Origin of the sequence: Rhizobium grahamii CCGE 502 (assembly GCF_000298315.2) — a bacterium.
GTDB classification, from domain to species: domain Bacteria; phylum Pseudomonadota; class Alphaproteobacteria; order Rhizobiales; family Rhizobiaceae; genus Rhizobium; species Rhizobium grahamii.
In genome coordinates this window covers 1-54,638 of the sequence record NZ_AEYE02000007.1, presented here as the reverse complement: position 1 = coordinate 54,638, position 54,638 = coordinate 1, and the positions used below count along the sequence as shown (strand labels likewise).

General features: G+C 61.0%; 54 protein-coding genes and 1 pseudogene (1 of these 55 running past the window's edge). 27 read left to right on the top strand and 28 right to left on the bottom strand.

All coding sequences use genetic code 11. The annotated features are described in order from the left end of the window. The 3 genes from RGCCGE502_RS05735 to RGCCGE502_RS05725 all read right to left on the bottom strand — a co-directional run. On the bottom strand, positions 1–801 hold the 5' portion of the coding sequence (locus tag RGCCGE502_RS05735) for a c-type cytochrome (RefSeq protein WP_016553218.1). The gene continues 117 nt to the left of window position 1, outside the view; the window shows 801 of its 918 coding nt (coding positions 1–801); it begins with the start codon at positions 799–801; the stop codon falls past the left edge of the window. Positions 802–898: 97 nt separating this feature from the next. After that, complete coding sequence (locus RGCCGE502_RS05730; RefSeq protein WP_016553217.1) at positions 899–1,345, bottom strand: c-type cytochrome; 447 nt, start codon at positions 1,343–1,345, stop codon at positions 899–901. A 146-nt stretch (positions 1,346–1,491) separates the two neighbouring features. Beyond that, positions 1,492–2,130: a LysE family translocator gene (locus tag RGCCGE502_RS05725; RefSeq protein WP_016553216.1), complete on the bottom strand. Its 639-nt coding sequence runs from the start codon at positions 2,128–2,130 to the stop codon at positions 1,492–1,494. Between the two features lie 128 nt (positions 2,131–2,258). On the opposite strand from RGCCGE502_RS05725, the gene RGCCGE502_RS05720 reads away from it, so the two are divergent. Continuing rightward, positions 2,259–2,960, top strand: a complete 702-nt coding sequence (locus RGCCGE502_RS05720; protein WP_016553215.1) for a helix-turn-helix transcriptional regulator — start codon at positions 2,259–2,261, stop codon at positions 2,958–2,960. A gap of 5 nt (positions 2,961–2,965) precedes the next feature. Here the strand turns inward: RGCCGE502_RS05720 and RGCCGE502_RS05715 are convergent, their stop codons facing one another. Continuing rightward, positions 2,966–3,745 (bottom strand): SDR family NAD(P)-dependent oxidoreductase, encoded by a 780-nt coding sequence (locus tag RGCCGE502_RS05715; protein WP_016553214.1) that lies wholly within the window; start codon positions 3,743–3,745, stop codon positions 2,966–2,968. A 170-nt stretch (positions 3,746–3,915) separates the two neighbouring features. Here RGCCGE502_RS05715 and RGCCGE502_RS05710 point away from each other — a divergent pair, with 170 nt between their 5' ends. Beyond that, positions 3,916–4,824, top strand: a complete 909-nt coding sequence (locus tag RGCCGE502_RS05710) for an AraC family transcriptional regulator (protein WP_016553213.1) — start codon at positions 3,916–3,918, stop codon at positions 4,822–4,824. 57 nt (positions 4,825–4,881) lie between these two features. Here RGCCGE502_RS05710 and RGCCGE502_RS05705 read toward each other — a convergent pair whose 3' ends face one another. The 3 genes from RGCCGE502_RS05705 to xth are packed head-to-tail and all read right to left on the bottom strand — an operon-like array spanning position 4,882 to position 6,332. Continuing rightward, on the bottom strand, positions 4,882–5,097 hold the full coding sequence (locus RGCCGE502_RS05705) for a dodecin (RefSeq protein WP_016553212.1): 216 nt from the start codon (positions 5,095–5,097) through the stop codon (positions 4,882–4,884). Between the two features lie 57 nt (positions 5,098–5,154). Beyond that, the gene (locus RGCCGE502_RS05700; protein ID WP_016553211.1) at positions 5,155–5,493 is read right to left on the bottom strand and encodes a putative quinol monooxygenase; all 339 of its coding nucleotides are present in this window, start codon (positions 5,491–5,493) and stop codon (positions 5,155–5,157) included. Between the two features lie 38 nt (positions 5,494–5,531). Beyond that, positions 5,532–6,332: an exodeoxyribonuclease III gene (xth, locus tag RGCCGE502_RS05695; protein WP_040674044.1), complete on the bottom strand. Its 801-nt coding sequence runs from the start codon at positions 6,330–6,332 to the stop codon at positions 5,532–5,534. Between the two features lie 179 nt (positions 6,333–6,511). On the opposite strand from xth, the gene RGCCGE502_RS05690 reads away from it, so the two are divergent. The 3 genes from RGCCGE502_RS05690 to RGCCGE502_RS05680 all read left to right on the top strand — a co-directional run bounded on the left by RGCCGE502_RS05690 (position 6,512) and on the right by RGCCGE502_RS05680 (position 7,918). Continuing rightward, positions 6,512–7,066: a hypothetical protein gene (locus tag RGCCGE502_RS05690; RefSeq protein ID WP_016553209.1), complete on the top strand. Its 555-nt coding sequence runs from the start codon at positions 6,512–6,514 to the stop codon at positions 7,064–7,066. 179 nt (positions 7,067–7,245) lie between these two features. Further along, complete coding sequence (locus RGCCGE502_RS05685) at positions 7,246–7,479, top strand: hypothetical protein (RefSeq protein ID WP_016553208.1); 234 nt, start codon at positions 7,246–7,248, stop codon at positions 7,477–7,479. Between the two features lie 169 nt (positions 7,480–7,648). Further along, on the top strand, positions 7,649–7,918 hold the full coding sequence (locus tag RGCCGE502_RS05680; RefSeq protein WP_016553207.1) for a hypothetical protein: 270 nt from the start codon (positions 7,649–7,651) through the stop codon (positions 7,916–7,918). A gap of 51 nt (positions 7,919–7,969) precedes the next feature. Here RGCCGE502_RS05680 and RGCCGE502_RS36505 read toward each other — a convergent pair whose 3' ends face one another. The 3 genes from RGCCGE502_RS36505 to RGCCGE502_RS05670 all read right to left on the bottom strand — a co-directional run bounded on the left by RGCCGE502_RS36505 (position 7,970) and on the right by RGCCGE502_RS05670 (position 9,759). Beyond that, positions 7,970–8,119 (bottom strand): hypothetical protein, encoded by a 150-nt coding sequence (locus RGCCGE502_RS36505; protein WP_016553206.1) that lies wholly within the window; start codon positions 8,117–8,119, stop codon positions 7,970–7,972. Between the two features lie 78 nt (positions 8,120–8,197). Next, on the bottom strand, positions 8,198–9,052 hold the full coding sequence (locus RGCCGE502_RS05675; RefSeq protein WP_016553205.1) for a metallophosphoesterase: 855 nt from the start codon (positions 9,050–9,052) through the stop codon (positions 8,198–8,200). Positions 9,053–9,156: 104 nt separating this feature from the next. After that, a complete protein-coding gene (locus RGCCGE502_RS05670; protein WP_016553204.1) occupies positions 9,157–9,759 on the bottom strand; it encodes a superoxide dismutase in 603 nt (200 codons plus the stop codon). Positions 9,760–9,959: 200 nt separating this feature from the next. Here RGCCGE502_RS05670 and RGCCGE502_RS05665 point away from each other — a divergent pair, with 200 nt between their 5' ends. The 4 genes from RGCCGE502_RS05665 to RGCCGE502_RS05650 all read left to right on the top strand — a co-directional run bounded on the left by RGCCGE502_RS05665 (position 9,960) and on the right by RGCCGE502_RS05650 (position 14,273). Further along, the gene (locus RGCCGE502_RS05665; protein WP_040674034.1) at positions 9,960–10,289 is read left to right on the top strand and encodes a hypothetical protein; all 330 of its coding nucleotides are present in this window, start codon (positions 9,960–9,962) and stop codon (positions 10,287–10,289) included. Between the two features lie 210 nt (positions 10,290–10,499). After that, complete coding sequence (locus tag RGCCGE502_RS05660) at positions 10,500–11,981, top strand: coiled-coil domain-containing protein (protein WP_016553202.1); 1,482 nt, start codon at positions 10,500–10,502, stop codon at positions 11,979–11,981. 193 nt (positions 11,982–12,174) lie between these two features. Beyond that, positions 12,175–13,476, top strand: coding sequence for a hypothetical protein (locus RGCCGE502_RS05655; protein ID WP_016553201.1), 1,302 nt, complete (start codon positions 12,175–12,177; stop codon positions 13,474–13,476). Then, positions 13,473–14,273 (top strand): COG3904 family protein, encoded by an 801-nt coding sequence (locus RGCCGE502_RS05650; protein ID WP_016553200.1) that lies wholly within the window; start codon positions 13,473–13,475, stop codon positions 14,271–14,273. The genes RGCCGE502_RS05655 and RGCCGE502_RS05650 overlap by 4 nt, the downstream gene beginning before the upstream one ends. A 99-nt stretch (positions 14,274–14,372) precedes the next feature. Here RGCCGE502_RS05650 and RGCCGE502_RS05645 read toward each other — a convergent pair whose 3' ends face one another. Together RGCCGE502_RS05645 and RGCCGE502_RS05640 are read right to left on the bottom strand one after the other, a co-directional pair. After that, entirely contained in the window at positions 14,373–15,716 is a 1,344-nt protein-coding gene (locus RGCCGE502_RS05645) for a hypothetical protein (protein ID WP_016553199.1), read from the bottom strand. A 44-nt stretch (positions 15,717–15,760) separates the two neighbouring features. Beyond that, positions 15,761–16,030: a hypothetical protein gene (locus tag RGCCGE502_RS05640; RefSeq protein ID WP_016553198.1), complete on the bottom strand. Its 270-nt coding sequence runs from the start codon at positions 16,028–16,030 to the stop codon at positions 15,761–15,763. A gap of 186 nt (positions 16,031–16,216) precedes the next feature. Here RGCCGE502_RS05640 and RGCCGE502_RS35190 point away from each other — a divergent pair, with 186 nt between their 5' ends. Continuing rightward, positions 16,217–16,534, top strand: a complete 318-nt coding sequence (locus tag RGCCGE502_RS35190) for a hypothetical protein (protein WP_016553196.1) — start codon at positions 16,217–16,219, stop codon at positions 16,532–16,534. A 67-nt stretch (positions 16,535–16,601) separates the two neighbouring features. Here the strand turns inward: RGCCGE502_RS35190 and RGCCGE502_RS37130 are convergent, their stop codons facing one another. After that, positions 16,602–16,763: a hypothetical protein gene (locus RGCCGE502_RS37130; RefSeq protein WP_019279714.1), complete on the bottom strand. Its 162-nt coding sequence runs from the start codon at positions 16,761–16,763 to the stop codon at positions 16,602–16,604. 281 nt (positions 16,764–17,044) lie between these two features. Between RGCCGE502_RS37130 and RGCCGE502_RS05630 the strand changes: the two genes are divergently transcribed. Continuing rightward, entirely contained in the window at positions 17,045–17,608 is a 564-nt protein-coding gene (locus RGCCGE502_RS05630; RefSeq protein WP_016553195.1) for a DEAD/DEAH box helicase family protein, read from the top strand. A gap of 119 nt (positions 17,609–17,727) precedes the next feature. Next, positions 17,728–19,401, top strand: a complete 1,674-nt coding sequence (ilvD, locus tag RGCCGE502_RS05625; RefSeq protein WP_016553194.1) for a dihydroxy-acid dehydratase — start codon at positions 17,728–17,730, stop codon at positions 19,399–19,401. Positions 19,402–19,567: 166 nt separating this feature from the next. Here ilvD and RGCCGE502_RS05620 read toward each other — a convergent pair whose 3' ends face one another. After that, the gene (locus RGCCGE502_RS05620; RefSeq protein WP_016553193.1) at positions 19,568–20,248 is read right to left on the bottom strand and encodes a peroxiredoxin-like family protein; all 681 of its coding nucleotides are present in this window, start codon (positions 20,246–20,248) and stop codon (positions 19,568–19,570) included. 238 nt (positions 20,249–20,486) lie between these two features. On the opposite strand from RGCCGE502_RS05620, the gene RGCCGE502_RS05615 reads away from it, so the two are divergent. Next, on the top strand, positions 20,487–20,987 hold the full coding sequence (locus RGCCGE502_RS05615) for a GFA family protein (protein ID WP_016553192.1): 501 nt from the start codon (positions 20,487–20,489) through the stop codon (positions 20,985–20,987). Between the two features lie 58 nt (positions 20,988–21,045). On the opposite strand, the gene RGCCGE502_RS05610 is transcribed toward RGCCGE502_RS05615, so the two are convergent. From RGCCGE502_RS05610 to RGCCGE502_RS38700, 3 genes are all read right to left on the bottom strand, one after another. Next, positions 21,046–22,611 (bottom strand): FAD-dependent monooxygenase, encoded by a 1,566-nt coding sequence (locus tag RGCCGE502_RS05610; protein WP_016553191.1) that lies wholly within the window; start codon positions 22,609–22,611, stop codon positions 21,046–21,048. 337 nt (positions 22,612–22,948) lie between these two features. After that, positions 22,949–23,293, bottom strand: a complete 345-nt coding sequence (locus RGCCGE502_RS05605) for a nuclear transport factor 2 family protein (RefSeq protein ID WP_016553190.1) — start codon at positions 23,291–23,293, stop codon at positions 22,949–22,951. A gap of 206 nt (positions 23,294–23,499) precedes the next feature. Next, positions 23,500–23,634: a hypothetical protein gene (locus tag RGCCGE502_RS38700; protein ID WP_280114291.1), complete on the bottom strand. Its 135-nt coding sequence runs from the start codon at positions 23,632–23,634 to the stop codon at positions 23,500–23,502. A 54-nt stretch (positions 23,635–23,688) separates the two neighbouring features. Here RGCCGE502_RS38700 and RGCCGE502_RS05595 point away from each other — a divergent pair, with 54 nt between their 5' ends. Beyond that, on the top strand, positions 23,689–24,927 hold the full coding sequence (locus tag RGCCGE502_RS05595; protein WP_016553188.1) for a multidrug efflux MFS transporter: 1,239 nt from the start codon (positions 23,689–23,691) through the stop codon (positions 24,925–24,927). Here the strand turns inward: RGCCGE502_RS05595 and RGCCGE502_RS05590 are convergent. Then, positions 24,908–25,519: a TetR/AcrR family transcriptional regulator gene (locus tag RGCCGE502_RS05590; protein WP_016553187.1), complete on the bottom strand. Its 612-nt coding sequence runs from the start codon at positions 25,517–25,519 to the stop codon at positions 24,908–24,910. The genes RGCCGE502_RS05595 and RGCCGE502_RS05590 overlap by 20 nt on opposite strands. Positions 25,520–25,635: 116 nt before the next feature. Here RGCCGE502_RS05590 and RGCCGE502_RS05585 point away from each other — a divergent pair, with 116 nt between their 5' ends. Further along, positions 25,636–26,319 (top strand): glutathione S-transferase N-terminal domain-containing protein, encoded by a 684-nt coding sequence (locus RGCCGE502_RS05585; RefSeq protein WP_016553186.1) that lies wholly within the window; start codon positions 25,636–25,638, stop codon positions 26,317–26,319. A 29-nt stretch (positions 26,320–26,348) separates the two neighbouring features. On the opposite strand, the pseudogene RGCCGE502_RS05580 reads toward RGCCGE502_RS05585, so the two are convergent. Beyond that, positions 26,349–27,274: pseudogene (locus RGCCGE502_RS05580) on the bottom strand (bestrophin family protein). A 109-nt stretch (positions 27,275–27,383) separates the two neighbouring features. Next, on the bottom strand, positions 27,384–28,271 hold the full coding sequence (locus RGCCGE502_RS05575; RefSeq protein WP_016553185.1) for a branched-chain amino acid aminotransferase: 888 nt from the start codon (positions 28,269–28,271) through the stop codon (positions 27,384–27,386). Positions 28,272–28,519: 248 nt separating this feature from the next. Here RGCCGE502_RS05575 and RGCCGE502_RS05570 point away from each other — a divergent pair, with 248 nt between their 5' ends. The 7 genes from RGCCGE502_RS05570 (at position 28,520) to RGCCGE502_RS05540 (ending at position 35,183) form a co-directional block, all read left to right on the top strand. Continuing rightward, positions 28,520–29,560, top strand: coding sequence for a zinc-dependent alcohol dehydrogenase family protein (locus tag RGCCGE502_RS05570; protein WP_016553184.1), 1,041 nt, complete (start codon positions 28,520–28,522; stop codon positions 29,558–29,560). A gap of 110 nt (positions 29,561–29,670) precedes the next feature. Continuing rightward, positions 29,671–30,747 carry a patatin-like phospholipase family protein gene (locus RGCCGE502_RS05565; RefSeq protein WP_016553183.1) on the top strand — a complete coding sequence of 359 codons (1,077 nt, stop codon included), beginning with the start codon at positions 29,671–29,673 and terminating at the stop codon, positions 30,745–30,747. Positions 30,748–30,928: 181 nt separating this feature from the next. Then, positions 30,929–31,396 (top strand): cupin domain-containing protein, encoded by a 468-nt coding sequence (locus RGCCGE502_RS05560; protein ID WP_016553182.1) that lies wholly within the window; start codon positions 30,929–30,931, stop codon positions 31,394–31,396. A gap of 248 nt (positions 31,397–31,644) precedes the next feature. Next, a complete protein-coding gene (gene tam, locus RGCCGE502_RS05555) occupies positions 31,645–32,415 on the top strand; it encodes a trans-aconitate 2-methyltransferase (RefSeq protein ID WP_016553181.1) in 771 nt (256 codons plus the stop codon). 135 nt (positions 32,416–32,550) lie between these two features. Further along, on the top strand, positions 32,551–34,083 hold the full coding sequence (gene zwf, locus RGCCGE502_RS05550) for a glucose-6-phosphate dehydrogenase (RefSeq protein ID WP_016553180.1): 1,533 nt from the start codon (positions 32,551–32,553) through the stop codon (positions 34,081–34,083). 347 nt (positions 34,084–34,430) lie between these two features. After that, on the top strand, positions 34,431–34,637 hold the full coding sequence (locus tag RGCCGE502_RS36500) for a hypothetical protein (RefSeq protein WP_040674033.1): 207 nt from the start codon (positions 34,431–34,433) through the stop codon (positions 34,635–34,637). A gap of 114 nt (positions 34,638–34,751) precedes the next feature. After that, positions 34,752–35,183 (top strand): hypothetical protein, encoded by a 432-nt coding sequence (locus RGCCGE502_RS05540; protein ID WP_016553179.1) that lies wholly within the window; start codon positions 34,752–34,754, stop codon positions 35,181–35,183. 56 nt (positions 35,184–35,239) lie between these two features. Here the strand turns inward: RGCCGE502_RS05540 and RGCCGE502_RS05535 are convergent, their stop codons facing one another. Further along, the gene (locus RGCCGE502_RS05535; RefSeq protein WP_016553178.1) at positions 35,240–35,635 is read right to left on the bottom strand and encodes a hypothetical protein; all 396 of its coding nucleotides are present in this window, start codon (positions 35,633–35,635) and stop codon (positions 35,240–35,242) included. 230 nt (positions 35,636–35,865) lie between these two features. Between RGCCGE502_RS05535 and RGCCGE502_RS05530 the strand changes: the two genes are divergently transcribed. After that, on the top strand, positions 35,866–37,425 hold the full coding sequence (locus RGCCGE502_RS05530; RefSeq protein ID WP_016553177.1) for a helicase HerA-like C-terminal domain-containing protein: 1,560 nt from the start codon (positions 35,866–35,868) through the stop codon (positions 37,423–37,425). Between the two features lie 45 nt (positions 37,426–37,470). Here the strand turns inward: RGCCGE502_RS05530 and RGCCGE502_RS05525 are convergent, their stop codons facing one another. Next, positions 37,471–37,773, bottom strand: coding sequence for an alkylphosphonate utilization protein (locus tag RGCCGE502_RS05525; RefSeq protein ID WP_016553176.1), 303 nt, complete (start codon positions 37,771–37,773; stop codon positions 37,471–37,473). A 414-nt stretch (positions 37,774–38,187) separates the two neighbouring features. Here RGCCGE502_RS05525 and RGCCGE502_RS05520 point away from each other — a divergent pair, with 414 nt between their 5' ends. Next, positions 38,188–39,708 carry an ABC-F family ATP-binding cassette domain-containing protein gene (locus RGCCGE502_RS05520; RefSeq protein ID WP_016553175.1) on the top strand — a complete coding sequence of 507 codons (1,521 nt, stop codon included), beginning with the start codon at positions 38,188–38,190 and terminating at the stop codon, positions 39,706–39,708. Positions 39,709–39,830: 122 nt separating this feature from the next. Next, on the top strand, positions 39,831–40,271 hold the full coding sequence (locus tag RGCCGE502_RS05515) for a hypothetical protein (protein WP_016553174.1): 441 nt from the start codon (positions 39,831–39,833) through the stop codon (positions 40,269–40,271). Positions 40,272–40,524: 253 nt separating this feature from the next. Here RGCCGE502_RS05515 and RGCCGE502_RS05510 read toward each other — a convergent pair whose 3' ends face one another. After that, complete coding sequence (locus tag RGCCGE502_RS05510) at positions 40,525–41,772, bottom strand: type 1 periplasmic-binding domain-containing protein (RefSeq protein ID WP_016553173.1); 1,248 nt, start codon at positions 41,770–41,772, stop codon at positions 40,525–40,527. A gap of 229 nt (positions 41,773–42,001) precedes the next feature. On the opposite strand from RGCCGE502_RS05510, the gene RGCCGE502_RS05505 reads away from it, so the two are divergent. Then, entirely contained in the window at positions 42,002–42,970 is a 969-nt protein-coding gene (locus RGCCGE502_RS05505; protein ID WP_016553172.1) for a transglutaminase-like cysteine peptidase, read from the top strand. A gap of 70 nt (positions 42,971–43,040) precedes the next feature. Here RGCCGE502_RS05505 and RGCCGE502_RS05500 read toward each other — a convergent pair whose 3' ends face one another. The 4 genes from RGCCGE502_RS05500 to RGCCGE502_RS05485 are packed head-to-tail and all read right to left on the bottom strand — an operon-like array spanning position 43,041 to position 48,536. Further along, positions 43,041–43,700 carry a ribbon-helix-helix domain-containing protein gene (locus tag RGCCGE502_RS05500; protein WP_016553171.1) on the bottom strand — a complete coding sequence of 220 codons (660 nt, stop codon included), beginning with the start codon at positions 43,698–43,700 and terminating at the stop codon, positions 43,041–43,043. Beyond that, on the bottom strand, positions 43,701–44,996 hold the full coding sequence (locus tag RGCCGE502_RS05495; protein WP_016553170.1) for an HlyD family type I secretion periplasmic adaptor subunit: 1,296 nt from the start codon (positions 44,994–44,996) through the stop codon (positions 43,701–43,703). It lies immediately after the preceding gene. Beyond that, on the bottom strand, positions 44,993–47,155 hold the full coding sequence (locus RGCCGE502_RS05490) for a type I secretion system permease/ATPase (RefSeq protein ID WP_016553169.1): 2,163 nt from the start codon (positions 47,153–47,155) through the stop codon (positions 44,993–44,995). The genes RGCCGE502_RS05495 and RGCCGE502_RS05490 overlap by 4 nt, the downstream gene beginning before the upstream one ends. Positions 47,156–47,174: 19 nt before the next feature. Further along, the gene (locus tag RGCCGE502_RS05485) at positions 47,175–48,536 is read right to left on the bottom strand and encodes a TolC family outer membrane protein (RefSeq protein ID WP_040674036.1); all 1,362 of its coding nucleotides are present in this window, start codon (positions 48,534–48,536) and stop codon (positions 47,175–47,177) included. A 317-nt stretch (positions 48,537–48,853) separates the two neighbouring features. Here RGCCGE502_RS05485 and RGCCGE502_RS05480 point away from each other — a divergent pair, with 317 nt between their 5' ends. Next, positions 48,854–49,615 (top strand): GGDEF domain-containing protein, encoded by a 762-nt coding sequence (locus tag RGCCGE502_RS05480; RefSeq protein ID WP_016553167.1) that lies wholly within the window; start codon positions 48,854–48,856, stop codon positions 49,613–49,615. Positions 49,616–50,084: 469 nt separating this feature from the next. Here RGCCGE502_RS05480 and RGCCGE502_RS05470 read toward each other — a convergent pair. Beyond that, positions 50,085–54,638: tandem-95 repeat protein (locus RGCCGE502_RS05470; RefSeq protein WP_016553165.1), on the bottom strand; the 4,554-nt coding region annotated here is incomplete at its 5' end.

The window sequence follows — 54,638 nt, the reverse complement described above, 5'->3', positions numbered from 1 at the left end:
CGTGAAGCCGGTCTCGAGATAGTTGGCGATATCCTCCTGGCTCCAGGAACCGACGGTCTTCGAGCCCGGCGTGATGTTGGGAATCCTGCCCTGCCCTTCCGGGTTCGGCGCACCCGCGAGCCACTGGTCTGCCTCAAATCCGCCAAGGCGATCACGCGGCGTATGGCATTCGCCGCAATGGCCAGCACCTTCCACCAGGTATTGCCCGCGCTTGACCTTGTCGTCGGCATTGCCCGGAAGAGCGACACGCTGTTCGTCGTTGAAATAGAGCAACTTCCAGCCACCCAGCGCCAACCGGATATTATAAGGGAACGGCAGTTCGTGCGGCGGGGCGATATTGCTGCTTTTGGGCAGCGTTTTTAGGTAGCCGAAGAGATCGTTGACGTCCTTGTCGCTTATCCGAGCGTAGGAGTTGTAGGGGAAGGACGGATAGAGGTGCTCGCCGTTCGGTGCCACGCCCCGCTTCATCGCGTTGCCGAATTGCGCCAGCGTCCATGTGCCGATGCCCGCCTTCTCGTCCGGCGAGATGTTGGGCACATGGAAGGTCCCGAAGGGGCTCTTCAATGCCAGGCCGCCCGACAGAGTGAGCTTGGCATCGCCTTCCGATCCGGGTGCGGCGTGACAGCTGACACAGCCGCCCGTCCAGAAGACCATTTCACCGTTCTTCAGGTCGGGTTCGCCAAGGTTGGTCCAGTGGCTTTCAGGAAGCGGGTTCGGCGTGGTTATGAAATAGAAAACCGCTCCGCCAATGAGGAATACTCCGACAAGACAGAGCAAAAACCGGACGAACCTGCGGACCATTCACAGCTCCCGTTATCAATCGCACCATTGAAAACATAAAACGATCCGCTCCAGCGGCAAGGCTGACGCGGATCGTTTGACTGAAAGGTCAGGATCGCTATTCGGTCTTTATCCGAAACTTCTCATGACAGCCGCCGCAATTTGCGCCAAGCGCCTTCATAGCGGCGCCGACACCGGCCGCATCGCTCGGAGGCTTGGCTACCAGCGCAGCAGCTTCGGTTGAAAGCTTTTCTGCACGGGCCTTGAAGTCCGCTTGATCTTCCCAGATCTTCGGACTCGCCGCCTTGTCGCCTTTCTCGGTGCCAGGCTTGAACTGATCAGGGAAAACCTTTGCGGTTTCCGAGATTGTTGTAAACGAGGCCTTGACTACCTCTGCGTCAAAGGGCTTTTCGCCCTTGGCGATCGCAGCCAGGGCTCCCGCCGCGCCGCCCACCTTCTTCATCAATGCAGAGCGTGCGTCATGCGTGCCGTCCTCCGCTGCAATTGCGATGCCGACCCCCAGACCGGCAACGAGCACTGCCGCGACTATAGCTTTCAGTCTCATGTCTCCACTCCTCTTTGATAACAAGGTCCGCGAAGCCCGGCGCCTCGCCGACGGGCGGCATCATGGCAAATTTTTTCGCCCCAAAAAGTAACAAGTGGGTGAGATTTCAGGAAAAACGAAGCTTTAAATCGTTTCGCATTCACACCTCATGCCGGCGTGCGCCAGCCGTGCCATGCAGTGAGGATCGAAACGGCGATCAGCAGCGCCCCGGCGATCCGCCCGACCAGAATTGTCGCCTTCGGATTGGAGACCAGCATCGTGCGGCTTCTGGCCGCCGTCAGGGCCAAAGTGCCGTAGACGGCGGCCTGCGTCGCCATCGTCATGAAGCCCATCACGAGGCCTTGCGCCCAGATCGGACCATAGATCGGCTTCAGGAACTGCGGATAGACCGCGATCATGAAGAGATACGCCTTCGGGTTGATCAGGCAGGTCGCCGCGCCCTGGCGAAAGGCCCGCCAACCCGAGTGCAAGCCGCCTGGCCCGACCGTGTCGACCGTGATCGAACTGCGGATCAGCGTGTAGCCGATCCATGCCATATAGGCCGCGCCGGCAAAGAGCAGCGGATTGAACAAGGTCGGCAGCAGGACGGCGAGCACACCGACACCGATCGCGCCATAGAGCGAGTGCACGGCCCCACCCGCCATGATGCCGGCGGTCGCGGCGATACCCGTGCGCCGACCGCCGGTCAGCGAATTGGCCAGCACGAACAGCATATCCATGCCGGGGACGATGATGATGCCGAAGAGAAGCGTGAAGTAGAGCCAGAGATTTTCGCTGTAGGTCATGTCAGTTGTCCGCTATCCAATTCAAGGTCGATTTCAAAGACGATGTTGATTTTCAATTCGATAGCGAGTGCTATACGACGGCCCAACTGACAGTGTATTGTCAGGAGCATAGGCTGAAGGAGGCGAAAATGCGCAAGGCCTCACGGCTTTTCGAGATCATCCAGATCCTGCGGCTGGCGAGCAAGCCGATGACTGCGGCCCGCATGGCGGAAACGCTCGAGGTGACCGTGCGCTCGATCTATCGCGACATCGCCGCCTTGCAGGCGATGCGCGTCCCGATCGAGGGCGGCCGCGGCATCGGCTACATCATGCGGCCGGGCTTCGACCTGCCGCCGCTGATGTTCTCGGTCGAGGAAATGGAGGCGATCGTCTTGTCGCTGGCGCTGCTCGACCGGACGGGCGACGAGGAACTCAAGCGGGCGGCCAAGGGAGTCAACCAGAAGATAACGGGCGCAATACCGGCGCCCCTGCGTCAAGCGATGGAGCGAAAGGCGCTCTATGCCTGGGGATCGGTGGCCCAATCCCCGGTCGGGCTCGATCTTGGTCTGGTTCGCCGCGCCATCCGCGACGAACAGAAGCTGATGCTCGACTATCGCGACGAACTCGGCCGCGCGACGGAGCGAAGGATCCAGCCGATCGCCCTCATCTACTATTCGCAGACTGCAAACATCGTCGCCTGGTGCGAGCTGCGCCAGGCGATCCGCAATTTCCGCAGCGACCGTGTCGAGCATTGCGAGACCGCCGACGCCTATTTCCGGGGCGACGGCGACCGGCTGCGGCAACTCTGGACCAGCGGATGGACGAACCCGCCGGTAGCCGCGACCGGGTGAGCTGATCAGAGGTGCGTGCCGCCGGAGACTTCGATGCGCTGGCCGTTGACCCAGCGGTTTTCGTCGGAAAGCAACGCGGCGATCATCGGGCCGATATCGTCGGGCACGCCGGCACGGCCGAGCGCCGTCGCGTCGGCGACCAACTTGTTGTAGGTCGGATTGTCCCGCACCATGCCGCCGCTGAAATCGGTGGCGATCGCGCCAGGCGCAACGGTGTTGGCCGTGATGCCGCGCGGGCCGAGTTCCTTGGCGAGATAGCGGGTGAAGACCTCGATCGCCCCCTTCATCGATGCATAGGCGGAGATGCCGGGCACTGCGAAGCGGGCAAGGCCGCTCGAGACATTGATGATCCGCCCGCCATCGGCCATCAGCGGCAGCAGCTTCTGCGTCAGGAAGAAGACGCCCTTCAGGTGTACGTTAACGAGCTCGTCGAAGGCCTCTTCCGTCGTTTCGGCAATCGTCGCGTGATAGCTGCTGCCGGCATTATTGACGAGGTAGTCGAACCGAGTCCTTCCAAGACCTTGCAAGGCCTCCTTCACCTTGCCCACGAAGGCGTCAAAGTCGGCGACGCGACCGGTGTCCAGCTGCAGGGCGATGGCTTCGACGCCGAGTGCCTTTATCTCCGATACAGCGGTCTCTGCTTCTGCCTGATTTGCACGGTATGTGACGATGACGTTCACGCCGCGACGGGCGAGGTCGATCGCCGTATTGCGGCCGAGGCCACGACTGCCGCCGGTGACGATGGCAACCTTAGATGCTGAATTTGCTTGCGTTTTTTTCGACATGATCTCTTCCTTTGCTGGAGTTCATGCCTCCTACGGTACGCTTGCCGGGCATGGTTGTTGAATGCCGGAACTCTCGAATTTCTTGCCTAATCCTCCAAGCGACTTGCGGATCATGCGATGCGGCGGCTATCTTGAGCTGCCGCCGAGGAATGACCGAGGAGACGCTGGCAATGCTGAATACCCTGAAGCAGGCAATCCACACCTATATCGACAGAACGGCCGGCGACGCCGAGGGGCGCTTCGAGACTCCGCTGCCGGCGCTGTCGGTGTCGCGCGTCACCCATCCGGTCATGCCGAACCACATGATCTATCGGCCGACGATCTGCGTCGTCGTCCAGGGAGCCAAGGAAATCATGGTCGGCGACCGCGTCCTCCAATATGGGGAGATGCAATCGCTGATCGTTACCTTCGAGGTGCCGGCCCTTGGGCAGATCACCAAGGCCAGCAAGGAGGAGCCGTATATCGGCCTGAACATCGATTTCGATGTGGCGATCCTGCGCGACGTGATGGAGGCGATGGAACAGCCGCCACGACCGGCCAGTGACAGCGCAGCCGGTGTCTTCGTGCAGAATTTCGACGGCGTGCTTGCCGATTGCGTGCTGAGGCTTGTCCGCCTTGCCGATACGCCGAAGGCCATTCCGGTGCTCTATCCGGCGATCATGCGCGAGATCTGCTACTGGCTGCTGACCGGACCGAACGCAGCGGAGGTCAGCAAGCTGGCGCTACCCGGCAGTCACATCAGGCGCATGACCGACGCCATCCATCTGCTGCGCGAGAACTTTGCCACGCCGGTGCGGATCGAGCAGCTTGCGTCCGTCGCACACATGAGCCCCTCTTCCTTCCACCAGCATTTCAAGCAGCTGACCGCCATGACGCCGCTGAAGTACCAGAAGAACATGCGGCTGCTGGAGGCACGGCGACTGATGGTGTCTGACGGTGCAAGCGTGGCGACGGCCGCCTATCAGGTCGGGTATGAAAGCGCCTCGCAGTTCAGCCGCGAATATTCCCGCATGTTCGGCACGCCGCCGAAGCGCGACGCGATGGAGCGGAAAGAGCTGCCAATGGTCACGGCAGCCTGAGCGGATGCCGACAGACACGAGGCAGGGCACGCGACCTCCTCGTCTTCCCCCAGCCTGTCACGGCGTGTCGTCGATCCGAAATCCAACCTTCATCACGACCTGATAATGCGCCACTGCGCCGTCCTTGATATGCCCGCGGATCTGATCGACTTCGAACCATTCGAGATTGCGCATCGTTTTCGAGGCTCGCGCGACCGCGGTCTCGATCGCCTCGGTGACAGACACCTTCGAACTCCCAATGAGTTCCACCTTCTTGTAGACGTGATCGCTCATCCTATCCTCCTCCTCTGCGTAGGCCGTGGGCTTCCTTCCTAGGGTTCTCTCGCGTGACTAGGGGCAATACGGACCCGGCGGATTTGTAATAAAGTCGAGATCATAACGGGCGACGTCATCAGAGCGAGTCTCAATAATACTCAGCTTTGCGAGGAGCCGCCGAACGTCGGCCTGCATGGCGATCATGTGCGGTGTCCGCCGATGGAACTCGTGCGCCTCGGCATCACGAAAGCCTTCGATCAAAACTACCACATCCTCGTCATCCTTATGCCAATGATACTCGAAAAATACGCAACCTGACTCGTTGCGTGTAGACGCGACATGAGGTTCCATGACGAGGAGGAACTCCTCGCGCGTTCCCTGCCTGCAGGTCAGCCAACCCGTTATGAACTTCATCGGACACCTCGAATTTCTGTTTCATCCCTCGCCATCCGTTATCCTTGCTCATAGTCCTCGCGCCGGGCGATATCGAGTTCGATCATCACGGGCGCGTGGTCGCTTGTGTGTTCCCAGCTCCGAGGCTTCCTGCGCACGCTCGCCGATTTCAGCCATGGGGCGACCACCGGGCTGAGCAGGAAGTGGTCGATCCGAAGGCCGGCATCGCGCTCGAACGAGTTTCGCCAATATTTCCAGAAGGTATAGATGCGCTCGTTCGGATGCAGATGTCTTACGGCGTCGGTCCAGCCCTGCCCCACAAGGTCGGCATAGGCCTTGCGGACCTCCGGCCGGAAGAGAGCGTCATCCCGCCAACGCTCCGGCTTGTAGACGTCCAGATCTGTCGGCATCACGTTGAAATCGCCGACCAGGAGAGCAGGAATGTCGAGCTCGTGCAGCTCGGCGGCATAGTCGTGGAGCCGTCGGAACCAGCGGAGCTTGTAGTCGAATTTCGGCCCCGGCGCAGGATTTCCGTTCGGAAGATAGAGGCATCCGATGAGGATACCGTCGATGGCCGCCTCGATGTAGCGGCTGTGCTTGTCGTCGGGATCGCCGGGAAGACCGCGCCGCGTCAGAATCGGCGTCGAGCCTCTGGAGAGGATCGCGACGCCGTTCCAGCTCTTCTGTCCATGCCAGATCGCGCTGTAGCCGGCGCGCTCGAGCGCGCTGCGTGGAAACCGGGCATCCTCTGCTTTCAATTCCTGCAGGCACACGACATCGGGCTTGTCCTCCTTCAGCCAGCGAAGAAGATTTTCCAGGCGCCCGTTCACGCCGTTGATGTTGTAGGTCGCGATCTTCAAGAGCCGAAGCACGCTTCGATGAGTTTCAATCGAAAGGAAATAGAAAGCGAGGCGGATAAATTCCAGACTTGGGGTAAGCGCACGGATGGTAGCAAGGTTAGAATCGAGGCCGCAGATCGGTGCTCCACTGCAACAACAAAAATAGCTAGAATGATCCGGGTGCCGTTGGGGATCGCGCCATGCCAAGTCCGTTCGAAGCCGTCAGCACCTATTTCTATGCAAAAGACGGGAACCGACCATTCCTGATGCGCTATGCCTTCGCGGAGGATATTGCCCTGGAGATGGTGGTCAACACCGACGCCATCTCCTTTCCAGATTCAGCCAGCGGCCTGCCTGAGATCGAACAGATTCTCTGCCGGCGTTTCGCGAACGACTTCGAAAATGTCTACACGTTCGGCCTGGCTCGACCCACAGATGCCAATCGACGCCATTTTCCATGCCATTGGCTCGTCGGCATGTCGACGAAGGACAACGGAGACATCCGAATTGGCTGTGGTCGCTACGACTGGTATTTTTCGGATGTCCACGGTCTTGTCCAGAGGCTCGTCATCACCATCGATCGGATGGAAATCATTTCGTCGGATCATCTGAAGCAGGTCATGGAGTGGATTACATCGCTCTCCTATCCCTGGTGCAGGCCGGAAGATGTTCTTGAAAATATGCCGCGCTCCGCCGAACTGGCGCCGATCGCAGATTACCTGCGAGAGGTCAGATCAATTCCGCCAGACTTTTAAGGCAAGCATCGCGACAGGCCGGCATCAGCGGGTCTGATGAATCGCCTTGCGGAGGCCTGCTATGTCTTAGTTAATAGCCATGCCCTGTCGCAGGCGGTACAATCAATCATCGGTCGGCATTTAATGGCAACGGCCGCTTGGGAGTTTTGTGCTTCTGCCTGAGCGGAGCATCGAACCAGATGACAGTCCTATTAAACGCTATCTCCTTCACAGACGTCGACGTCGTATTCGAGGCACTCTCGGAGTGGTGCCACCTGCACAAGAAAGATCCAATCAGCATCGAAGGCTGCCGGGCAGCCTCGACATTCTTCGATCTCTTCCAAGATGGCTACGACACAAAGGATAGCCTCCTGAACGCGATTGATCGCGGCGATCCTCCTGAACAGGTGGCGCAACTCTTCCCCATCGATTGAAAAAGCGGCGCCTGTCCGGCCTCCCCGAAACTGCTAGGGCATGTGGCGAATGCCAAGGAGCAGGTGCCATGCTGCACCTTGCCGTTTTTTCCCGGGCGCGCGGGCGCGTTCGGTGATACGGTGGCGACCCGAACGCCCTCGCCTGTAAATCCAAAAGTGGGAGGATCAGATGCCGACAATGTTCGTAAGGCATGAGGTTTCGGACTACACTGCCTGGCGCAAGGTCTACGATGCGTTTGCCGCCGTGCAGAAGGCAAACGGCGTTACCGCCGAGGCCGTTTACCAAGCCGCAGACAATCCCAACGACGTGACCGTCACCCATGAGTTTGCCACGGTCGAGGCCGCGCAGGCCTTCGGCAAGCTGGAAGAGCTAAGGGCGGCTATGCGCACCGGCGGCGTTCTGGGCGCGCCAACGGTTTGGCTCACCAACAAGGCCTGAACCCACCCGGACTTATCGAGCCGCCGATAGGCTCAGACGCTCACGTGCCGCCTAGTGGTGCTTGAAGTACTGTACCTCGCGTTCATGCTTCTCGGCCGCTTCGCGCGATTTGAACGTGCCGAGATTTTTGCGCTTGTGGGTCTTGGGGTCGACCTTGCGCGAGTAAAGACGATATTCGCCCGACTTTAGTTTTCGAATCATGATGGCCTCCTATGAGTTTGATGATCCTCATGGGAGCATGTCGGTTCCACGCGACGTGGCGGCGCAGAGATGACGCCCCTAGCGACGGAGCGTCAGCGTCCGGCTGTCCTCTCGTCCGAAACCACGAACCTCGATATGGTCCGTCCGGATTTCGACGATGGCGAAGGTATTCTCGTTCTCGGTATCAACCATGCCCTTGAAATTGAGGAAATGGCATCCGTCGAGCGTGCCGAAATTGCCCGCGTGGTTATGTCCACTGAAATAGGCGGCCACATGTTCGTGCGCAGCCAGTAGCGCGATCATCCGTTCGCGGTCCCAGCTGTCGTGCTCGTTTGGCGGATAGACTGGGTAGTGGTTCATGACGATGACGCGCTCGCCCGCGGCAGCGGCGTCCTCGATCTGGTGGGAAAGCCAGGCGAACTGCTCGTCATCAGGCATGGCGTTCCAGTCCTGTGCGTTGGCGGCGCCGATGGCCCGGAGTTCGCCCAGCCGGCGGGCGGCAACCTCCCGACGGGCATGCCCTTCCGGCGGCGCAAAGGTGCTGACCTCGTTGCCATTCAGAGCAATGAACCGCCAGCCCTGCCTGACGAAGCTGTAATAGGATGACGCCAGACCGACGCGGCTGGCGACATCGGCCAACCGATCGGCGGCAACCGCAAAATCATGATTGCCGAGCAGAAAGTAGTTTTCGTGCTTCAGCCTGTCGTAGACCGGCAAGATGTCGTCGAAGCTCTCGAAATCCCGGTCGATGATGTCGCCGAGCGTGATGACGAAGTTCAGCTCCTCGCCATTGAAGACTTCGATCGCCTCCGACAGCTTGGCGAGGCTATTGGCATAATGGCGGTCCATCCCGACATGCGGCTCCCTCGCAGCATATTGGGGATCTGCGACGACGCCGAAGCGGAGGATGGGAAGATCGGAAAAGGATGTCATGGCAGCGATTTAGGCGCGCCGCATGACACGCCTGTGACGATCTCGAAACGAAAACACCCGGCGTTTCGAGGCGCCGGGTGCTGGCATCTGTTCTTGCGAACCGCTTACTTGGCGGCGGCTTCGTAGCGCTCCAGGACGTAGTCCCAGTTGATCAGGCTGTCGACGAAGGCTTCGAGGTACTTCGGACGCGCGTTGCGGTAGTCGATGTAGTAGGAGTGTTCCCACACGTCGACACCGAGGATCGGGGTTGCGCCGTGCACGAGCGGGTTTTCGCCGTTCGGGGTCTTGGAGATTTCGAGCTTGCCGTTCTTGACGGAAACCCAAGCCCAGCCGGAGCCGAACTGCGTCGTGCCGGCCGCGATAAAGTCGGCCTTGAACTTGTCGTAGCCGCCGAGGTCGGAATTGACCGCAGCCTCGAGTTTGCTCGGCAGCTTGTTGCCGCCGCCGCCCTTCTTCATCCACTTCCAGAAGTGAACGTGATTGTAGTGCTGGGCAGCATTGTTGAAGAGGCCGGCATTGGTGCCGAACGACTTCTTCACGACGTCTTCGAGGGAGAGATCGGAAAGGCCTGCCTCTGCCGCAAGCTTGTTGCCGTTGTCGACATAAGCCTTGTGGTGCTTGTCGTGATGGAATTCCAGGGTTTCCTTCGACATGAAGGGCTGAAGCGCTTCATAGTCATAGGGAAGTTCGGGCAATTCGAAAGCCATTGCAGGTCTCCTTTGGCAATAGTTTGCGTAATCGGCAGGTGAGGCGGAACATAGGAGCGCAAGCATGGAGAGGCAACCGGCGAAATATCAAAAAAGACGGGCGGAGAGGAAAAATTGCCTTCGCCAAGCACTTGGCTTTGCAGCCCTAAATCGCTGATCATGGGCGCGTTTCGCAACAGCAGAAAGACGGGGCTCTTCAGATGCAGAGGAATAAAATCCGCTTTTGCATGTTTGCCATCGCAATCGCTGCGGCGGGGACCGCCCGCGCCTCCTCAGGCGACGTCTGGCAGCAGTTCGCGACCGAGGTTGAAGGAAAGTGCAAACAGGCGGCGCGAGCCTCGATCGAGTTTCCGCATGCCGTTGTCGATCCGTTCGGCAGCGAGCACTACGGCATGGCGCTCGTGACCGGCAAACCGAAGGGCGCGAACGGCTTCGTCAGCTATTTCTGTGTCTATGACAAGCAGACGAAAGAGGTCGAACTGGGCAGCGAAATTGAGACGGACGAGATGCGGATTCTGCCTGAAGAATAAGTCACCATCTGCCTGTTGCACAAACATCACAGGTCCGCCCGTCAAACCTGTTGATTGTCATGCCGCGTATTTTGACACCGACACATAGCCGTTTCTAGATGCACGCGGAGCATGCGTTTACGGACTCACGGCAATTTTCGATCGGTCGCTTAATTAGCTGAAATCCATATTTCGCCGGCGTTTTTGGCAAGTACTTTTGGGGCACAAGTCATGGTCATGAACTTTTTTCGTCGCGCAGAAGATGGCGGCAAATCGCTGTCGACAACAGGATACCGACCCGCATCAATTACCGATGAGCGCCCGGCCGATGAGCCGCTGCGCTACGCCATCCCTGATGTCAACGACTTTGCTGCCTTCGGCTCGGCGCTGGAAGAAAACCAGCGGACGTCGGAGGACCTCATGTCGAGCCTCTCATCGCTGCAGGAACGCGTTTCCTCGCTGCTCGGCACCCACAGCCAGTCGCTGAACGAAACCGGCGCGCTCCGCGCCGAATGCGCGCGCATCAGCTCGCTTCTCGACTACGAAAGCAACGCGCGCCAGAAGGCCGACCAGGACAACCTTCGCCTCAGCGCCGAAAACAAGGATTTTCGTGCCGACAACACGCAGCTTCGCTCCGAGATCGAGGCGTTTCGCGACGAGCTGACGAAGCTGCAGGGCGTGCATCAGGTCGCTCGCGAAGAATTCACGATCATCGAAAACCGGCTGCTTGACGCCGAGCGCGAGCTGACGGATCGCGCGATCCAGTTCGACGAAGCCTCGACGCTGCTGAAGCGCGCCCAGACCGAGCTCGACCAGCGCAGCCGCGAACTCTCGACCACCCGTGAGAAGCTCGACAACGAAGCGACGGCACACCAGCTGCTGATCGAAACTTCGCGCCGCGAGAACGGCGTCCAGACCCGCGAAATGGCGCGTCTCAATGAAGAGCGCTCGCATTTGAAGTCCAGCCTCATCGAACAGGAAGCGCAAGTGCGCAACCTGCAGATGGCCGTTGCCAATCTGAAGCAGGACCTTTCGCTCGTCGAAGAGCGCCACAAGAGACTGGAAGTCGAGCATGAGACGCTACAGGCCTCCTCGGCGCTCGAGATCGCGCACCTGACGACGAAGCATGAGGCGATCGGCTCCAAGGCCGAACTCGTGGAAAAACTTCTCATCACCGCGAACGGTCGTAACAAGATGACGGACGAGGAATTGCAGGCGGCACGCGCCGATCTCAAGCGCGTAAAGTCCGAACTCGCCACGTCCCTCTCCCGTTCCGAGCGGCTTGCAGAGGAACTGCAGCGCGCCCGCACGACCGGCGCCGAGAGCGAGGCCGCCCGCCGCGAACTCGCCACTCAGGCAAACGAGCTAACCCTGAAGCTGCGTGAGGCCGAGAGCCTGCGCGTGCGCCGCGACCGGGATGCCGACGCGCTGCGCCGCGACATCGACACGCGCATGGATTCTGATCGCTACGAAATCGGCCAGCTGCGCACCAGCCTTGAGATCGCCAAGTCGGAGATCCGACAGCTGCGCGCCGAGCGCGCCATTCTGACCGGACAACTCGAGGTCGCGCGTAGCGAGCGGGCCGGCGGCCTGGTGCCCGCCACCCCTCTCGATGAACACGACGAGGTCCGCATGCCGGCGGCGAGCTTCACACCGATGATCGACATCTCCGAGAAGTCGCTGCGTGCTCCATCGACCGATCCCGCCGAATGAGGCCTGACGGCGTCAGTCCACGGCCTGATGCCAAGTCTTGCTTTTGTCTGTATTGTATCGGTTTCTTAAGGAGCTAAGGCGGATCGCGTGAACAAAGACTTGCGCGACCTGCCTTAGGTCTTTGTTCTTATGCATGTCCTCGCCTCGAAGCGGCTCACGCTTTTGGCAGACATGCATTGGCCAGGAGGAGACCATGGCGCTCGGCACGTCGCATCGCTTGCAGGATGGCATCGAGGCCGTCGAGACCATGACACGCTTCGCGTTGGCGATCCTGGCGCTTGCCTCCGGCGTTTACACCTATCTCGGCGTGCGAAGCATCCTCGACGGATCGGCAACGGCCGTCTTTTTTGCGGCGCTTATCTATTCCAGCGCCGTGTCGGTGGCGATCTACGCCTTCTGGACCTACATGGCTCGCTTTTATCCGCATGTGACCGGCACCGGAGGTCGTGCGGCAATGCTCGGCGTCATGGCGCTCGGCTGCGCGATGATCATCGCCATGTCGAGCTGGCTGAACGCCGCCGCACTGGCCGGCTCCGCGGCACTCGAACAGCATCTCGCCGAAACGCTGGAAGATTACACCGCCGATCTCGACCAGGCGCATCAGAACGCGCTTGCCGCCCAGAGCCTGCTGCCCGACATCCAGCGCACGCAGGAGCGGTTTCAGCGGCTTGCCGATCAGGAGCGGGAAACCGGTGCACTGACCGGAACGACAGGCGCCGGCAGTGTCGTGCAGCTTCTGTCGCAGATGGCCTCGCAGCTGACCGAGCTGGAAAACGGCATCAACGCCTCGCGCGAGCGGGTGACGACGCTGTTCGACGAAGGTCGCAAGCATCTCGAAACAATGCGGACGCTGGTGTCGGCGCCGGGTGCGATCAACCCGCGTGCCGACCAGTTCGCGGCCGAAGTCGTTGGGCTTTCCGGCGTCATCACCTCGCTGGAGCAAACCTCGATCGCGCCGTCGGTCAAGCGTGCGGCGGAAGACCTGTCGCTTGGCTTCATCGCGCCGGTTGCGGACGGACGTGAGGCGGACCTCGCGACACGCCAGGACCAGGTGATGGAAACGATCCGATCCTCCGTCGCGGCGCAGTCCAAGGTGCTCTCGCAGGCGGCCGATCAGATCCTCGAACGCAAGCCGGTGGCCGAGCGGCGGTTCGTGCCACTCTCCTCGGCGGAGGCCGTGCTGCGTTATGCCGGCGATTTCATTCCGAGTTGGGCCGGCGCCATCTCGATCGACATCCTGCCGGCGGTGCTGATCTTCATGCTGTCGATCGTCCATTCGACGCTGCGCCGCCAGGAACAGCGCCTCCCCTTCGCTGACCGGTTCACCGCTGCCGAGCTGCTGCAGGCATTGGAAGTGCAGCGTGAAATCCAGCGCCACGGGGTCGACCTCCAGACCGCCGTAGAGGCGGCGGAGCACACCGAAACAGCGGATCAGTCGAACGTCGCGAACTTCGACCTGTCGGGCAAGGGGCCGCGCAAGGGACCGCCCGCATGAGACTGGAAACGGCGGGGCAGAAGTTGAAGAACTACGTGCTCTCCGCCGATGACGGCAGGCTGATGCGGCATGCCTTCCACGCGCTGCTGACGATGGCCGCAATCTTCGTGGTCATCGACTGGCATGAAATCAGCGCCGCCAACACCGACACGCCGGCCTTCGATCCCGCGATGCCCGGCGCCCTCCCCATGCTTCCGCCCGCTCTCACCGAGGGCAAGCCGCAAAGCGCACCAGCCGAGGTCACGACTGACCCCGAGCTCCTCAAGAAGGCGATCCGCTTCGAACTGCAGCCTGACGGCGTCCTGCTCGCGCAAGGCACGATCGAACCGGGCGCGGCCGCGCGTTTCGAGGCGGAGATCAAAGCTCGTGGCGAGTATGTCAAAACAATTTCGCTCGACTCACCGGGCGGATCGATCGGCGACGCGATCGCCATCTCCACGGTTATCCGGGAACGGAAAATCGCAACCACCGTAGCCGGCGGCGCGCTTTGCGTCTCCTCCTGCCCGATCGTCATGGCGGGCGGTGTCGTGCGGATGGCGGAGAAGGACGCCGTCATCGGCGTGCATCAGATTTTCAACGGTACCAGCGAGAAGCTGTCACCGGAACGTGCCATGTCGGAAGCGCAGCGCACCACCGCTGACGTCACCCGTCATCTCGACGACATGGGAATCAAGCCCGGCCTCTGGATTCACGCGATGGAAACGCCGCCCGACCGGCTCTACTATTTCTCACCCGACGAGATGAAGGACTTCGCGCTCGTTACGCCGGCCGCCGCGACCGCTAGGAAGACCAAATAGGGGCGAGCTAGAAAGCTGCGCGGAGCTGCCGGCAAGTCAGCAGGGGCTGAGAGAATTGCTGGTTAAGGCTCGCAGCACGGCTTGACTGACGTCGGTAGCTTAGGGTTGCGTTGCCGCTTCAGCAGGGCACACGCTACAACTCCTCTCGAGCTTCTCCAAAGCGCCCGCACCGGCCCAGCCTTGAAAGCGATATGCGTTGACGCGTTGCTTGATGAGGCAGCAGTCGGCGCGACCGGTCAGAGCCGGCTCAAGCGGATCGTCGGTCCAGAACCTTTCCGCAGGCTTCCAGTAGCCTAGAACATCGAGCAGCGACACGCCGAAATAATATTCGTCCGCATAAGAGTCCCCGTAGCCGGGGTCATGCCGATATGTGCCGTCTGCGTTCAGAGTGTTCTCGAGTGACCAGCGCAACATCTGGCGAATTTCCTCGCGGGCCATCCCGCGCTCTTCCTCGCTCATGTACGGCCAGCCGAACTTGAAGATCGAAGCCACATCATAGAGGTTGTGGTTGGTAAACTTCCCGCCGCTGCGCCACCCGAAAGGATATGGATCGTCTTTGATGGCAAGCGTCGTCTTGATGATTTGCGGCCAATGCTCCACGTCGCCCTTGCTGTAGCGCACGACATGAAATGTCATGCTGAGATCGGCGGTCTTGCGTATCTTGCCATCGATCACGTACCAGGCGCCCCAATAGCCCGTTTCGGTATCCTGTGCGCCGTGGATGAAAAACCAGGCAGCTTCGCGCAGTTCATCCCAGGCGATGCTTTCGTCGAGTGCTACGTAGCCGGTAAGAATATCCTGCAGATCAAGTTTGTAGGCTGCCGTTGAATAACTGGTCATTACGCTGCTTAGTTCACCACGGTTGTCGACACCCGTGTTTTCGATGTCCGAGATGAGCAGGCTCTGCAGATAATTGATGAGTTCCCGGCCGGTGCGGAGCCTCGGGCGCAGACGGTAGTGGGGCGGCTCCCCTTGGCTTGTAAGAAGGCCGATCGCCGCCGCTGTCGCCCCCAATCGCATAAACCATTGCTCGTAGCAAAGCCCCCAGAAGCCATCGACCGCCGATTGCTCGCTGGCAAACTTCTGATCCTTATCCTTCAGGCTCCGCTCTATGCGATCCAGCTTGTCCTCCAGCGCCTTCCAGTTTGCCGTGTAGCCAAGCAGCCATTTTGCCTCGAGATAGAGCTGTTCCGAGCATTGCAGCGTATTGCCGGCGGCTTGTTCGGCGGCGATCCCGGCGGCGAGCGCTTCGAGACGCTCCGCATAGTGCTGACGACGCTCTCGATAGTTGGGGTCGAACGCCTCGAACTCGCGAACAATGACATCCCGCATGTCGGTCTGGTCCGCGAGCCCTGCCGACGGGGAGCCGCTGAATACGACGAGTCCCGCGAGCGCCAGCCGAAGACTTGCGGCAATGCGGTGACTGAATAGCGTGTCTACCATGGTCTTTTCCAACATCCACCAAGGCCGGTTGGTCGTCGAGACAGTCACATATGCAGGGCGTCAATCAGCTTTGCGTCTTTGTGGGCCTCGCAGGCGTTATTGATTGCCACGAGCAGATTGCCCTGGCTGAGTTTGCCCAGCTTGGGATCGTCCTTTAGCGCCTGGCGCACCGTGGAACCAATCTCGACCATGCCGTCGTGGCTGGCTGCATTATAATCCTTGCAGGTCACCGTGGTCGGATCGATCGCGACGGCGCCAAGAGTTGGCAAAGCGGCGGTGGCGAAGACCAACGAAAGTGGAAGGCGGCCAACCATCGATTTCCCTCCCTCGGTTAACTTGCGCCGTAACAACACGCGGCCCAGACAGTCTAGCAGAAATTGAAAACCCAATCGCGCATGATGTCCGCTTTCGCTTCTACCGCTGCGACCGCCACGGTTGTACAGTTCACCGGGAAAAACGAGCGTCGTGCGTCGGAGCACGCTGTGTAAGGGGAGGATGCCTTGCCTAGATCGCTGTTCCTGTCACTTGCGCTGGCTTTCGGCCTCTGCGCCCCAACAATATCCGTGCCGACCGAAGCAAGCGCACAGACCAATATCACCATCAACATTGGCACCAATCTCAATAGAGGCAGGGGAATTACCTGCAGTGAGGGCGAGAGGCTGCTCCGCAACCGCGGTTTTAGAGATGTCAGGCGGATCGACTGCCGCAGTCGTTTCTTCGTCTATCGTGCCTGGAGAGGCGGTAGCCGCTTCGAGATTGCCGTGCGGCAACACGATGGGCGCGTTGTCGATATGCGACGCATCAGTGGAAGACGATAAGCCCCCAAAGCGGCCATCGACTCTGTCATCATGATCACGCCCCGGATGGACTGGCGAGGATACCGGCTTATGCGACAAGACGTGCGGCGATCAATCCAAGCAGCGCCACCAGGACCACCCCGGTGGCCACGAGGACCTGACGAAATTGCGGACCGACCTGCCGCCTCTGATAGAGTCCGGGAATGATGTCACGCTCTTTTGCAAGATAATGGACGTATCGACCGAACATTCCTGCCTCCATCAGACAAATCAATGGAATGAGCGTTGCATGGCCCGGCGTATGAAATCGATACGGTGACGAACCGCCAAAAATAAGTGTCGCATAAGCGTCGCGTTCAGTGGCAGCGCCACTATGAGATTTTGGGCCAGCACCTCGCAGCCGACTTCGGCCCACTTGGCCAAATCGAGTGTGTCTTCGCTTGATACGGGGCTTTGGGCAGCCCATTAGAAAACGGTGCCTCTGCGTGCTAAGTGATGTCCACGGGCAGGTGGTTCATCGAGCGAGACCGAATGGGTATCAGGAACTTTTTGATCGAAGGCGTGTCCGGCACTGGCAAGACCTCAATCGCCACCGGACTGCAGCAGCGCGGTTATCATGTCATTCACGGTGATCGTGAACTCGCATATCAAGGCGACCCTGAGACGGGTGAACCACTGGATGGCTCAGCGCATAGGCAGAACGTTCTGGATGTCGCCTTCGGCCACAAGCACCATCTTTGGGACATCGACAAAGTCAAATCTTTGGTGGCCGATCAAAGCCACCCGATCTCTTTCTTCTGCGGCGGTTCGAGGAATTTTCATCATTTCATCGACCTGTTTGACGAAGTTTTCGTTCTCGACGTCGATTTGGACACGCTGAAGAGGCGGCTCGCCGGCAGACCCGAAGACGAGTTTGGCGCAAAGTCCGCGGAACAAGAGGTGATCATGCGACTGCATGCGACGAAAGAAGACGTTCCCAGAAACGCGACGGCCATTGACGCCACTGCGCCGCTCGCCTCCGTTATCGACGATATCCTGTCGAAGTGCGGAGAGACCAGAACCGTGATGGCTGCCTTTGGTTCTGTGCGGCCCTGAGGTATCGGCTGCTGCTTGTCCATTTCAATCCTTCGGACAGCCGAAAGAAAAACGGCTTCCCGCGATCTATGGTATGACTTCATTTAGTCCCCTCTCCAAACCGAAGCCGGAGGAGTGCGATGCCCTTTAACGACAGGTCAAAGCATATTACCGAGGGGGTGGCGCGCTCGCCCAATCGCGCGATGTATTACGCGCTCGGTTATGAGAAAGCGGATTTCGACAAGCCAATGATCGGCATTGCAAACGGGCACTCGACGATCACGCCCTGCAACGCAGGACTACAGCCGCTGGCGGATGCGGCGATCGCATCGATCAAGGCGGCAGGTGCCAACCCTCAAGTCTTCGGAACGCCGACGATATCTGATGGAATGTCCATGGGCACTGAGGGCATGAAATACTCCTTGGTTTCCCGCGAAGTGATCGCAGATTGCATCGAGACGGCGGTCCAGGGGCAATGGATGGACGGGGTCCTCGTCATCGGCGGTTGCGACAAGAATATGCCGGGTGGGATGATCGGCATCCTTCGAGCAAACGTTCCTGCAATTTATGTTTACGGCGGGACGATCAAACCGGGTAGATGGAAGGGGCAAGAGCTATCCATTGTTTCCTCCTTTGAGGCCGTAGGCGCGTTCATGGCGGGAAACATGAGCGAGGAAGATTTTGTCGGGATCGAACGCAACGCCTGCCCCTCAACTGGTTCGTGCGGTGGAATGTACACGGCGAACACCATGAGTTCGTCGTTCGAGGCGCTGGGTATGTCGCTACTCTATTCTTCCAACATGGCAAACACCGACCAGGAGAAGATCGATAGCGCGTCTCTATCTGCGAGCGTGCTGGTCGAGGCCGTCAAAAAAGGCATCAAACCTCGCGATATCGTTACGCGCAAAGCTATCGAAAATGCGGTCGCCCTGATCATGGCTACAGGCGGCTCGACCAATGCCGTCCTCCACTATCTCGCGATCGCGCACGCAGCAGAAGTCGAATGGTCCCTCGACGATTTCGAGCGGATACGCAGGAAAGTACCGGTCATCTGCGATCTCAAACCGTCCGGAAAATACATGGCGGTTGATCTCCATCAAGCCGGAGGCATTCCTCAGGTGCTGAAGCTGCTACTCAATGCGGGCCTATTGCACGGCGATTGTCTCACCGTCACCGGCCGCACTATTGCCGAAGAACTCAAAGGGTTGGCAGATCAACCTCGTGCGGACCAATCTGTCATTCGAACCTTGAATGCCCCGCTTTATAGCGAGGGCCATCTTGCAATCCTCAAAGGCAATCTGGCCGAGGATGGGGCGGTCGCAAAGATCAGTGGTTTGAAAAAGCTTGCAATTGCCGGCCCGGCGCGTGTTTTCGAAGATGAGCAATCGGCCATGGATGCCATTTTGTCTGACAACATTCGGCCGGGCGACATATTGGTTTTGCGCTATCTCGGCCCGAAGGGCGGCCCCGGCATGCCTGAAATGCTCGCTCCGACATCTGCGATCATCGGTCGTGGACTTGGCGACAGCGTGGGCCTTATCACCGACGGCCGGTTCTCGGGTGGGACCTGGGGAATGGTCGTTGGCCACGTTACACCTGAGGCATTTGTCGGAGGGACAATCGCGCTTGTTCAAGAGGGCGACATGATTACCATCGACGCGCGTCGCAAGCTGCTTCAGCTTGAGGTGGACGAGGAGGAAATCGCGCGACGGCGCGCGCTTTGGAGACAACCCAATCCCAGGTACACCAAAGGGGTGCTCGCAAAATTTGCAGCGCTCGCCAGACCGGCTAACGAAGGAGCGATTACCGGATAGTTTCAGCTCGTTGCCTTTGGCGCAAAACGGCATGTCGATTGTCGGCCCAAGCGCACGAGCATCTGATCCGATTGAACTCCAAACTGACACCCCGCCATCAGCGGTCAAAATCCTTCCCGCCCGATGAGCTGATCCATGCTTGACGAATGTCGGAGATACCATGCCTTCAACGTCGGAGACTGCTGGCAGCGGCGAGCATTTCCGCCGCGTTTGGAAAGGTGCAGAGGCTGTCAGGCCCGTCGCGCGCTTCAATTTGCACCCAGCGAATGATGCCATCGCCGTCGATGAGGAAGTGTCCGACAAGCTGTGTGGGGTGGCTTGCGAAGGTGGCATGGTCAACCTCAGTAAGCTCGAAGCCGTCCTGGGCGTTGAGTAAGGCATTAGCCGCCATCGGATGTAGCGCGTCCGGCAGTTCGCCCGTGGGGTTGATGCGAGCGGCCTCGAATTGCTCCATGCTTGCCCGATAGGGCCATACTGGTTTCTCGGAGCTGCCCTCGGGGAGGAACTCACCGTACGGCACACCAAAGGCCCGGTGCGTGGAGCAATCCTGGTCACATAGCAGCACGGCCGGCGTCGGCCGGTGGTCGAAATATACGCGGGCGCGCTCCACCGGCGTGTTGATCACGGCAACCGTTTCCACCCCCGCGGCGCGCAGGGCAGGCTGTAGACTACCGAGTTGTCCGACCTGACGCCGGCAGAACGGACAGTGCAACCCGCGGAAGAAGGCGATCAGAAACGGGTGACCGTGAAGGCTGGCAAGAGAAACCGTTCCCTCTTGATTTGCCGACGGAAGTGCGAAGGCGGGTGCGTATTCCCCTGGTTGGAGCGGGCGCATCTGGTCTCGCATGGCATCTGTCCTTTGCTAGGAGTTCAGTTGGCTGCTGTGCTTGATCCAAGTGCAACACCTATCACGCCACGGCACCACTCGCTATGTTCACGGGTGCAATCGGCTGGAGTGCGAAGCTTCGGGAGCCTTGCGGCGCAAACGGGCGGTCGGACAACGGGCGAGTCCCCGGAACAGTCGAGATCGCGGCGAAAACCTAAAAGCGATTGGGCCTGACCGGCCTCTTGGAAGAGGAGAGAAAATGAAACGCATCGACAGGGAGGTGAGCGGCGGCTGCCAATGCGGTGCGGTGCGCTACCACGCAACCGCAATGCTCGACAATTCGCATCTCTGCCATTGCCGCATGTGCCAGAAAGCTTCGGGCAGCATCTTTGCGGCGCTCGTCGCCGCACCCGATGACGCGCTCACCTGGACACGCGGCAGGCCGAGCGTCTGGAAGAGCTCGGAGCTTGTCGAGCGCGGCTTCTGCGCCAATTGCGGAACGCCATTGTTTTTCCACCACCTCGAAAACGGTCGCACCAACCTGATGATAGGTTCGCTTGACGATCCGCACGCATTCCCGCCGCTTGCCAACACGTGCACCGAGAACATGGTGGCATGGTTCGATACGATCACGGGCATCGAAAACGCCGGTGTGACCGAAAACAACGGCGCCGACTGGGCCGCAGCAATCAAGGAGAGTAACAACCAGCATCCCGATCACGATACCACCTCATGGGCCGTGAGGGCGGGCGATCGCTGAGTTCGCGCGGCTGCAAGCGATTGCGGCTCTGCCGGGCGCGGCGTTAGAGGACAAGGCCTCAGGCAGATTCAGCAACCGGCTTTGCTTCACCGAACCATCGCGAGATGGCCTCTTTAGCGTCCTCAAAGTCAGGGGCAGTGTCCGAGGCCCAGGCGACGACGCCATCCGGGCGCACGAGCAAAGCACTCAATCCCAGCGGATCCTTCGGGGTGCCCGCGACATAGGTCATGCGTTCACTCCAACCGCTCGCCAAGGCTTGAAGGGGAGAGCCAGGGCCAAAGTCCAGCAGCAGGCCCTGCCCGCGCCTGAGGAGTTCGCCGAGTTTCGTCCCGTCGGCGAACTCGAAGTCGGGCGTGCTACGACCGACCAGCGGGTGGCCGCCGCCAAGATCCTGGCGGAGAGAAACGCCCGATACCCGCTCCGCGAAGTAAGTCGCCCCGTCTCGAGTTTCGATCACGTCACGGATGATGGCTTCGAGCGCCCGCGAACTGCGGTTCGGCCGCATGAGCGCGACCTGGGCGCGCGACCAGTCGAGGACCTGCGCCCCAACAGGGTGCCGCTCGCTTGCATAGCTGTCGAGCAGGCCGTCCGCCGCATCGCCGCGGATGGTGGCGGCAAGCTTCCATCCGAGGTTCATCGCGTCGCCAAGCCCGAGGTTGAGGCCTTGGCCGCCCAGCGGGGAATGGACGTGCGCCGCGTCGCCGGCGAGCAGCACTCGCCCGTTGCGGTACTTTGTCGCCTGATGGGCGCGATCCGTCCAGGTGGTGGCAAGCTGGAGTGCTGTTATCATCACGTCGGCACCGGAGATCCAGCGCAAAACCGCCTGCACATGCTCGAGCGTAATCGGTTGCGTGCGGTGGAAAGCACCCCCGTCAAACTCGACCATCGCGACAGTCCCCGGGCGGGAGTAGGTGTACATGCCCGTCGGCGTATAGTGACGGCCGAGCTGGAGCTTGTCCGGATCGGCCATTTCGACCTCGACGGAATAGCCGGTGAACTCGGGATCGGTACCGACGAACTCAAAGCCGGCGGCCTTGCGCACGGTGCTGCGGCCACCATCGCAACCGACGAGCCAGCGTCCGTCGAAGCTTTCGCCACCGGCGCGGACTCTGACGTTTTCGCCGGACTGATCGAGGTCTTCGACGCCGAATCCGCGCCGGATCTCGACGCCCATTGCGGTTGCGCGGGCGGCCAAGACGGCTTCGAGGCGCTCCATTTCGATCACCATGCTGGTGCCGGCCGGACTTGGCAGACGATACTGCCACTTCGAGGTATCGATATTGTCGTGGTAGAATTGGATACCGGCGAAATGGCCCGCCGGTCGGCGCGGCTGTTGCATCCAATGCGCGGCTGCCAGAGCGCTTCGGCTGTCCGACTTGTCCTGTGCAGGCTGCGGCGTGGTGATGTCGTCCAGCAATCCGCGGCGGTAGAGGGCGTCGATGGTGAGGGCCGAAAGGCCGCGCATTCCGAATGGAAGGCGCTTCAAGGGCGAAATCGGGTCTACGGCCTGCTCCAGCACCAAGACCGAGAGGTCCGCAAGCCGCAGCTCGCAGGCGAGAAATAGGCCGACAGGGCCGGCTCCGGCGATCACGACGTCATAGATGGTCGATTGGCTGTTGTGCATGAACTGCTCCTTTGTTGGTGTTCGACCCGGAGCGGTTCATCGACGCGAGAACCACACGGACGAACAATCGGCACCGCCTGAGCGGCCCGATGCTCGTCGTGGGGGATCTCATGCACGAGGCAGGAGGCCAGAGCTTTCGTTTCCGAAAGGACTTGGGCTTACCAAACCAAGTCTGCCTTTTCCGACGCAGGCTGTATAACGGATTGACGACCGGCCTGCAACGCCGGCTGCGGCGCGAGCCCGATCGAGGCTGCGGCCGCAAGACCCCGTCTGACCCAAGCTGGCGCTAGGGCATTTCGAGGGTCGGTCGCGCCTTTGCCGAGTTGTCTTCCAAGCGCTAGACGTTGCGACCGAAATAAACGTCCACGGAGGCGACCTTGTCGCCCCTGAAACGCAGAACCTCCATGTTGCGGAACGCGCCGCCGTCATGCTTTTCGGCGCGGTAGCGAACCACGGCCTCGTCGCCCGCAATCTGGAGGTATTCGATCTCCATGTCGCGAAACGGTGGCGGCTCGGGCCAGCAGCGGCTGAAATATTCGATCCGATCGATACGATCGTCGCGCGGGCTGGAGAAGCTGAAATCCTCCGTCAGCATTGCACCGGCATCATCCTTGCGGCCGTCGATGTAGGCCGCATAAAGGCCGCGAACGATGCCCTCGCGTCGTGTGTCATCGCCTGCCATTGCACCGGTCCTTCCTTTTATTTCCGATTGCAATTTGCAATCAGTTTATAGCAGAGGGAACCGCTCTGCGCAACCGCGGCCGGGAATCGGCTGGCGAAGGGGCTGATGGTGGAGGCTTGCGGCGCGGGTTGCATCGGAGACCAACGAACACCACGGCGCCGACAAAACGGCTTCGAAGCCGCCTTGATGGATGGTCCGCGAGGGAGCTATATGGGCGTGTACCCACCCCGGAAAGATCTGCGCATCCACCGCGGGGCAACCGCCTTGCGCTCGACACCGACCGGCTCACGCTTCCCGACGCCTTCACCCGCGCCGATTTCCTTGCCGCCGCAAAGGGACATACTTGCCTCCCGCGCGGCTGAACTGACCTATACGATCAATGCAAAGGCCATGAAATGACCGATACCAAATGGGACGCCGCCGTCGTCGACAGCGGCTCGATATACTGGAAGCGCAATCTGGTCATTTCGCTGCTCGGCTCGTTCACGACGATCGTCGCCATGACGTTGCTGCTGCCCTTCCTGCCGCTCTATGTCGAGGAGCTTGGTGTCAGCGACCATGCAGCGATCGTGCAATGGTCGGGCATCGCCTATGGCGCGACCTTTTTGGCTGCCGCTTTCGTGGCGCCGCTCTGGGGCCGGCTCGGCGATATCTACGGACGCAAGCTGATGCTGGTGCGCGCCAGCGCCGGGATGACGGTCGCCATCTCGCTGATGGGGATGGCCGACAATGTCTGGCAGCTGGTGGCGCTGCGCCTGTTCGTCGGCCTTGCCGGCGGCTATTCGTCCGGCTCGATGGTATTGGTCGCCACCCAGACGCCGAAGGGTCGATCCGCCTGGGCGCTCGGCATGCTCTCGTCCGGCATCATGGCTGGCAACCTCGTTGGGCCGCTGATCGGCGGCGCGCTGCCGCCGCTGATTGGCATCCGCAACACCTTCCTTGCCGCCGGCGCGATGATCTTCCTGGCGTTTCTCGCCACCACTTTCCTGATCAAGGAAGAGAAGTCCCCTGCCCGCAAACAGGCCGCAAAGGCGAGTGGCGGCTGGGCCTCGATCCCGGACAAGCGCCCTGTCATCGCGATGCTCGCGACCGGCATGCTGCTGATGCTCGCCAACATGTCGATCGAGCCGATCATCACCGTTTATGTCGCGCAACTGGCGGAAGACCCGCGCAGGGTGACAATGATCGCGGGCATCGTCATGTCGGCGGCCGCGCTCGGAAGCATTCTGTCAGCCTCGCGGCTCGGCAAGCTCGCCGACCGGATCGGCCACTGGCCCGTTATAGCAGGCGCACTTGCCGTTGCCGGCGTCCTGTTGATCCCGCAGGCATTCGTGACCAGTTCCTGGCAGCTGATCATCCTGCGCTTCCTGATGGGGATCGCGCTCGGTGGGCTTCTGCCCTGCATCTCAGCGGTCATCCGTCATAGCGTACCGGACAGTGCGGCGGGCAGCATCCTCGGGCTTTCAGTGTCGTCGCAATATGTCGGCCAGGTCGCCGGCCCGGTGCTCGGCGGCTTCGTCGGCGGTCACATCGGCATGCGGGCGGTCTTTCTCGGGACCTGCGTGCTTTTGATTGCCGGTTCGGCCTATGCCTGGCTGGTGCGACCGCGAGCCGTCACGGCGCGCCGCAGATAAGATCGACGCCGGAGCGCGCCAGCGCTTCCAGCGCCTCACGGGTTTCCCCGGCCCGCGCCCGCACAGCCAGCGAGTGCATGATTGTCGACGCCAAGCGGGCCAATGCCTTCGGATCGGTCTTCTCCGGCAGTTCTCCGCGTTCGACCGCCAGGGCGAGGCGATCTTCTATCGCGCGGTCGAAATCAGCAAGGCTGCGGCCCAGCACCTCGCGCACCCGCTCGTGCCGGACGGCTTCGACGGTCGCGGTGCTGATCAACAGGCAGCCACGCGCGGCTGTATCGCCGTGAAGATAGGTCGCAAGCGCACGATCATACATCAGCGCCAGATTCTCTCGGACCGGCAAGGACGGATCCAGCGCGTCCTCGAGCGCAACCATGCTGTCGGCCCGGTAGCCCTCCAGCGCGTCGAGATAGAGATCCTCCTTGTCGCCGAAGGCATTGTAGAGGCTCGGCCGATTGAGGCTCGTGGCGGCGCTCAGATTGTCCAGTGACGCCGCGGAAAATCCCCGATCCCAGAAAACCTCACGCGCCTTGTCGATCGCGGCGCTCGCATCGAATCCGCGCGGACGGCCACGCTTCTTCTCATCCTTCATATTTTTGTACCGTTTCGCATTAAATTCTTGACGAGCATATTTTTATGCGAAACAGTACAAATGTCCAATGAATTGATGCCGGCACGCCAATGCCGGTCTGCGGAGGAGGAAATCCAATGAAACTTTACATGCGTGCTGCCGCCTGTTCGCTTTCGCCGCATATCGTTTGCCGTGAACTCGGGATCGATGTGGAACTGATCATCGTCGATCCTGCGACCCACCGAGCGGAGAATGGCAACGACTATCTTTCCATCAACGGCAACGGCTATGTGCCGGCCCTGGTGCTCGACGACGGCAAGGTGTTGACCGAGGGGCCGGTCATCGCGCAGTTCCTTGCCGATAGCGCGGTCGAGGGAACATCGATGCTGCCGGCAGCCGGTACCTTCGAGCGCAGCCAGGTGCAATCCTACCTGAACTTCATCGCCTCGGAGCTGCACAAACCGATGGTCATGTTTTTCGATGCCGCCTATGCCGGCGTGCATGAGCAGATTCACGCCCTACTCGTCAAACGGCTGGAATGGCTGAGCAGCCATATGAAAGGGCCTTACTTGACCGGCGAGAATTTCACCGTGGCAGATGCCTATCTCTTCGTCTGCCTGAACTGGTCGCCATGGCTCACGATCGATCTGAGACAATGGCCGATGCTTTCCGCTTTCATGAAGCAGGTTGGCGAGCGGCCAAGGGTGAGAGAGGCGCTGCGGGCCGAGCAACTGCTGGCCTTCGAACAGGACGGCGTCTTTTTCGCCCCGGAGGTCTACCTTGCCGCGGCCAACCGGACCGGCACGCCTGTCCTGCCCTGATTTATGTCGGCGCATGGGCGCCGAAGGGCCTACATCAGCAGGTAGTCCACCGGCACTGGGAGAGGCGGCAGATCCGTCTCTCCCAGCGCTTCGCGCAGATTGATCTCGATCGTGTCTGCAAGGGCGCCGATCGGCAGCGCGTTCGGCTGGTTGCCGAAGGGGGCTTCCAGTTCGTCGCCCAATGCGTCTAGGCCGAAGAAGGTATAGGCGACCAGCGCGGTGGCAAACGGCATGAACCAGCCGAGAACATCATCGAAGCCGAACGGCAACAGCAGGCAGAAGAGGTGCGCCGTGCGGTGCAGCAGCAGCGTGTAGCCGAATGGCACCGGCGTCCAGCGGATACGCTCACAGGAGGCCTGCGCCAGCGTCAGCTCGCCAAGCGTCTTATCCAGTATCTGATAGGAGATGTCTGACAGCATGCTCTTGGCGCGCAGATCGGCAAGTTCTCGCGAGATTTCCAGCGAAATCGCCTCCGGCGGCGTGCGGCTTGCGTGATAGCGGGCCTTCAGTTCGGGTGATAGCAGGCGTTCGACCTTTTCGCGGCCGCTGCCGGGCGTAAGTGCGGCACCAGCGACTGGATGAAGGCGATGACGAGGGTGACGAGGCGTTTGCGTGCCTCCGCCCCGGCCTCGCCCTGCCCCGTTTCGAGGATCAGTGTCTGCCGTGCGAAGTGGCGCGCTGAAAAGATCAGTTGCCCCCACTGCTTGCGCGCCTCCCACCAGCGGTCATAGCAGGCGTTGTTGCGGAAGCCGAGGAAGATGGAGATTGCGATACCGAGCAGCGCGAAGGGAGCGCCGCTGAAGACCGGCAGGACGCCTGGCCAAACGCTATGGACGAGGACCACGAGCGAGGAGATGAAACCGGTCAGCAGAATCTGCGGGAAGACCTGCTTGATGATGGAGCCGCGGAGAATGAAGAAAAGCTGAAGCAGGCTGGGACGGGGGCGCACGATCATGACGCGGGCTTCTCGGTCGTTCGAATGATAGGTTCTCGGCCTTCCTCCCTACAGCCGGTCGAATGGCCACGGCAAGCGCGGCCATCGTATTCAGAACAAGGCGACGGCCTTAGCTGTCGCTTTCGCTGCGACCGAAAGCCCAGTCCATGTAGAGCTCGAACGCCTTGCGGGTGACCGGCCCCGGCTGGAAGTCGCGGCCGTCGAGGCGGCTGATGCCGACGACCTTGGAGTAGTTGCCGGTCGTGAAGATCTCGTCGGCGCTCATGAAATCCTCGACCGAGAGCGTCATTTCTCGCACCTCGAAGCCCGCCTTGCGCAGGAGGCCGATGACGCGCGCACGGGTGATGCCGGCCAGGAAGGTGCGGTTGGCGATCGGCGTCGAGACGATGCCGTCCTTGACCATGAAGATGTTGGAGGATGCCGTTTCGGCGACGTTGCCGCTCATGTCGCGCATCAACGCGTTGTCGAAGCCGCGGCTCTTGGCTTCAGCAATGGCGCGACCGCTGTTTGGATAGAGCGAACCTGTCTTTGCATCCGTCATTGCCGTTTCCGGTGATGGACGGCGGTAGGGCGAAACGGTGAGCGAATTCGGCGCATGATTGCCGAGCGGCGCTTCGAAGAGGCAAAGTGCGAAGCGGGTCGATTCACCGTCGACCGTGACCACACTGCCGGCCGAGCCATGCTCGCCCCAGTACATTGGCTTGATGTAAATCGGCGTCTTGCCGTCGAACTTCTTGATGCCTTCCCAGGCCAGCGCCTCGATTTCCTCGGCTGTCTTGACCGGCTTCAGGCCCATGTTGATCGCCGAGCGATTGACGCGCTGGCAATGCAGGTCGAGATCAGGCGCGATGCCATCGAACCACCGGGCGCCGTCAAAGACCGTCGAGGCAAGCCACATCGCGTGCGAGGTTGGTCCGATCAGCGGCGGATTGCCGGGAAGCCACTCTCCGTCAACGTAGGTCCAGGTGGTTGAACGGGGCGATGTATCGACGGCCATTGCATTCTCCTTAAAAAGTCAGAAGAGCAAAATCCCCCTGTAGAGAGGCGGTCAAGGGGAAATCCGCGCCCCCGAACCCTACGCAAGAAAATGGCGAAGAGCGTTTGCAGCGAGTAATATTCGTGCGCGACGTGTTGAACGCCATCGATGGGTCTATCACTGAAAATCATGGATTGCGCGATTGGAAGCAACGCAGGCGCCGTGCCATCATGCGCCGCGAACGCTGCGACCGACGGGGAGTGAAATCGATGAAAGCCATGTTCTACGACGCCTTCGAGAAGGCTCCGGAAATTCGCGCCCTCCCCGACCCGACGCCCAGCGAGGACGGCGTTGTCATCGCCGTCGGCGCGACAGGGCTTTGCCGTAGCGACTGGCACGGCTGGATGGGCCACGATCCCGACATCAAGCTCCCGCACGTGCCGGGCCATGAACTTGCCGGCAAGGTGGTTGCGACAGGCAAAGGCGTCATACGCTTCAAGGTCGGCGATCGCGTGACCGTCCCCTTCGTGTCCGGCTGCGGCCATTGCAGCGAATGCCATTCCGGCAATCAGCAGGTCTGCCCCAACCAGTTCCAGCCGGGCTTCACGCATTGGGGCTCGTTTGCCGAATATGTCGCGATCGACTACGCCGATACCAACCTCGTGCATCTGCCTGACAGCGTTGACGACGCGACCGCGGCAAGCCTCGGCTGCCGCTTCGCGACATCATTTCGGGCGGTCGCCGATCAGGCGCGCACCGGCCCCGGCGAATGGATTGCCGTGCATGGCTGCGGCGGCGTCGGGCTTTCGGCCATCATGATCGCCAGCGCGCTTGGAGCCAACGCGATCGGCATCGATCTTTCCGATCAGAAGCTTGCTTTTGCGCGCGAATGCGGAGCCGTGGCAACGATCAATGCCAGCAACGTGGCCGATGTGGCGGAAGCCGTGCGCGAAATCACCAAGGGCGGCGCGCATGTCTCCATCGACGCGCTCGGCCATCCCGTCACCTGCTTCAACTCAATCAAGAACTTGCGCCGGCGCGGGCGGCACGTGCAGATCGGCCTGATGCTCGGCGAATATGCGACACCCAAGATCCCTATGGCGCAGGTGATCGGCCACGAGCTGGAGATCTACGGCAGTCATGGGATGCAAGCCTGGCGCTACGATGCGATGCTGGCGATGCTGACGTCGGGCAAGATCGCGCCGCAAAAGCTGATCGGCCGGCGCATCACACTCGAGGAGGCAATCCCGGGCCTGATGACGCTGGATCGAGCCGAGGGCGTCGGGATTAGCGTGGTTACACAGTTTTGAGCTGCTCACTCACAACCGACCTCAATCAAAAAGAGCGTTTCAGTTTGTAGCATTCCTGTGGTTGTAATTCATACTCTCCACGACCGGATGAACCGGCGCTGGAGGGGCAAATGGCAACGCGTTTTATTCTTTCGATCGATGGCGGCGGTATCCGTGGCATCATTCCGGCCGTAATCCTGGTGGAACTGGCGAGGCGGCTTGACGGGCTGCCGCTGCACAGGGCTTTCGACCTGATTGCGGGCACCTCGACCGGCGGCATCATTGCGGCAGGTCTGACCTGTCCTCACCCATCGAATTCCGGCGAGGCGGCCTGCACGCCCGACGATCTGCTCAGCCTCTACGTGAACGAAGGGGCGGAAATCTTCAGAAAGCCGCCGCTCGCCGATGTCGTCAATCCGTTCGGCCTCCACGATCCGAGCTATAGTGCCGAGATGCTCGAGATAAAGCTGAAGCAGCGGCTTGGAACCGCAACGCTGGACAAGGGCCTCTCCACCGTCCTCATTCCAGCCTACAATATTCGCAACCGGGCGGCGCTGTTCATGTCGAACGCCGACAAGAGGAACAGCAACTTCCGCTACTGGGAGGCGGCACGGGCAACCTCCGCCGCCCCGACCTATTTTCCGCCAGCGCTGATCGAGCGTGTCGGCGTGAAGAAACAGGACGAACGTTTCGTGCCATTGATCGATGGCGGCGTATTTGCCAATGACCCCATTCTCGCGGCCTATGTCGAGGCCCGCAAGAAGCCGTGGCAGGGCGATCGGCTGGTCTTCCTGTCGCTCGGCACCGGACAGCAGAACCGCCCCGTCGCCTATCAGGAGGCGAAGGACTGGGGCGCAGTCGGCTGGATGCATCCGGCGCACGATACGCCTTTGATTTCAATTCTGATGCAGGGACAGGCAAGCACGGCCTCGTACGAGGCCAATGCGCTGCTCAATCCCACCGGCACGGAGCTTGAATACTCGACGGTCGTCACGGACGACAACGTCGAGAGCCTCGATTACTTCCGTCTGGAGCGGCAGTTGACGCAAAGGGAAAACGACGCGCTTGATGATGCCTCGCCGGAGAATATCGCAGCGCTGAAGGCGATCGCGGCGTCGATTGCAAGGGACAACGCAAAGGCTCTGGACGAAGTGGCCAAACGCATTCTGGCAGCGCGGAACGGCGCCCAAGAGAGCGTTGCGGCCTGAAGCGGCAGCCGGGGACCGGCCGGCAGAAAGGGGCGATATGACGCGCCTTCTTGATGCCGCCGGGATCGCCACCCATATGCCTGACGACGCTGCAAGCGCCAACCGCGACGAACTTGAGCGGGTTGCCAACGACCTCGGAAGGGGCTAACGGGCTCGCCGCCAAGAAAAAGAAAAGCGAGACATGATGTCCAACTCATTTGTGAAAGCGCCTGCCCAGGCGAGCGCGAAGGTGTTCTTCGTGCTGGGCGATCGGATCGAGCGACGGGCTCGTCTGCAGGGAGCCTGGCTCAATATCTTCGACATTACCGTGCCGGCGGGTAGCCGGACGCCGCTTCACCGCCACGCGAGCCCCGAGGTCTTCCGGATCATCGAGGGCCGGTTGACCATCCGGCGCGCGACCGAGAAAGGCATCGACGAATTCGAGGCCACGGCGGGCGACATCGTCCGCATCGAGGCGAACCAGCCGCACGCCTACTCCAATACGGGTCCGGAGGCCGCCGTGTTCTCGGCGATCGTCGACAGCGACATGGCGGACTTCCTGGAGGCCGCAGGTTCGCAGGAACCGCCAAAGGCAGTGCCTTCTAAGGAAACGATGGAGCGTATGAAGGCCGCGGCTAATGCGCACGGCATCACGATTCTCGCCGCCTGACCAGCTTTGGATTCGCCCGCGCATTGCAGCACGGGCGCCCCTCTCTTCTCTTCGTAAAAAATACTGTCACACAAAGACGATATCGGCGATTTCGTGAACGGCCCTTGCGCTCGCCGCCGTTCCTGGACTGTATTGGGCTCGTGGCTATTTCAGCCATCTTCTGCACAACGCATTCCAGGGATGTCGGATGGAGGGCCGCGCACCGACACGGCGCACCGTGAAAGCTGCAACAGGCAAAGGAGAATTGCATGGCGTGGTCTGCCAGCCAATATGTCAAATTCGAGGATGAACGGACGCGTCCCGCACGTGATCTGCTCGCACAAGTGCCACTCGAACAGGTGCGCCACGCCGTCGACCTCGGCTGCGGTCCCGGCAACTCGACCGCGCTGATCGTCGAGCGCTTCGGCGCCGAGGGCGTTTCCGGACTGGACAGCGACCTGAACATGCTGGAGGCGGCGCGCAAGCGGATGCCCGGCACGTCCTTTGTCGAGGCAGACCTTGCCACCTGGCACCCGAGCGAACCGGCAGACCTTCTTTTCGCAAACGCCGTCTTCCAATGGCTACCCAACCATCTCGACATTTTCGATCGCCTGATGGACGGGCTGGCGCCGGGTGGTGTGCTTGCCGTGCAGATGCCTGACAATCTGACCGAGCCGACCCATCTGCTGATGGAAGAAACCGCTCATGCCGGCCCGTGGAAGGCAGCCTTCCAAGCCAAGAGCGTTCGCCGCAAGCCACTGCCGCCGGCCTCGACCTACTATAGCCGGCTGATCGCCAAGGCGGCGCGGGTCGACATCTGGCATACCGCCTACAATCATCCGATGGCGGATGCCGCCGCGATCGTCGAATGGGTGAAGGGGACGGGCCTCCGGCCTTATCTTGATCACGCCGGCGAGGATCATCGCGGCGCATTTCTGGCAGATTATCTCGGCCGCATCGAAAGGGCTTACCCGAAGATGTCGGACGGGCGCGTCTTGCTGCGTTTTCCGCGGATCTTCATGGTGGCCGTCAAGGGCTGACAACAGCGCGACCGCCTTTCGGGGCGGAACGCAGCCTGCTCTCTCTGACATCGCCTTGCAATGGTCGGTCGGCATCCTGCTTGCCGCCGCACCCGTGCGCACTATAGTCGTGACAAACAGCGAGGAGAGAGCTTTATGGACGCCGCCCCCATTCCGCCAGCCACCCTTGTTATCTTTGGCGCCACGGGCGACCTGACGCGGCGCCTGCTGATCCCGGCAATCATCAATCTGACGCGGAGCGGGCTGGTGGGCGACGACCTGAAGATCCTCGGCGTCGGCATCGAACCAGGCGATGACGCCTCATTGGTGGCGCGGCTGGACAGCTTTCTCGCCACCCTGAGCGAACCGATCCGACCGGAGACCGACGATGCATGGCGTCGGCTGCGCCAACGCGTCTCCTATATTTCCGGCGATTTCACGCAGGATGCGATATTCCTCGAGATCAAGAAGCACCTCACGAGCTGCAACGCCGCCTTCTACTTTGCGGTGCCGCCGCAGTTTTTCGGACCACTGGTCGAAAAGCTGCACGCACATGGACTGACCACCGAAGCCGACGGATGTTTCCGGCGCATTGCGATCGAGAAACCTTTCGGCACCGACCTAGCCTCCGCCCGTGCGTTGAACGCGCATATTCTCAGCAACATCTCCGAGAACCAAGTCTATCGTCTCGATCACTTCCTGGGGAAGGAAACGGTGCAGAACATTCTGACGGCCCGCTTCGCCAACATGATGATCGAATCCCTCTGGAACAACAATTACATCGATCATGTGCAGATTTCCGCGGCGGAGATCGTCGACGTCGGCACACGCGGCAAATTCTATGACGCGACCGGCGCGCTGCGCGACATGATTCCCAACCACTTGTTCCAGTTGCTGGCGATGATCGCGATGGAGGCCCCGAACGGCTTCGGCGCCGAAGCAATCCGCACCGAAAAGAGCAAGGCGCTGAGCGCTCTGCGCATCTATACGCCGGAAGAGGCTGTCTCGCACGCGGTTCGCGGCGCCTATAAGGCCGGCACGCTCGACGGACGCGACATCACCGCATTCCGCGAGACCAAGGATGTCTCGCCCGACAGCAACACCGAGACCTATGTCGCGCTGAAGCTCTATGTCGACACTTGGCGCTGGGCCGGGGTGCCGTTCTATCTCAGAACGGGCAAGGCCTTGAAGGCGCGTGATACGGAGGTCGTCATCACCTTCAAGCAGGTGCCGTTCGCGCAGTTCCGGAAAACGGACGTCAACCGCCTTTTGCCGGCGAACAAGATGGTCATCCAGGTGCAGCCCGATGAGGGGTTGAGCGTCGAGATCTCCATCAAGTCGCCCGGTCTTTCCGTCGATACCGTCCCGGTCTCGCTCGACTTCCGCTATGCCGACGAGTTCGATATCGGCAAGATGACCGGCTACGAGTCGCTTCTCTACGACCTTTTCATCGGTGACCAGACGCTGTTCCAGCGCGCCGACGGCATCGAAGCCGGCTGGGCGGCGGTCCAACCCTTCCTGGATATGTGGGCAAAGAGCAGCGAAACGCCGGAGGCCTACGCGCCCGGAAGCAGCGGCCCCTCCTGTGCTGACGAGCTCATCCGACGCGATGGCCGGGAGTGGCATCAGCTGGGCGAAGCGCCGCACAACCAAGGCCCAAAGTTACTTAAGAAATACCCGCCCAACTAAAGTAAAACCAAATAGCATTTCTGCGTCACTCTCGTATAACGAGCATAAATATCGATTCATAGATGTTTAGACGCGATCGCCGACAACATATTTATGGTACGCTATACAAAATATGGATGAATTGACCCTTTAACCTGGCACAACGAGGATTTCTCTGCTGACCGCGTTGCTTTTTCCGGCGACAAAGAAGGCGGGGCTCGTCCAACCCCGACGGGCCCTTCTTATGTTTTTCTAGCATTTGGCGAATAAAGCATATATTAGACGAAATTGTTAAAGCTCGATTAATATATTTACTTGCGCTCTTACGCGGCCTTGCTAAATCTATCCTCAGGGTTTGGGGTATTGACATGGTAGATACTCAATTGGCTAAGAATCGTTCGACTTCCGATCAGCGTATGGAAACCTGCAGGTCGGAGTTCGAACCGCTCCTCTTCGAGCTCATTCGCAATGGCGAGAAGCGGGGATGGAAGGCAGCAGAAATCGCGATGGCGCTGGCCGATGCGGCTGACGACGTGATCCTCAAGCTGGCGAGAGAAACGAAGAGCAAGCATTGATCCGCTTGCCTCGCCGATCCCGATACAATGGCGCTTCAGAAGTGCTCCTTTAGCAAGTAAAGAAATCCTTGAGCTTGTCTCGTGTGATTCGCTTGCGCCAAGCAAAGGGGCCCTATGTTGCAGTTCATTGCCGCAGCTCTTTTTGCCTGTGGATGCGTCAGCCTCGCCGAGGTTGCCGATTGGGCACCAGCGGACAGCTACGTGCCGAAGGTTAGTTGCCGTCAAAGCGGGGCGGCCGCGCGATGCGAGCAGATCCGCGCCGATTGGACCGGCCTTTACGCCGATGCGATCGGCGGCCGCATCGAAAGCCAACGGAAAGTCTCTTTTTGCCTGAGCACTGGCTGCGACAGCGGCATCGTGGTCGAGCCCGTTCTTGGCTGCGCCTGGCGCGAAGTCATCGCAGCCTCTCGCAACCCTCAGATCACCGACGCCGATCGGCGCAATGTAGAGCGCTATTGCGGCCCTCATGTGCTTGACGCAACCGGACGCGCTGCCGCCAGTGACCAGTCTCGAAACTGGCTCACCCTGCTCGGCATAACGCCGTAACCACAAACGCAAGCGGGCGGGACCAGGCCCGCCCGCTGAAAGCTTGACCCGTCCGCTTAGACGAACTGGCTGAGACCCGGGACCGAGCCGACAACCTCGTCAACCACTTCCTTGCCGGCATGCTGCTCGGCGATCGCGATGGTTTCCTTGGCAAGCGAGGTAATCTCGCCCATGCCGAGGCCTTCAGACATCAACTGCTGGCCCAGACCCATGATGCCGCCGCCGCCGAGGGCGCCCATGATGCTGCCGAGGATTCCGCCCCCACCACTCGCGCCTTCGCCGTTGTACTTGGCAACGAGGTCGGACGCGCCCGGAATGGATTCGATCATCTTGGCGACCGGACCGTCCGCCGCTTCGCGCTGCAGGAAGCCGAGCATCATGCCGAGCGCCTTCTCGGCCACCTCTGCGGGGATGCCCACGCGCGCGGCGATCTGGTCTACGATTTCAGTCATTGTCAGCCTCCTGTTTTTGACGTTAACGTCAACGTTAATCGAACTTTCCAGGCAACTCAAGCCGCCTGCCGCAAAAGCAGGCTTTATCCTACTTTTCCTTTTAATGCAGACAGTTGTCCGCATTGAACTCCCTGCTTATAACAGGGAAACGATATTACAATGACCGTGCGGAAACGTTGCTCCGCATTTTGACGCAATCGGCGCCGACAGCCGCAGGGAGATTTTTCGAAATGCTCGAGGATGGCAAGATTTTCGTCGGCGTCAGCCGCAATCCGGATGACAGCATCAACAAGCCGGAATATCTCGACCTGAAATTCGGAAACCGCCACGGGCTGGTGACCGGCGCCACCGGCACCGGCAAGACGGTGACGCTGCAGGTGCTTGCCGAAGGCTTTTCGAGGGCCGGCGTGCCGGTTTTCTGCGCCGACATCAAGGGCGATCTTTCCGGCATCGCCGCCAAGGGCGAGCCGAAGGATTTTCTGACCAAGCGCGCCGAGCAGATCGGCTTCGACGACTACGACTTCGACCAGTTCCCGGTCATCTTCTGGGACCTGTTCGGCGAGAAGGGCCACCGTGTCCGCACCACTATCGCCGAGATGGGGCCGCTGCTGCTGGCCCGCCTGATGGATGCTTCCGAGCCGCAGGAAGGCGTTATCAACATCGCCTTCAAGATTGCCGACCAGGGCGGCCTGCCGCTGCTCGACCTCAAGGACTTCTCCTCGTTGCTGAACTACATGGCTGAGAACGCGACGGAACTCTCCAGCAAGTTCGGCCTGATCTCGAAGGCGTCGGTCGCCTCGATCCAGCGTGCTATGCTGGTGCTGGAGCAACAGGGCGCCGAGCATTTCTTCGGAGAGCCGGCGCTAAAGATCACCGACATCATGCGGACCAACAACCGCGGCTACGGCCAGATCTCGGTGCTTGCCGCCGACAAGCTGATGATGAACCCACGGCTCTACGCGACCTTCCTGCTGTGGCTGCTTTCCGAGCTCTTCGAGGAGTTGCCGGAAGTCGGCGATCCCGAGAAGCCGAACCTCGTTTTCTTCTTCGACGAGGCGCACTTGCTCTTCAACGACGCGCCGAAGGTGCTGCTCGAGCGCGTCGAGCAGGTCGTTCGCCTCATTCGTTCGAAGGGCGTCGGCGTCTATTTCGTGACGCAGAACCCGCTCGACGTGCCGGAAACGGTGCTCGCCCAGCTCGGCAACCGGGTGCAGCACGCGTTGCGCGCCTATTCGCCGCGGGAGCAGAAGGCGGTGAAGACCGCTGCCGACACATTCCGCCCCAATCCTGCCTTCGACTGCGCCACCGTCATCACCACGCTCGGCACCGGCGAGGCGCTGGTGTCGACGCTGGAAGCGAAGGGCTCGCCCTCGATCGTCGAGCGGACGCTGGTCCGCCCGCCGTCCGGACGTGTCGGTCCGCTCACCGATGCGGAGCGTCAGCAGGTCATGGACAGGAGCCCCGTGCTCGGCGTCTATGATGAAGACCTCGATCGCGAGTCCGCCTTCGAGATTCTGGCAGCACGCGCGAAGAAGGCGTCGGACTCCGATGCCGCCAAGCAGGTGCAGCCGACAGAACCGACCGAGGGCAGCGCCTCGGGTCGCTGGACCCTGCCGGGCTTCGGTGACGACGACAACGAGCCGCAGGCCAAGAGCCAGGGTCGCGCCCGCTCCTCCGGCTATCAGCGTGAAACAGTCGTGGAAGCCGCGATGAAAAGCGTTGCCCGGACGGTGGCGACACAGGTCGGCCGGGCGCTGGTGCGCGGTATTCTCGGCAGCTTGAAGCGCTGAGGGAAAGGGCGTTATCGCCCTTCCGCCCAGCGATAGGCGTGTCGTCTAGCGCTTGCGGACAAATTCCGTGCGCAGCACAAGGCCCTTGATGGCGTCGTGGCGGCAATCGATCTCTTCAGGATTGTCCGTCAGCCTGATCGACTTGATGACCGTACCCTGCTTCAGCGTCTGATTGGCGCCCTTCACCTTCAGGTCCTTGATGAGGGTGACGGAGTCGCCATCCCTGAGGACGTTTCCGGAAGCGTCCCGGACCTCGGCATTTCCCTGCCCGGCGGCGGCCAATTCGGAAGCCGGACGCCATTCACCCGTCACTTCGTCATAGACGTATTCGTCGTCACCGCCTGCCATGGCGCTTCTCCTAGAGTTCAGAATTTTACCTGTCGGGGCCGCTTACAACAACCAAGCCGCCTCGCGCAAGTTGGCCTGCGGTCCGCCTGCTGAAGGCCCGACAACCGCCTCGATTGCATTTTTTCCTGCCGGATGGTATTTCGCCTATGCACTCAAAGAGAAAGGAGGGTCGCGTGCAAAATTTCTATTTCCGGTTCAACCGGCAACGTGGCCCCGTCAACGCCCTGCAAATGCGTTTGCAGGGCTGACCAGAGACCGTTTCTCACAAACTTTCTTCCTGGTCTGCCCCTCGTGGCAGCAGTTCGGGCATTCAGCTCGTCTGCAATTCCTCATCCACCGAGCTTGAGCACACGCACGCGATGACGGCTGTATGCCCTCGCTCGTGTGATCGTTCGGTAAGACCAGAGCAAGATCATGACCCTCATCAATATCCGCAATCTCGGCGTCACCCTTAGCGCACCGCTTTTTTCCAAGCTCGACCTCGTCATCAATCCTGGCGACCGTCTCGGACTGGTCGCTGCCAACGGCCGCGGCAAGTCCACCCTGCTCCGCTGCATCTCGGGGGCGCTGGAGGCAACCCACGGCGACATCACGCGCTCGCGCGGCTTGACGATCGGCTATGTCGAACAAGACGTGCCCGCCAAGCTGCTTGACCTGCCATTCCACGATGCTGTGCTGCAGCCGCTGCCCGCCGATCAGCAGGCGAACGAAAACTGGCGCGTCGACATCGTGCTCGACTCACTCGATGTGCCGGAATCCTTGCGCAGCCGCCCGGTCGGGCAGCTCAGCGGTGGCTGGCAACGGCTGGCGATGCTGGCGCGGACCTGGGTGATGGAGCCGGATGCGTTGCTGCTCGATGAACCGACGAACCACCTCGATCTCGCCAAGATTGCCGCCCTTGAGGATTGGCTGAATGCCCTGCCCCGTGATGTGCCCGTGATCATCTCCAGCCACGACCGCGCCTTTCTCGATGCCGTCACCAATCGTACGCTGTTCCTGCGGCCGGAGCAGTCGCAGGTCTTCTCCCTGCCCTACAGCCGGGCGCGGGCAGCACTTGACGAGACGGATGCGGCCGACCGGCGACGCTACGAACGCGACATGAAGACGGCCGAGCAGCTGCGCAAGCAGGCGGCGAAGCTCAACAATATCGGCATCAACTCCGGCAGCGACCTGCTGGTCGTCAAGACCAAGCAGCTGAAGCAACGTGCAGACAAGCTGGAGGATGCGGCCAAGCCTGCTCATCTCGAGCGGTCTGCCGGGGCAATCAAGCTTGGCAACCGCGGCACGCATGCCAAGGTGCTGGTGACGCTCGACGATGCCGAAGTCCGTACGCCGGATGGAACGCCGCTCTTCCGCACCGGCAAGCAGTTCATCTGCCAGGGCGACCGGATCGTCCTGCTCGGGGAGAACGGCGCCGGCAAATCGCGGCTGATTGCCATGTTGCGAAAGGCGATCGGCAACGCGGAGACGGCACAGGACGGCATCAAGGCCACCCCTTCATTGGTGCTCGGCTACAGCGACCAGGCGCTTGCCGACTTGAAGGACAGCGATACACCGATGGAGACGATCATCCGGCGCTTCGATGTCGGCGACCAGCGGGCTCGCGCGCTGCTGGCAGGCGCCGGCATGACCATCGACATGCAGTCGCGTCCGGTCGGGCGGCTTTCGGGCGGTCAGAAGGCGCGGCTCGGCATGCTGGTTCTGCGGCTGGCGGAGCCGAATTTCTATCTGCTCGACGAGCCGACCAACCATCTCGACATCGACGGACAGGAAGCGCTGGAAGGCGAACTCATGGCCCATCAGGCAAGTTGCCTCGTCGTCTCCCACGACCGCAGCTTCGTGCGCGCCATCGGCAACCGGTTCTGGCAGATCGAACGCCGACGGCTGATCGAAGTGGAGAGCCCGGAGCCCTTCTTCGCGGCTGCACGGCCTTAGCGTACAGGCTCGTTGCAAGAAGGCGGTGGCGAGGCATGGCAACCCTCGCCCAAGCGGCGAATTGCTAGGAGAGGCGATAGAGAGTACAATTTTCGACAGTCATTCGACTGGGGGACTAGGCAATGAGCAGACTGTTGATTCTGTCGGCTGGCGCCATCCTGGCACTGGCTTCCGTGGCGTCCGCTGCGCCGGCTATGCAACCGCTGAAGATTTCCAAGGAATGTAGCCAGTACACCGGCCAGACGCCGAGCTTCTGCACGATTACGGAATCGAACCTCGCGGCGATCCCGGCGGGCACCAAGATCCTCTACTATGGGCCGGTGACGGGCAGTTCGCTTTTCGGCAGCAGTACGACGGTTATTGCTGTCGGAAACGGAGACACCGCGGTCGGGTACTGCGTCACCTACGACACCGCCAGCCCGATGCAGGGAACCTGTGCGTTTCATGCCGGCAGCGGAACGCTCGCCGGATTCCAAGCGGTCGTCAAGGTGACCGTCGACGACAAGCAAATCTATCACTGGGACGGAGGCTACCTACTTGGCGCCGACGAAGCCGCCAAGTGAGAGCAAACGCAAGTCTGGCCGTTTGACGTGAATTCGTGCCCTGACTCCTAATTGATAGGTGACAGTGGCGGATTATCTGTGAGGGCCGGATCCTCGGGCGATCGGCCGCCTCTCAGGAGGGGCTGGCGTGCGAAAGCCTACCCTTATGCCGGGCAAAGGATACGCACCTGCCGGCCTGCTCCCGACGCGCGCTGCGCGGACGCCGGACGATAGGGGATTTATCCTTGGATTGATGACCCCAGGAATGCTGCTATCAGAACGAGGGCGGCGTGGCGCCAAGCAAGGTGAGTTTTCCGCCGCTGAGGGAATAGAGGCTCATCTTGCGTTCCACCGTGCCGGACGGCATCAGCCTGAAGAGGCCGGTCACGCCGCGGAAGCCGACCTTGCTGGTCAGGTTCTGCGCGTTCATCCCTTCCGGCCCCTTTGTCCGGACGATGCCCGAGGCGACCGCCACGGCGTCGTAGCCGTAAGCCGCATCGGTGGAGAGCGTCCGCTTGTAGTGACGCTGATAGCGCTCGGCGATCATCGTCGCGCCCTCGGGCTCGACCATGGCAATCACGGCACCGGCGACTGAAGGATTGGAGTGCGCCTGCGGCGGCCAGGCATTGGTGCCGACGAAGGTAACGTTCGTCGTACCGCTCGCCTTTATCGCGCCGGCAATGGTCGTCGTGATCACCGTTTTCCCGAGGACGAGCACGGTGTCGGCATTCTGCAGATTGGCAGTGCTCCTTTTGACGGCGTCCGCCGCCGACGCGTCTGTCAGGTCGTAACGGGTGAGCCCCAGATATGTGCTGCCGCCGACGCGAATAGCACTTGCCAGACGTTCCTCGCCTGCAGCCGGAAAGTCACTCTGCGCAAAAACCACCACCTTCTTGTGGCCGCTGGCAGCGGCCACCCGGACGCCCTCGATGGCGCTGTCGATCTCATCGGAGACGAAGTTGTAGACATTCCCCGATGTAGGCGGCACGGGCGCACCGAGATTTAGCAGAGGCGGCCGCTGATCGGCAGGGATCGAGGCGACAGCGGCGGTGACGGCCGCCGATGCATAGCTGACAAGAAGCACGGAACCGCGCGCCTTAGCGGCACTCACAGCCGTGGCCGCAGCGGGAGCGCCGGAGGCCACGTTGACAACCTTGACAAAGACCTGGTTGCCGCCGAGTTCTCCGACACCGAGGCCGGCGCCGTCGCGCACATCGCGTGCAGCGCCCTCATAGATACCTGTCGCACCCTTCGGCAGCAGTAGCGTGATTTCCGCGCCGGTTTCGCCAAAGCTCTCATCAACCTCGCTCGAGGGTGGCTTGATGTCATTGGTCTTGACGTTCTTGGCGATGCCATCGACATCGGACTGGCATCCCGAGAGCGCACCGCAGGCAACAACGATCGACACTGCGAGAACAGATTTGATGAGTTTCAGGGGGCCGGTGCCTTCCCGAGGCGGCGCATGGCGCGCCGCGCGTAAACCATGCGAGCGTTGCACCTGCTCGATCGAATGCACCTTCACCGTTTCCCCACTCTCTCAATCACGGCCTTTTTCCGGCCTTTTGGCAGGGCTTCATATCTGCACAAGCGACCCGCGAAAGCAAACCCTTCGCCCAAACTTGGTTGATGGACACACTAAACTTTTATGTTCTTTTGAATGGATAATTTATCCCGCCCTTATCTACGCTTAAATACCTGATTTTTATAGCTGTTTTGTACGTTGTCCTCACCCAAGAAGAGGCGACGATTTCATGAAGCGCAGTATAATAACAAACAACATTGCCGCTTTTACTCTGGCTGCATTTGCGGCCACTGTTGCACCGAATCTTTCCGACGCGTCGGTCCTGCCGTCCCCACAGATTTCAAGCGCGATGTACTCCGCCGATTTCGCAGCCGATGCGGCGCGCGCGCTGTCCTTCGGCAGCGTTGCCAGCCTCGTCAGCCTGGCGACGAACGATATCGCAAAGACCATCGCCAACATCGATGTCGCCGCACTGACCCGAACGCTGCAGCCCGAGCCAGCCGGTTGGGTTAAGGAGAGCGTTGCGCCGGAACAGCCGATCGCGCGCGCGACGATTGCAGCGCCGACCGGCACTGCCGCGTTTGGAACCGTCGCCATCCCTTTCAAGCGGCTCGCCGCATTGAAGAAATTCGCACCTTCGCTGTCGGAAATGGCTGATGGAACCGCCATCGACTGCAGCGCGGCTCAATGCTCCGAAGCGACGACGGCGATCAAGGTTGCCTTTACCAAAACGTCGCAGTCCTCGATCCGCGACAAGTTGAACGCAGTCAACGTCGCCATCAACCACGCGATCCGCTACAGCCGAGACATCGACACCTACAAGATGGCCGATTACTGGGCGACGCCGGCCGAGACGCTGTCACGCCAGCAGGGCGATTGCGAAGATTTTGCGATCCTGAAGATGGCGGCTCTGCATGCCGACGGCGTCGACCTCAAGGACATGTCCGTTGTCGTCCTTTTTGATCAGAGGCGTCACTTCTACCACGCGGTGCTTTCCGTCGCGGTCAACGGCAACCGCTTCATCCTCGACAACATGCGTGACGAGGTGCTGCCGGACACGAAACTACCCGACTACGTTCCGCTCTATTCGATCGCGGACGGCAAGGGCTACCTCCACGGAACCCGCACCGGCGCCAAGCAGGTGGCTTCGGCCATTCCGTTGGAAAAGGTAGCACCCGGCGAAGGTGTAGCGTTCTGAAGTAACCATGGCTGGGGCAACGGAAAGGCGGCTGAATTTCAGCCGCCTTTCCCGTGTCCGCATTTAGCGATCAGTAGCGCGAGACGTAGCCAATCAGCATCGGCTTCTCGTGCGTCGGTGCGAGAGCCAGATTGATCTGGCCTTTCATCGAGGCCGCTCCGACGGCGATCGTGAAGCCGGTGTTCAGCGTCTTGCCTCTGTTGCGATAAAGCGTGGCGATGGCTTCGTCGATCTGTGTATCGATCGAAAACCGCAAGGTCTTCGTCAACTGCGCCGCATCGCCAAGCGGCAGGCGCTGGCGGAGCATAGTCAGGAAGGGATCGTTGAAGAGTTGGATCTTCTTTTCCTGGGTCAGCAGGATTGTCGGTGACGGCGACGCCTGAATGATGGCGTTGACGTTAGCCATCGATGAGGCGTCCTCGACTGTATCCAGCCGACGCAGCGCCCATTTGAAGCTGAGCACACGCAGCAGCGACGCAAGGTTGCCAGACTCCGGCATCTGCGAGGCGGTGTAGTGCACGAGGTCGGCAGTGCTCATCTTGCCCGCCGACGACATGCGGCCGAGGCCATCCCAGTAGATCCCCTCGAGACGGATGCCGCGACGCTCGCCGCCCCGACCGACGACCGCCCGGAAGCGCGGCTCGATCTCGTCAGCGGCGACGGCAGGCAAAGGCTCTTCAATCGGCTCGAGTTCAGAGAGGGCATTGCTGCTTGGCTTGACGATCAACATCTATCGCTCCGTCAGCGCTTCGCTGCGCGCCTTGTTGATCGGTTTCATCAGGTAGCTCAGCACCGTCTTGTTGCCGGTCATGATCTCGACCGATGCGACCATGCCGGGGATGATCGGGTAGGACTTGCCGTTGCGCTCCAGGGCGGACTTGTCGGTCTTGACCTGCACGAGATAGTAGGTCTCGCCCTTTTCCTTCTCCACCAGACTATCGGCAGAGATGTTCTCGACAATGCCCTCGAGGCCGCCGAAGATCGAGAAGTCATAGGCGGTGATCTTGACGACGGCCGGCTGGCCGCGGCGCACGAAGGCGACGTCGCGCGGCGAAATCTTGGCTTCAACGAGCAGCGTATCAGCGGTCGGTACGATACCGGCGATGACACGGCCCGGATCGACATAGGCGCCGATGGTGTTGACCTCAAGCGTGTTGACGATGCCGTCGACAGGCGAGCGGATATCGGTGCGCTTGACGCGGTCGGACGCGCCGCGGATCGTCTCGTCGACGACGGAGAGCTCGGCCAGCGCCTGCGCCTTGTCCGTCAGCGCCTGCTGGCGCAATTCGAGGGCAAGATCACCGAGCTGCAACTTGGCTTCCTGCACGGCGGCCTGCAGCCGGTCGATGCTTTCCTGGTACACCTTGAGCTGGCCCTGCTGGTCGGTGAGATCGCGCTCGGTTTTCAGCACTTCCGTCTGGGCGACCAGCTTTTTCTGGGCCAACGGATGAATGAGGTCGTATTGGCGCTGCGCTCCTTCGATATTCTGCTCCAGCCGATCGATATTGGCGTGCGCTTCGCCCAGTTCGTTCTCGCGCTGGCGGACGCGTTCCTGCAACACCCCGAGCTTGTTCTGGTAGCTCGCACGATCAGCGGCGAAGAGCTTCTCCTCGTTGCTGCAGACGTCCTTGGCGACCGACATGATTTCTTCGGGGCAGACGAACGCGGCGTCGTATTGGCCGGCCTCCTCGAGCTTCAGCCGTGCAACCTTGGCACCTAGAGCCCGCGCCTTGGCGACCGATTCGCCGAGGGTCGAGGTCGTCGTGGTGTTGTCCAGCTGAACGAGCAGCTGACCTTTGCGGACGACCTGACCGAGAACGACGGCGATTTGCTGGACTACGCCGGGCTCCGAGGACTGGATGATCTGCGTCTTCGAGACAGGAATGACCTTGCCCTCACCGCGGGCGATCTCGTTGATGTCAGCGATCGCCGCCCAGGCGATGAAGCTCGCAACAACGAGCGCCACCAATGCCAGAATGCCGCGGGCGAGAAGCGGAGGATTGTCGTGCCGATTGTTCAGGCTCATGACTGCGCTCCCGCCGGCTTGCGCTGCATGGCTTCGATGACCGCATTCTTCGGCCCGTCGGCGATGATCCGGCCCTTGTCGACGACGATCAGGCGATCGACGAGCTCAAGCATGCTGTAGCGATGGGTGGCAATCAGAAGCGTGGTGTCGCGGCTGATCGCCTGCGACAGGCGCGCAATCAGGTTGCGCTCGGTGGCCAGATCCATGGCGCCAGACGGCTCGTCGAGAAACACGATCTTCGGTTTCGTGAGCAATAGACGGGCGATCGTCAGCGCCTGCTTCTGGCCGCTCGACAGGTTGGTGCCGCGCTCGCCGACCGGCATGTCGAAGCCGCGCGGATGGTTGCCAACGAACTCGTCGACGCCGGTCATACGCGCTACCTCGAGGAGTTCCTCGTCGGTCGCGTCGGCGCGTCCGATCAGCAGATTTTCCTTCACCGTCCCGGAAAAGAGATCGGACGACTGGCCAGCCACGGCGACCGCCGAGCGAACTTCGGCCATGTGATACTGGCGGATGTCGACGCCATCGATCAGTACGCGACCGCCCGAAGGGCAAAACAGCCCGTCGAGTAAGCGACCGAGCGTCGTCTTGCCCGAGCCGATGCGGCCGATGATGCCGATCCGCTCGCCGGGCTTCACTGTAAAGGACAGCTTGTTGATGACCGGATAGTCCGAGCCCGGGTACTGGAACGAGACATCCTGGAAGCTGAAGGCGCCGCGGGTGATCTCCCGGTTGACGAAGCCGACGGTCGACGGGCGGTCGTCCGGCTGTTCCATGATCTTGTCCAGGATGCGAAGCGACATGGTTGCCTGGCGGAAGCGCGCCAGCGTCATGGCGATCTGGCCGAGCGGCGCGCCGGCGCGGCTTGCCAGCATGACGGTCGCGACGATCGCGCCCATGGCAATCCGTCCCTCTGAAAACTCGTAGGTGCCGGCAATCACGATCAGGACGCTCACCATCTGCTGGATGAACATTGTCAGGTTGATGGCATTCGTCGAGATATGCTTGATGTCCTCGCTGGTGCGGCTCGAATACTTGGTCAGTTCCTGCCAACGGCGCAGCATCGTCGCTTCGGCGCGCAGGCTCTTCAGCGTTTCGATCGTCGAAATCGTCTCCACCAACAGCGACTGGCGGCGCGATGCCTCGTTGGCGGCGGTCGCCATACGCTTGCCGATCGCCGCCTGCGCATAGAGGCCGATAACGACGGACAAGACGAACGCTACCGCCGGGATCACCACAAGCCAGCCAGCGATCAGGTAAATGACGCCGAGAAAGATGAAGACAAACAGACTGTCGATCAGCACGCCGATGGTGTTCGACGTGAAGAACTCGCGAACAAATTCGTACTGGGTGACGCGGTTGGCATATTCGCCCGTCGACATCGGCCGCGAGGCGAGTGTCGAATTGAGCACCTTGTCGAAGAGTAGCTGCGAGAGGCGCAGGTCCGCCTTGCGGCCCGCATAATCGATCAGCGAGGAGCGTGCCGTCTTCAGCAGGAAGTCGAAGATATAGGCGAGCGAAATGCCCGCGGCCAAGACCCAAAGCGTCGGGATCGCTTTGTTCGGCAGCACCCGGTCATAGACGTTCATCGTAAACAGCGGCGAGCCGAGCGCAATCAGATTGATGAACAGCGCCGCGACCATCACGCGGACATAGGTGCGCCAGTAAGGCGCAAGCGTGGTTGCCAGCCAATGCCGCTTCTCGATCTCGACCGCATTGCCGACGAGCGCCTCTTCCGAGGCGTTCTGATAGTAAAGCGTAAAGGCGAATGCGAGTTGTGGCTTCAGCGCCAGGAATTCTTCCCGCGTCAGACGGATTGCGTTGCCGGCAATCGGAACGATATCCGTGACATAGGAGCCGTCCTCGGCGATCTCGAGCAGCGGCAGCACGCTGCCATCGGCGAATGCGACAATCGCCGGGCAATCGAAATTGCCCTGGCGACATTCGCGCTCCTGATGCTTTATCACCTGCAGGCCAATGCGCTCGGCCATCCGCTCGACATCGTCCAGCTCAAGCGACTCGGTCACCTCGTCCGGAAGACCGGAGAAGAGGACCGTGTCGGAGCTTGGTCGGCCATAGAACGCAGCCACGGATTTGAATGCGGCTTTGAATGTCTGCAGCGGTGTGCTGCTGGAGGTCTCGAGCGCTACGTTCAGCATTGTTCCATGGCCACGTCGACTACTGCTGTCGAATTGGCGCTAGAAGGTCCAGGGGCATGCCGGCTTTCTGATGGGAATCAAGCTCGACGTATCCGGGATTCGCGACGCCCGCGGGGACAACAAACTCTTCCCGCGCATAAGGTTTGGACTGCTCGACCGGCTTCAGCTTCATCGTCTGAAGCAGATTGCCGGAGGCGGCCAGGATCTTGTACTCGGCAAACTGCGACGCGACGCGCGCAGTATCGGCAAGAACCTGCGTGTTGAAGCGCGTGTTCTGCGCATCGAGCACGTCGAGCAGCGAACGCTGGCCGACCTTGAACTGCTCGCGATAGGAGCCAACGAGCTGGTTATTGATCGAGGCCTGCTTGTTGAGGATACCGGAGAGCTCGCCACGGCTGACGCGCTCATTCCAGGCAGAACGGACCGACTCCGAGACCTCTCGCTGAACCTGGGCGAGATTGTAGCGCTGCTCGTCGGCACGACGGATCTGCTCCTGCTCGCGAGCAACGTCGATACCGCCACGATAAAGGTTCCAGCGCGCAACAACGCGAACCTGATAGTCGTTGGTGTTGCCCGCGTCGCCGTCGATATCGTTGCCGACACGGGCGGTGCCTTCGAGGTTGACCTTTGGCATGTAGTTGGCGCGCGCGCCGCGGACGCCAGCGTCGGCCGCATCGACATCAGCATTGGCCGAATAGATGCGCGGGCTGTTCTTGGCGGCGACGAACACTGCATCGTTCAGCGTCTTCGGAACGTACCTGCCAACCGACGGCGGCGTCTGCGCATTGGCAATCGGCTCGCCAACGACCTGGAGGAAGCGGATCTTCGTCTGCTCCAGCTCTTCCTGCGCTTCGCGCAGCCGCGCCTTGGCGGCCTGCAGACGCTCGCTGCCCTGCAGGCGGTCGGCGTCCGTCAGGGCACCGCCCTTGATGCTCTCGTCGATATCGCCGACCATCTGCGTGTGGAAGGCGACGTTCTGCTTGGCAGCAGCCACGATCTGATTCTGGAGCACATATTCCAGATAGTCTTGCGTCACTTCGAGGGCGAGCGATTCGGAACGCTCGAGAACCCGAAAGGAGGCGCCATCGACGCGCGAGGCCTGCTGCTGCACCTGGGCGCGACGGCTGCCGCCATCGTACAGTGTCTGCGAGATCGTCAGACCAACATCGCCCGGAGACAGATAGTCGTGATCGTCTCTGAGCGACCCGGAGCTGGCATTCGACAGCCGACGACGACCAATACCGCTTTCCAAGTCTACCGATGGCAAGTATAGACCACGCGCCTGGCGCAGTTCAAACTCTACAGCTTCACGGTCCTTCGCAGCTTGCAAGATCTGCGGGTTCGTTTTCATCGTCTTTTCGATGGCCTGCTGCAGAGACATTGCATTGGCATCAGCATAAAACGAAAAATTTAAAGCAACCGTCGCAGACAATGCTGCAAAAATTCTTTTGCCCTTAAACAAGATCGATGCCCCTCAACATCAAAGATTCACACGGCGTACCCGTATACCAAAGACTTTTCTTCGGCAAATAAGTAACACCAATCTTTCCACATTCCAATTGCGACCGCGAGCATTCGTGCCAAAACAGTTAATCGCGGTGGACAACTGCCTAAAGCAAGAATTTTACAGGATTTTTTAACGGGGGTTTTGCCCGGACCTGTTTATCTGGTACTACTTTCAAACGGACATGACCCGCGATGAATTTAGGCCAGCGTTACTCTTCCGCCACAATCGTTTCAGCTCTTCGGATCGCCACCCTCGGCGCTGTCTGCTTCGCGGCCGGATCCGTCGGCGTTTTACTTATCTTAAACCTTCTCGTGCCGGATCGACCAATTTTGGTGGGATTTGTCGGCGCAAGCGTAATTTCGCTTTTTGTTGCATTTCCGCTGCTCTTGATCTTGCGGTTCAATGTCGCCGAACTCAAAAAACTACAGGAAGCCGTTAACTATACTGCGCGCCACGACGCCGTAACGAAGACGCTGAACGGAACGGCCTTTGCCGCGGCCGTCGAACACTACATCGACCGGCGCAAGCGAATCGCCACCGACGCCGGCGGCGTGATGATCGCCGTGGTCGTCGATACGCTGGATGAGATCAGCCGGCGCTACGGTCCGCAATGGGCCGACACGGTCATGCAGTCGCTGGCCGCCATCATCCAGTCCTCGGTCAGAAAGGGCGACCTTGTGGCCCGTCTTGCCACCAACGAACTCGGGGTGTTCCTGCCGGGCGCTACCGTCGAGAACGCCCAGGATGTCGGCACCCGTATCCGCCGGCGCGTGGCGGAAGCCTCCTTCTCTGACGAAGGCACGCCAATGAGCATCGGCATCCGTCTCGGCGGTGCGGTCTTCGAGGGGCCAACCGACTTCAACCACATCCGCCAGCTCGCCGACGAAATGGCGATGCAGCGCGGCGGCGACAGCGACGAGGCGATTCCGATGTCGCGGCTGCCGGCCGCTTGAGCTGATCGATTTGTGAAACCTTTGTGGAAGGGCGTCGAAAGACGCCCTTTTTTGTTGCCTAGCCTTTGACGAACATCGGATTCCACCCGGAAACGACGACTGAAACCGTCCTGGATCTCGGCATTCATATCCGCTGGAGTATCACTTGCGCCTCTCAAGGTGGGGGCGCGGGCCAATGTCATTGGGTATGCGGCTTCGCCGGAGCGGGCCAACTGACTTCACCACATCCCCCAACCGGTTGCTGAAACGGCGAGCCGACAGGCCGAGGGCGAAGAGCCATTCCGAAGTTGCGGCCGCCCGCGCCGACTGCGGCGGTTCGCAAGGATAGTGACCGAAGCCGACGCTCATTATTGCCAAACGGCGGCGGCGGTTGCCGGAGTTCCACTTGGCCGCTCTCCACCCGAACATACGCCAGAATGCAGAAAAGGCGCCCAAGGGCGCCTTTTCCTTCGCTGGTTTCATAAACCCATTAGCCGACGTGCGGCGCCGTCGTCGTATCGTGCTTGTCGTCGTAGAGGATCTTGACCGCTTCGGTGGTGTTCTGGAGAACCGCCACATCGTGCCAGCCGCCATTGGCGTTGACGCTGACCACGGTATCGGCACCTGCTACCGTCGTCTTGACGCTGGCGAGCGCCTCAGCTTCGGTCGCCTGATGACCGAGCAGGCTGTCGAGAAGCTTCGACACATCGAGCGTATCGCCTTCGCTGGCCTTGTAGTCGGTGATCACGTCGGCCATGTTGATGTTGCTCAACGCGTCAACATCAAGCACGAACGTGTCCGCCCCGCCGCCGCCGATGAGCGTGTCCTTGCCGGCGCCGCCCTCGAGGATGTTGGCGAGTGCGTTGCCGGTGAGCGTATCGGCGAGGTGCGTGCCGATGACGCCTTCGATGCTTTCGTAACCGACCTCCTGGAAAGTGCCTTGCCCCGCATTCCCCAGCGTGAAGTTTACTCCAGCGCCGAGGTGCGAGAAATCGAGAGTGTCAACACCGCCGTCGCCATGCAGATTGATACGCCCGGTCTGGTCGATAACGAAAGTGTCGTTACCATCGCCGCCCCACATATTGACGGCGTAAGCACCGCTATGCGCCACCAGAACATCGTCACCGGCGTCGCCGTATAGGTTGTCGTTCTTGCCACCGCTGATCAGCAAATCGTGGCCATCTCCGCCGTGCATGGCGTTTCGGGTGTTCTGATCGCCGGTGGCACCTACGAGGACGTCATTCCCGGCATTACCGGTCAGCGTGTGGGTGCTTCCGCTGCCAAAGGCGACAATGATGTCGTCGTGCGAGGTGCCAGTGAGGCCGCTCTCCACCGTTGCAGTGACGTGCGTTTTCGCCGCGCCATCGTAGACGTTGTAGGTGAACTCGTTGGTGGCACCGCTGCGCTTGAATAGGACGTCATCGCTCTCCGCCGTCACCTTATTGCTATCACCGGCAACATCGACCACCGAAAGCACGTTGCCGTCCGGATCGTAGGGGCTCCAGAGCAACGCCTCATGGGAGATCGATATGGTCTTGCCGTTGCCCGCATCGGTGAAGACAGTGATGTCGGCGGCGGCAACCGGGGCAGTATTTGCACCCACGACGGCGCTTGTCATGGCGATAGACGCGGTCGTGCTCGGGAAGCCCTGACCATCCGTATAGGTCGCGTAGACCGAGATCGTCTTACCGACGTCATCCCTGGTCAACTTATACGTGGTGGCATGGGCGTCGGAAATCTCGACGCCGTTGCGCAGCCAGTGATAGGTCATCGTCCCGTTGCCGTCCGGATCCGCCGTGGCGATCGCCGCCGTCAGCAGGTCGCCGACCTTCGGCGCACCCGCAGTCTGCGTGGTGTCGGTGATGGAGAGCTTCGCCTCGCCGTCGTTTACCGGCTTGACATCGATACTGACGGTGACAGGCGCGGAGTCCGCCGTTCCGTCGTTCGCCTTGTAGGTAAAGCTGTCGGCGCCGCTGTAGTTGGCCGCCGGCGTGTAGGTGAACGAGCCGTCGGCGTTGAGCGTCAGGCTTCCATGTGCCGGACCGTTGACGAGCACGCTCTTCAGCGTGTTGCCGTCGACGTCGCTGTCGTTGGCCAGAACCCCAGCCGCATTGATGACAAGTGCGGTGTCTTCGTCCGTCGTGTAGCTGTCGCCAGTGGCAACCGGCACTTCGTTAACGTTCGTAACGACGACATTGACGACCTGATCCGTGTAGATCCCATGGACGTCGGTCACCCGAACGGTCTCGGTCAACGCGTGGCCGTCACCGACCACCGGCGTGGTTTCGTAGTCGATCTGCGCTCCTTGCTTGACCACGATCTCGCCAGTGTCGGCATTGATGATGAACTTGTCATCCGCCGAGATCTGCGATGCTTGGCCATTGACGAGGAAGGCGTAGGTCAGCTTGTCGAGGCCGCCGTTGATATCGGCGGACTGCACTGTACCGACCGGAGTGCCGCCGACAACGTTCTCGGCGACCGACAGCGTTCCGGTCGCGCCGGACGGCGCTGCTTCCACCAGTGTCTCGACGGTCGCCGTGCCGTTTTTGAACTGGAACGCTTCGGCGCCGCTGATGTCAAAGGTTTTGCCGCCGATCGTGATGCGGAAGCCGTTCTCCGTCTGGACGGCGGTCGCGTCCTTCCAATCCACATCGCCGAAGATGATGGTGTCGTTGCCGGCACCGCCGTTGAAGACCACGTGTTCGTTCGAGGTCAGCTTCGACACATCCAGCGTGTCGTCGCCGTCACCGCCGTTGATCGTCAGCGTCGATGTCGCAAGACCGGTGCCCGAAAGGCTGCCGCTGACGACGAACGTGTCGTTGCCTCCGGCACCGTCGACAACCCACTCCTCAACATTCTTGGTCGCGACTTCGTAGTTCAGGTTGGTCGCGGCGGCACTGGTGTCGCCGGCCTCGATGTTGACGGCGAGATGATTAGCACTGTTCAACGAGATCGCGTTGATGTTGAAGGTCTCGGCCTGATTGGCGCCGGTGAGATGAAGCGTGTCATTGCCGTCGCCGCCATCGACCGTGTCCGACCCGTCGCCGCTGTTGTAGACGATGAGATCGCTGCCCGCGCCGGCGTCGATGGTATCGTTGCCGCCGCGGCCTTCGATCACGTCGCCGCCGTCGCCGCCGCTCAGCTCGTTGGCGCCGTCACTGCCCTGGAGATGGTCGCCGTAGCTCGTGCCGATGGCGTTTTCGAAGTTGGTGACGATGTCGGTCGATCCGCCGTGCTGCGCCGTCCCTGCTGCGAGGTCGATCGCGACCGGGCCGTTGACCAGCCCATACTTCAGGACGTCGATACCGTCGCCGCCATCGATGTTGATCGCGCCGGTCTGATTGCCGCCATAGACTTCGTCGTTGCCGCCGCCAAGATTGGCGGTGACCTTCGTTACTGAGGCAAGCTCGTTGAGGAAGAGGCCATTGCCTTCACCGTTGCCTTCAACGTCGACCGTAAGGCCCCCGAGGTTTCCTTGCAGGACGACCTGCTCGTAACCCTTGACATCGATTTCCAGCTTCTCGACGTTTTGGACGGAAAGCACGTCCGGCGTGCCGGCGTAGTGGTCGACGGTCACGTTGAAGCCGATGCTGGTATCCTTCACGTAGTAGCGGTTCTGCTCCACCGCGAGCCGCTCGATCTTCAGGGTGTCGATGTCGTCGCCGCCATCGATGCTGTCGGATCCGTCGCCGGCGACGGACTTACCGTTGCCGGGAGCGTAGACGAATGTATCGTTGCCGGCGTTGCCATAGAGCGTATCGCTGCCCGCACCGCCGATGATCGTGTCGTCGCCCTCACCACCGAAGACCGTGTCGTTGCCGGCACCGCCCCAGATCTCGTCGTTGCCCGTACCGCCGTTCAGCAGGTCGTCGCCGCCGAGGCCCGACAGGAGGTCGTTGCCTGTGCCGCCAAGCAACGTGTCGTTGCCAGCGCCGCCGCCGATGACGTCGTTGCCGCCCCTGCCGTCGATCGAAATGCCGCCGTTGATCCCATCGCTGACGTAGTTGTTGCCAACCAGGATGACGTCGTTGCCGGCGGTGCCGTTGATGATTTCGACGCCGGAGATGAAGCTCGGAGCCGAGTAGGCGTCGTAGACATATCCCGGAGCACCGGAGGCGTCGAGATTGATAACGTCCGTGCCCGTGCCGCCTGTGACCATATCGGCGGTCCCAGCGAGACCGTCGATGCTGACCTGCCGGGTCGTGCCGTCACCGAGCTCGACCGCTCGCGTGCCCGATCCGGTGACGTCCTGGCCAAGAACAAAGGTGTCGCTGCCAGCACCGCCACTCAGCGTGTCGCTTCCGAGCCCGCCGGTGATCCGGTCGTGGCCATCACCGCCTTCGATACGATCATTGAGATCGCCGCCAGTGATCGTGTCGTTGCCGGCGCCGGCATTGAAGGTCTGGCCAACATAGTGGCTTGCCAGCGGATCGCCTGCGTCGGGTAGACGTACGACGTCATCGCCATCGCCGGCGTTGAGATAGTTGCCGTCCTCGAACCAGTTGGCGTCATGCGCTGGGTCGTAGGCGAAGGTGTGCAGGTCGACCGTGTCGTTGCCGTCGGTAAAGACGTGGTCGACGACGCTGGTGATCGCCAGCGATGCCGTGGCCGTACCGCTGCTGTAAGCGCTGGTGCCACCGGTCGAGCCCGTCGTCGTCAGGTCGACGGTCGTGCCCTCCGTAGCACTCGTGCCGTCCCAGGCGTGGAAGGTGAGGGTCGGCTGGTCGATCTTCGTCTGCGGCGAGGTCGAATCTTCCGTCTGGACGTTCAGGTCCGGGACGAAGCGGACGAGAGAAGAAAGGCCAAGGACCAGGGCCGCGCTGTTGCTGGCCGAGAATGTGGCCCAGCTTTGCCCGTTGTCCGTGCTGTACGCCCAATGTCCACCGGTAGGCGAGCTGCCGCTGATCGCGATGCCCGCGACCGAACCGTCGACGTCCGACGCGTGGCCGGCGACGAGCGCGCTGACGAGCGTGCCGCCATTGGCCGAGGTGGAGGCGTCTTCGCTGATCGCCGTCAGGTTGGTGGCGCCGGTGATCACGGGCGC

Excerpts from the sequence above, each read along its gene's own strand:
- RGCCGE502_RS05730 (WP_016553217.1), bottom strand. The coding sequence starts at position 1,345 with ATGAGACTGAAAGCTATAGTCGCGGCAGTGCTCGTTGCCGGTCTGGGG.
- RGCCGE502_RS05725 (WP_016553216.1), bottom strand. The coding sequence starts at position 2,130 with ATGACCTACAGCGAAAATCTCTGGCTCTACTTCACGCTTCTCTTCGGC.
- RGCCGE502_RS05720 (WP_016553215.1), top strand. The coding sequence starts at position 2,259 with ATGCGCAAGGCCTCACGGCTTTTCGAGATCATCCAGATCCTGCGGCTG.
- RGCCGE502_RS05715 (WP_016553214.1), bottom strand. The coding sequence starts at position 3,745 with ATGTCGAAAAAAACGCAAGCAAATTCAGCATCTAAGGTTGCCATCGTC.
- RGCCGE502_RS05710 (WP_016553213.1), top strand. The coding sequence starts at position 3,916 with ATGCTGAATACCCTGAAGCAGGCAATCCACACCTATATCGACAGAACG.
- RGCCGE502_RS05705 (WP_016553212.1), bottom strand. The coding sequence starts at position 5,097 with ATGAGCGATCACGTCTACAAGAAGGTGGAACTCATTGGGAGTTCGAAG.
- RGCCGE502_RS05700 (WP_016553211.1), bottom strand. The coding sequence starts at position 5,493 with ATGAAGTTCATAACGGGTTGGCTGACCTGCAGGCAGGGAACGCGCGAG.
- RGCCGE502_RS05690 (WP_016553209.1), top strand. The coding sequence starts at position 6,512 with ATGCCAAGTCCGTTCGAAGCCGTCAGCACCTATTTCTATGCAAAAGAC.
- RGCCGE502_RS05685 (WP_016553208.1), top strand. The coding sequence starts at position 7,246 with ATGACAGTCCTATTAAACGCTATCTCCTTCACAGACGTCGACGTCGTA.
- RGCCGE502_RS05680 (WP_016553207.1), top strand. The coding sequence starts at position 7,649 with ATGCCGACAATGTTCGTAAGGCATGAGGTTTCGGACTACACTGCCTGG.
- RGCCGE502_RS36505 (WP_016553206.1), bottom strand. The coding sequence starts at position 8,119 with ATGATTCGAAAACTAAAGTCGGGCGAATATCGTCTTTACTCGCGCAAG.
- RGCCGE502_RS05675 (WP_016553205.1), bottom strand. The coding sequence starts at position 9,052 with ATGACATCCTTTTCCGATCTTCCCATCCTCCGCTTCGGCGTCGTCGCA.
- RGCCGE502_RS05670 (WP_016553204.1), bottom strand. The coding sequence starts at position 9,759 with ATGGCTTTCGAATTGCCCGAACTTCCCTATGACTATGAAGCGCTTCAG.
- RGCCGE502_RS05665 (WP_040674034.1), top strand. The coding sequence starts at position 9,960 with ATGCAGAGGAATAAAATCCGCTTTTGCATGTTTGCCATCGCAATCGCT.
- RGCCGE502_RS05660 (WP_016553202.1), top strand. The coding sequence starts at position 10,500 with ATGGTCATGAACTTTTTTCGTCGCGCAGAAGATGGCGGCAAATCGCTG.
- RGCCGE502_RS05655 (WP_016553201.1), top strand. The coding sequence starts at position 12,175 with ATGGCGCTCGGCACGTCGCATCGCTTGCAGGATGGCATCGAGGCCGTC.
- RGCCGE502_RS05650 (WP_016553200.1), top strand. The coding sequence starts at position 13,473 with ATGAGACTGGAAACGGCGGGGCAGAAGTTGAAGAACTACGTGCTCTCC.
- RGCCGE502_RS05645 (WP_016553199.1), bottom strand. The coding sequence starts at position 15,716 with ATGGTAGACACGCTATTCAGTCACCGCATTGCCGCAAGTCTTCGGCTG.
- RGCCGE502_RS05640 (WP_016553198.1), bottom strand. The coding sequence starts at position 16,030 with ATGGTTGGCCGCCTTCCACTTTCGTTGGTCTTCGCCACCGCCGCTTTG.
- RGCCGE502_RS37130 (WP_019279714.1), bottom strand. The coding sequence starts at position 16,763 with ATGTTCGGTCGATACGTCCATTATCTTGCAAAAGAGCGTGACATCATT.
- RGCCGE502_RS05630 (WP_016553195.1), top strand. The coding sequence starts at position 17,045 with ATGGGTATCAGGAACTTTTTGATCGAAGGCGTGTCCGGCACTGGCAAG.
- ilvD (WP_016553194.1), top strand. The coding sequence starts at position 17,728 with ATGCCCTTTAACGACAGGTCAAAGCATATTACCGAGGGGGTGGCGCGC.
- RGCCGE502_RS05620 (WP_016553193.1), bottom strand. The coding sequence starts at position 20,248 with ATGCGAGACCAGATGCGCCCGCTCCAACCAGGGGAATACGCACCCGCC.
- RGCCGE502_RS05615 (WP_016553192.1), top strand. The coding sequence starts at position 20,487 with ATGAAACGCATCGACAGGGAGGTGAGCGGCGGCTGCCAATGCGGTGCG.
- RGCCGE502_RS05610 (WP_016553191.1), bottom strand. The coding sequence starts at position 22,611 with ATGCACAACAGCCAATCGACCATCTATGACGTCGTGATCGCCGGAGCC.
- RGCCGE502_RS05605 (WP_016553190.1), bottom strand. The coding sequence starts at position 23,293 with ATGGCAGGCGATGACACACGACGCGAGGGCATCGTTCGCGGCCTTTAT.
- RGCCGE502_RS38700 (WP_280114291.1), bottom strand. The coding sequence starts at position 23,634 with ATGTCCCTTTGCGGCGGCAAGGAAATCGGCGCGGGTGAAGGCGTCGGG.
- RGCCGE502_RS05595 (WP_016553188.1), top strand. The coding sequence starts at position 23,689 with ATGACCGATACCAAATGGGACGCCGCCGTCGTCGACAGCGGCTCGATA.
- RGCCGE502_RS05590 (WP_016553187.1), bottom strand. The coding sequence starts at position 25,519 with ATGAAGGATGAGAAGAAGCGTGGCCGTCCGCGCGGATTCGATGCGAGC.
- RGCCGE502_RS05585 (WP_016553186.1), top strand. The coding sequence starts at position 25,636 with ATGAAACTTTACATGCGTGCTGCCGCCTGTTCGCTTTCGCCGCATATC.
- RGCCGE502_RS05575 (WP_016553185.1), bottom strand. The coding sequence starts at position 28,271 with ATGGCCGTCGATACATCGCCCCGTTCAACCACCTGGACCTACGTTGAC.
- RGCCGE502_RS05570 (WP_016553184.1), top strand. The coding sequence starts at position 28,520 with ATGAAAGCCATGTTCTACGACGCCTTCGAGAAGGCTCCGGAAATTCGC.
- RGCCGE502_RS05565 (WP_016553183.1), top strand. The coding sequence starts at position 29,671 with ATGGCAACGCGTTTTATTCTTTCGATCGATGGCGGCGGTATCCGTGGC.
- RGCCGE502_RS05560 (WP_016553182.1), top strand. The coding sequence starts at position 30,929 with ATGATGTCCAACTCATTTGTGAAAGCGCCTGCCCAGGCGAGCGCGAAG.
- tam (WP_016553181.1), top strand. The coding sequence starts at position 31,645 with ATGGCGTGGTCTGCCAGCCAATATGTCAAATTCGAGGATGAACGGACG.
- zwf (WP_016553180.1), top strand. The coding sequence starts at position 32,551 with ATGGACGCCGCCCCCATTCCGCCAGCCACCCTTGTTATCTTTGGCGCC.
- RGCCGE502_RS36500 (WP_040674033.1), top strand. The coding sequence starts at position 34,431 with ATGGTAGATACTCAATTGGCTAAGAATCGTTCGACTTCCGATCAGCGT.
- RGCCGE502_RS05540 (WP_016553179.1), top strand. The coding sequence starts at position 34,752 with ATGTTGCAGTTCATTGCCGCAGCTCTTTTTGCCTGTGGATGCGTCAGC.
- RGCCGE502_RS05535 (WP_016553178.1), bottom strand. The coding sequence starts at position 35,635 with ATGACTGAAATCGTAGACCAGATCGCCGCGCGCGTGGGCATCCCCGCA.
- RGCCGE502_RS05530 (WP_016553177.1), top strand. The coding sequence starts at position 35,866 with ATGCTCGAGGATGGCAAGATTTTCGTCGGCGTCAGCCGCAATCCGGAT.
- RGCCGE502_RS05525 (WP_016553176.1), bottom strand. The coding sequence starts at position 37,773 with ATGGCAGGCGGTGACGACGAATACGTCTATGACGAAGTGACGGGTGAA.
- RGCCGE502_RS05520 (WP_016553175.1), top strand. The coding sequence starts at position 38,188 with ATGACCCTCATCAATATCCGCAATCTCGGCGTCACCCTTAGCGCACCG.
- RGCCGE502_RS05515 (WP_016553174.1), top strand. The coding sequence starts at position 39,831 with ATGAGCAGACTGTTGATTCTGTCGGCTGGCGCCATCCTGGCACTGGCT.
- RGCCGE502_RS05505 (WP_016553172.1), top strand. The coding sequence starts at position 42,002 with ATGAAGCGCAGTATAATAACAAACAACATTGCCGCTTTTACTCTGGCT.
- RGCCGE502_RS05500 (WP_016553171.1), bottom strand. The coding sequence starts at position 43,700 with ATGTTGATCGTCAAGCCAAGCAGCAATGCCCTCTCTGAACTCGAGCCG.
- RGCCGE502_RS05495 (WP_016553170.1), bottom strand. The coding sequence starts at position 44,996 with ATGAGCCTGAACAATCGGCACGACAATCCTCCGCTTCTCGCCCGCGGC.
- RGCCGE502_RS05490 (WP_016553169.1), bottom strand. The coding sequence starts at position 47,155 with ATGCTGAACGTAGCGCTCGAGACCTCCAGCAGCACACCGCTGCAGACA.
- RGCCGE502_RS05485 (WP_040674036.1), bottom strand. The coding sequence starts at position 48,536 with ATGTCTCTGCAGCAGGCCATCGAAAAGACGATGAAAACGAACCCGCAG.
- RGCCGE502_RS05480 (WP_016553167.1), top strand. The coding sequence starts at position 48,854 with ATGAATTTAGGCCAGCGTTACTCTTCCGCCACAATCGTTTCAGCTCTT.